The 57,671-nt window shown below is 42.0% G+C and carries 47 protein-coding genes, 1 tRNA gene and 1 pseudogene (2 of these 49 cut by a window edge); 22 read left to right on the top strand and 27 right to left on the bottom strand.

Annotation, left to right across the window (positions count from 1 at the left end; genetic code table 11):
• Nucleotides 1-814, bottom strand: partial view of an MFS transporter gene (locus tag J4G44_RS00500; RefSeq protein ID WP_207973739.1) — the 5' portion only. Its footprint begins 377 nt before the window's first position; only the first 814 of its 1,191 coding nucleotides appear in the window; the start codon lies at nucleotides 812-814; its stop codon lies off the left edge, out of view.
• A gap of 94 nt (nucleotides 815-908) precedes the next feature.
• Complete coding sequence (locus tag J4G44_RS00495; RefSeq protein ID WP_104852536.1) at nucleotides 909-1,832, bottom strand: DMT family transporter; 924 nt, start codon at nucleotides 1,830-1,832, stop codon at nucleotides 909-911.
• Nucleotides 1,833-2,712: 880 nt separating this feature from the next.
• Here J4G44_RS00495 and J4G44_RS00490 point away from each other — a divergent pair.
• From J4G44_RS00490 to J4G44_RS00480, 3 genes are read left to right on the top strand one after another with little or no spacing between them, the layout of a single operon-like run.
• Nucleotides 2,713-3,840: a Re/Si-specific NAD(P)(+) transhydrogenase subunit alpha gene (locus tag J4G44_RS00490; RefSeq protein WP_004974923.1), complete on the top strand. Its 1,128-nt coding sequence runs from the start codon at nucleotides 2,713-2,715 to the stop codon at nucleotides 3,838-3,840.
• 11 nt (nucleotides 3,841-3,851) lie between these two features.
• Entirely contained in the window at nucleotides 3,852-4,175 is a 324-nt protein-coding gene (locus J4G44_RS00485) for a proton-translocating transhydrogenase family protein (RefSeq protein WP_004974924.1), read from the top strand.
• Nucleotides 4,176-4,178: 3 nt separating this feature from the next.
• Nucleotides 4,179-5,624 (top strand): NAD(P)(+) transhydrogenase (Re/Si-specific) subunit beta, encoded by a 1,446-nt coding sequence (locus tag J4G44_RS00480; RefSeq protein ID WP_004974925.1) that lies wholly within the window; start codon nucleotides 4,179-4,181, stop codon nucleotides 5,622-5,624.
• Between the two features lie 281 nt (nucleotides 5,625-5,905).
• On the opposite strand, the gene rsfS is transcribed toward J4G44_RS00480, so the two are convergent.
• From rsfS to J4G44_RS00455, 5 genes are all read right to left on the bottom strand, one after another.
• Nucleotides 5,906-6,307, bottom strand: a complete 402-nt coding sequence (rsfS, locus tag J4G44_RS00475; RefSeq protein WP_004974926.1) for a ribosome silencing factor — start codon at nucleotides 6,305-6,307, stop codon at nucleotides 5,906-5,908.
• A 75-nt stretch (nucleotides 6,308-6,382) separates the two neighbouring features.
• Entirely contained in the window at nucleotides 6,383-7,177 is a 795-nt protein-coding gene (locus J4G44_RS00470; protein WP_096901402.1) for a hydroxypyruvate isomerase family protein, read from the bottom strand.
• A gap of 45 nt (nucleotides 7,178-7,222) precedes the next feature.
• The gene (locus tag J4G44_RS00465; protein WP_207973738.1) at nucleotides 7,223-8,089 is read right to left on the bottom strand and encodes an NAD(P)-dependent oxidoreductase; all 867 of its coding nucleotides are present in this window, start codon (nucleotides 8,087-8,089) and stop codon (nucleotides 7,223-7,225) included.
• A 90-nt stretch (nucleotides 8,090-8,179) separates the two neighbouring features.
• Entirely contained in the window at nucleotides 8,180-8,965 is a 786-nt protein-coding gene (locus J4G44_RS00460) for a crotonase/enoyl-CoA hydratase family protein (protein WP_179995949.1), read from the bottom strand.
• Nucleotides 8,966-9,161: 196 nt separating this feature from the next.
• A complete protein-coding gene (locus tag J4G44_RS00455; RefSeq protein WP_004974930.1) occupies nucleotides 9,162-11,978 on the bottom strand; it encodes a GacS-like sensor histidine kinase in 2,817 nt (938 codons plus the stop codon).
• 163 nt (nucleotides 11,979-12,141) lie between these two features.
• On the opposite strand from J4G44_RS00455, the gene J4G44_RS00450 reads away from it, so the two are divergent.
• The 6 genes from J4G44_RS00450 to J4G44_RS00425 all read left to right on the top strand — a co-directional run bounded on the left by J4G44_RS00450 (nucleotide 12,142) and on the right by J4G44_RS00425 (nucleotide 19,782).
• The gene (locus tag J4G44_RS00450; RefSeq protein WP_207973737.1) at nucleotides 12,142-13,203 is read left to right on the top strand and encodes an RNA-guided endonuclease InsQ/TnpB family protein; all 1,062 of its coding nucleotides are present in this window, start codon (nucleotides 12,142-12,144) and stop codon (nucleotides 13,201-13,203) included.
• A gap of 272 nt (nucleotides 13,204-13,475) precedes the next feature.
• Nucleotides 13,476-14,408 carry a cysteine synthase CysM gene (gene cysM / locus J4G44_RS00445; RefSeq protein ID WP_179988696.1) on the top strand — a complete coding sequence of 311 codons (933 nt, stop codon included), beginning with the start codon at nucleotides 13,476-13,478 and terminating at the stop codon, nucleotides 14,406-14,408.
• A 35-nt stretch (nucleotides 14,409-14,443) separates the two neighbouring features.
• On the top strand, nucleotides 14,444-15,319 hold the full coding sequence (locus tag J4G44_RS00440) for a 3'-5' exonuclease (RefSeq protein WP_004974933.1): 876 nt from the start codon (nucleotides 14,444-14,446) through the stop codon (nucleotides 15,317-15,319).
• Between the two features lie 6 nt (nucleotides 15,320-15,325).
• Entirely contained in the window at nucleotides 15,326-16,717 is a 1,392-nt protein-coding gene (rlmD, locus tag J4G44_RS00435; protein WP_207973736.1) for a 23S rRNA (uracil(1939)-C(5))-methyltransferase RlmD, read from the top strand.
• Between the two features lie 29 nt (nucleotides 16,718-16,746).
• Nucleotides 16,747-19,053, top strand: coding sequence for a RelA/SpoT family protein (locus J4G44_RS00430; RefSeq protein ID WP_004974935.1), 2,307 nt, complete (start codon nucleotides 16,747-16,749; stop codon nucleotides 19,051-19,053).
• Between the two features lie 75 nt (nucleotides 19,054-19,128).
• Nucleotides 19,129-19,782, top strand: a complete 654-nt coding sequence (locus tag J4G44_RS00425) for a 4'-phosphopantetheinyl transferase family protein (RefSeq protein WP_104852526.1) — start codon at nucleotides 19,129-19,131, stop codon at nucleotides 19,780-19,782.
• 90 nt (nucleotides 19,783-19,872) lie between these two features.
• On the opposite strand, the gene secF is transcribed toward J4G44_RS00425, so the two are convergent.
• From secF to J4G44_RS00400, 5 genes are all read right to left on the bottom strand, one after another.
• On the bottom strand, nucleotides 19,873-20,850 hold the full coding sequence (gene secF, locus J4G44_RS00420) for a protein translocase subunit SecF (protein WP_179990724.1): 978 nt from the start codon (nucleotides 20,848-20,850) through the stop codon (nucleotides 19,873-19,875).
• An 8-nt stretch (nucleotides 20,851-20,858) separates the two neighbouring features.
• On the bottom strand, nucleotides 20,859-22,754 hold the full coding sequence (secD, locus tag J4G44_RS00415) for a protein translocase subunit SecD (protein ID WP_104852524.1): 1,896 nt from the start codon (nucleotides 22,752-22,754) through the stop codon (nucleotides 20,859-20,861).
• 51 nt (nucleotides 22,755-22,805) lie between these two features.
• Nucleotides 22,806-23,135, bottom strand: a complete 330-nt coding sequence (yajC, locus tag J4G44_RS00410) for a preprotein translocase subunit YajC (protein WP_004974939.1) — start codon at nucleotides 23,133-23,135, stop codon at nucleotides 22,806-22,808.
• 103 nt (nucleotides 23,136-23,238) lie between these two features.
• Nucleotides 23,239-24,369, bottom strand: a complete 1,131-nt coding sequence (gene tgt / locus J4G44_RS00405; protein WP_004974942.1) for a tRNA guanosine(34) transglycosylase Tgt — start codon at nucleotides 24,367-24,369, stop codon at nucleotides 23,239-23,241.
• A gap of 149 nt (nucleotides 24,370-24,518) precedes the next feature.
• A complete protein-coding gene (locus J4G44_RS00400; protein WP_180168449.1) occupies nucleotides 24,519-25,343 on the bottom strand; it encodes a DUF4303 domain-containing protein in 825 nt (274 codons plus the stop codon).
• 176 nt (nucleotides 25,344-25,519) lie between these two features.
• Between J4G44_RS00400 and J4G44_RS00395 the strand changes: the two genes are divergently transcribed.
• Complete coding sequence (locus J4G44_RS00395; RefSeq protein WP_167846296.1) at nucleotides 25,520-26,470, top strand: sensor domain-containing diguanylate cyclase; 951 nt, start codon at nucleotides 25,520-25,522, stop codon at nucleotides 26,468-26,470.
• A gap of 80 nt (nucleotides 26,471-26,550) precedes the next feature.
• Here the strand turns inward: J4G44_RS00395 and J4G44_RS00390 are convergent, their stop codons facing one another.
• From J4G44_RS00390 to queA, 3 genes are read right to left on the bottom strand one after another with little or no spacing between them, the layout of a single operon-like run.
• Entirely contained in the window at nucleotides 26,551-27,117 is a 567-nt protein-coding gene (locus J4G44_RS00390) for a LemA family protein (RefSeq protein ID WP_104852521.1), read from the bottom strand.
• Between the two features lie 22 nt (nucleotides 27,118-27,139).
• Nucleotides 27,140-28,168, bottom strand: a complete 1,029-nt coding sequence (locus tag J4G44_RS00385; protein WP_179988694.1) for a hypothetical protein — start codon at nucleotides 28,166-28,168, stop codon at nucleotides 27,140-27,142.
• Nucleotides 28,169-28,193: 25 nt separating this feature from the next.
• Nucleotides 28,194-29,231, bottom strand: coding sequence for a tRNA preQ1(34) S-adenosylmethionine ribosyltransferase-isomerase QueA (gene queA / locus J4G44_RS00380; protein WP_179990699.1), 1,038 nt, complete (start codon nucleotides 29,229-29,231; stop codon nucleotides 28,194-28,196).
• A gap of 177 nt (nucleotides 29,232-29,408) precedes the next feature.
• Here queA and J4G44_RS00375 point away from each other — a divergent pair.
• Nucleotides 29,409-29,495: transfer RNA gene (locus tag J4G44_RS00375), tRNA-Leu, on the top strand.
• A 270-nt stretch (nucleotides 29,496-29,765) separates the two neighbouring features.
• Here the strand turns inward: J4G44_RS00375 and J4G44_RS00370 are convergent.
• Both J4G44_RS00370 and J4G44_RS00365 read right to left on the bottom strand, forming a co-directional pair.
• A complete protein-coding gene (locus tag J4G44_RS00370) occupies nucleotides 29,766-30,068 on the bottom strand; it encodes an HNH endonuclease (RefSeq protein WP_136144735.1) in 303 nt (100 codons plus the stop codon).
• A gap of 191 nt (nucleotides 30,069-30,259) precedes the next feature.
• The gene (locus J4G44_RS00365) at nucleotides 30,260-32,494 is read right to left on the bottom strand and encodes an NADP-dependent isocitrate dehydrogenase (protein WP_167846287.1); all 2,235 of its coding nucleotides are present in this window, start codon (nucleotides 32,492-32,494) and stop codon (nucleotides 30,260-30,262) included.
• A gap of 817 nt (nucleotides 32,495-33,311) precedes the next feature.
• Here J4G44_RS00365 and J4G44_RS00360 point away from each other — a divergent pair.
• Complete coding sequence (locus J4G44_RS00360) at nucleotides 33,312-34,580, top strand: sensor histidine kinase (RefSeq protein ID WP_179994375.1); 1,269 nt, start codon at nucleotides 33,312-33,314, stop codon at nucleotides 34,578-34,580.
• Nucleotides 34,581-34,676: 96 nt separating this feature from the next.
• Here J4G44_RS00360 and J4G44_RS00355 read toward each other — a convergent pair whose 3' ends face one another.
• The 3 genes from J4G44_RS00355 to J4G44_RS00345 are packed head-to-tail and all read right to left on the bottom strand — an operon-like array spanning nucleotide 34,677 to nucleotide 39,445.
• Complete coding sequence (locus J4G44_RS00355) at nucleotides 34,677-36,113, bottom strand: efflux transporter outer membrane subunit (RefSeq protein WP_207973936.1); 1,437 nt, start codon at nucleotides 36,111-36,113, stop codon at nucleotides 34,677-34,679.
• A gap of 22 nt (nucleotides 36,114-36,135) precedes the next feature.
• Nucleotides 36,136-38,109: a MacB family efflux pump subunit gene (locus J4G44_RS00350; RefSeq protein WP_207973735.1), complete on the bottom strand. Its 1,974-nt coding sequence runs from the start codon at nucleotides 38,107-38,109 to the stop codon at nucleotides 36,136-36,138.
• A 1-nt stretch (nucleotide 38,110) separates the two neighbouring features.
• Complete coding sequence (locus tag J4G44_RS00345; RefSeq protein ID WP_179994376.1) at nucleotides 38,111-39,445, bottom strand: efflux RND transporter periplasmic adaptor subunit; 1,335 nt, start codon at nucleotides 39,443-39,445, stop codon at nucleotides 38,111-38,113.
• 412 nt (nucleotides 39,446-39,857) lie between these two features.
• Here J4G44_RS00345 and J4G44_RS00340 point away from each other — a divergent pair, with 412 nt between their 5' ends.
• The gene (locus tag J4G44_RS00340) at nucleotides 39,858-40,307 is read left to right on the top strand and encodes a bacteriohemerythrin (RefSeq protein WP_004974971.1); all 450 of its coding nucleotides are present in this window, start codon (nucleotides 39,858-39,860) and stop codon (nucleotides 40,305-40,307) included.
• Between the two features lie 50 nt (nucleotides 40,308-40,357).
• Here the strand turns inward: J4G44_RS00340 and holA are convergent, their stop codons facing one another.
• The 4 genes from holA to J4G44_RS00320 form a co-directional block, all read right to left on the bottom strand.
• Nucleotides 40,358-41,356, bottom strand: a complete 999-nt coding sequence (gene holA / locus J4G44_RS00335) for a DNA polymerase III subunit delta (protein WP_180051775.1) — start codon at nucleotides 41,354-41,356, stop codon at nucleotides 40,358-40,360.
• A 21-nt stretch (nucleotides 41,357-41,377) separates the two neighbouring features.
• A complete protein-coding gene (locus J4G44_RS00330; RefSeq protein WP_180043942.1) occupies nucleotides 41,378-41,908 on the bottom strand; it encodes an LPS-assembly lipoprotein LptE in 531 nt (176 codons plus the stop codon).
• 196 nt (nucleotides 41,909-42,104) lie between these two features.
• Entirely contained in the window at nucleotides 42,105-44,726 is a 2,622-nt protein-coding gene (gene leuS, locus J4G44_RS00325) for a leucine--tRNA ligase (RefSeq protein ID WP_207973734.1), read from the bottom strand.
• 132 nt (nucleotides 44,727-44,858) lie between these two features.
• Complete coding sequence (locus tag J4G44_RS00320; protein WP_372238842.1) at nucleotides 44,859-45,230, bottom strand: DUF4124 domain-containing protein; 372 nt, start codon at nucleotides 45,228-45,230, stop codon at nucleotides 44,859-44,861.
• A gap of 731 nt (nucleotides 45,231-45,961) precedes the next feature.
• Between J4G44_RS00320 and J4G44_RS00315 the strand changes: the two genes are divergently transcribed.
• The 3 genes from J4G44_RS00315 (at nucleotide 45,962) to ilvC (ending at nucleotide 49,321) form a co-directional block, all read left to right on the top strand.
• Complete coding sequence (locus tag J4G44_RS00315; protein ID WP_096902629.1) at nucleotides 45,962-47,689, top strand: acetolactate synthase 3 large subunit; 1,728 nt, start codon at nucleotides 45,962-45,964, stop codon at nucleotides 47,687-47,689.
• A complete protein-coding gene (ilvN, locus tag J4G44_RS00310; protein WP_004974986.1) occupies nucleotides 47,686-48,177 on the top strand; it encodes an acetolactate synthase small subunit in 492 nt (163 codons plus the stop codon). The genes J4G44_RS00315 and ilvN overlap by 4 nt, the downstream gene beginning before the upstream one ends.
• 127 nt (nucleotides 48,178-48,304) lie before the next feature.
• Nucleotides 48,305-49,321, top strand: coding sequence for a ketol-acid reductoisomerase (gene ilvC / locus J4G44_RS00305; RefSeq protein WP_004974988.1), 1,017 nt, complete (start codon nucleotides 48,305-48,307; stop codon nucleotides 49,319-49,321).
• A 147-nt stretch (nucleotides 49,322-49,468) separates the two neighbouring features.
• Here ilvC and J4G44_RS00300 read toward each other — a convergent pair.
• A pseudogene (locus J4G44_RS00300) lies at nucleotides 49,469-50,016 on the bottom strand (IS66 family transposase); the annotation flags it as partial.
• Between the two features lie 400 nt (nucleotides 50,017-50,416).
• Here J4G44_RS00300 and J4G44_RS00295 point away from each other — a divergent pair.
• Together J4G44_RS00295 and J4G44_RS00290 are read left to right on the top strand one after the other, a co-directional pair.
• The gene (locus J4G44_RS00295) at nucleotides 50,417-51,307 is read left to right on the top strand and encodes a mitochondrial fission ELM1 family protein (RefSeq protein ID WP_178867574.1); all 891 of its coding nucleotides are present in this window, start codon (nucleotides 50,417-50,419) and stop codon (nucleotides 51,305-51,307) included.
• A gap of 13 nt (nucleotides 51,308-51,320) precedes the next feature.
• On the top strand, nucleotides 51,321-52,127 hold the full coding sequence (locus tag J4G44_RS00290; protein ID WP_136143931.1) for a polysaccharide deacetylase family protein: 807 nt from the start codon (nucleotides 51,321-51,323) through the stop codon (nucleotides 52,125-52,127).
• On the opposite strand, the gene J4G44_RS00285 is transcribed toward J4G44_RS00290, so the two are convergent.
• Together J4G44_RS00285 and J4G44_RS00280 are read right to left on the bottom strand one after the other, a co-directional pair.
• The gene (locus J4G44_RS00285) at nucleotides 52,124-53,062 is read right to left on the bottom strand and encodes a glycosyltransferase family 2 protein (protein ID WP_136143930.1); all 939 of its coding nucleotides are present in this window, start codon (nucleotides 53,060-53,062) and stop codon (nucleotides 52,124-52,126) included. The genes J4G44_RS00290 and J4G44_RS00285 overlap by 4 nt on opposite strands.
• Before the next feature lies 1 nt (nucleotide 53,063).
• On the bottom strand, nucleotides 53,064-54,032 hold the full coding sequence (locus tag J4G44_RS00280; protein ID WP_019836451.1) for an ELM1/GtrOC1 family putative glycosyltransferase: 969 nt from the start codon (nucleotides 54,030-54,032) through the stop codon (nucleotides 53,064-53,066).
• A gap of 181 nt (nucleotides 54,033-54,213) precedes the next feature.
• On the opposite strand from J4G44_RS00280, the gene J4G44_RS00275 reads away from it, so the two are divergent.
• The 4 genes in view from J4G44_RS00275 to J4G44_RS00260 are tightly spaced (at most 30 nt apart) and all read left to right on the top strand, a layout consistent with a single transcriptional unit that may run on beyond the window.
• On the top strand, nucleotides 54,214-55,278 hold the full coding sequence (locus tag J4G44_RS00275) for a glycosyltransferase family 4 protein (protein ID WP_167846278.1): 1,065 nt from the start codon (nucleotides 54,214-54,216) through the stop codon (nucleotides 55,276-55,278).
• A 30-nt stretch (nucleotides 55,279-55,308) separates the two neighbouring features.
• On the top strand, nucleotides 55,309-56,367 hold the full coding sequence (gene rfbB, locus J4G44_RS00270; RefSeq protein ID WP_131261827.1) for a dTDP-glucose 4,6-dehydratase: 1,059 nt from the start codon (nucleotides 55,309-55,311) through the stop codon (nucleotides 56,365-56,367).
• A complete protein-coding gene (gene rfbA / locus J4G44_RS00265) occupies nucleotides 56,367-57,248 on the top strand; it encodes a glucose-1-phosphate thymidylyltransferase RfbA (protein ID WP_131261828.1) in 882 nt (293 codons plus the stop codon). Before rfbB ends, rfbA begins: the two co-directional genes overlap by 1 nt.
• Nucleotides 57,245-57,671 carry the beginning of a DegT/DnrJ/EryC1/StrS family aminotransferase gene (locus J4G44_RS00260; RefSeq protein WP_131261829.1) on the top strand. Its footprint extends 674 nt past the window's final position, so the window shows 427 of its 1,101 coding nt (coding positions 1-427); the start codon lies at nucleotides 57,245-57,247; its stop codon lies off the right edge, out of view. The genes rfbA and J4G44_RS00260 overlap by 4 nt, the downstream gene beginning before the upstream one ends.

The raw sequence follows: 57,671 nt of genomic DNA, 5'->3' as shown, positions 1-57,671 counted from the left end.
GATCTGCAATTTTTCCCACATGTTTAGTCGAAAGAGCACCGAATACTCCCACCATTGCCACAATGCCCACCATAAAGTCGGCTAAGCCAAAACTGGATTTGAGTAATACTGCAATGGTAGAAAACAACACACTCATCGCTGCAAAAGCAAACGCACCGAGCAAGGCACGATAGACCAAACGACGTTCTTCTAAAATGAGTTTGCCCATAGACTGAAACACAGCCAAATAACTGAGTTTGCTGGTTGAGATAAAGGGTAAGCGTGCTTTGAGTACCGCGGCAATGCAAAGCATCAGCACACCGCTAATCAGGTAAATCACTTTCCAATGGAATAAGTTGGACAGCAAACCTGCCAAACTGGTCGAAAGTAAAATACCGACCAATAAACCACTCATCAATAAACCGACCACTTCACCCATTTTTTCAGGTTTTACGGTCATGGTGGCAAAGGGAATTAAGACTTGTGCTGCAACTGAAAACAGCCCTGTGATAATCGTGCCAATCCATAGCATGCTTAAATTGCTGGAAAAGGCACATAAAAATAAGCCAATCGAGGCCAAAAACATCAATAAGGGAATGAATTTGGTTTTATTGACAATATCGCCCATGGGCACAATGAATAATAAACCCAGAGCATAAGACACTTGTGCAAAAGTCACTGTCAATGCCACTTGGGATTGCGGAATTTGGAAAGATTGATGAATCGAGTAAATCAGCGGTTGGCAATAATAATTCGCACCCGCGCATAGACCACAGGCAATCGCCATCAACCAGAGCAGGGTTTTATCTTGGCTGATGTCGGGTGCAGTGTTCATAATTATCCTAAGGTCAATGGTAAAACGGGGTTGCAGTAGCTCAAAGATTGAATCCAATATTCAACTTCATTAGTGGCAGGATGTCGCCTTTAGCTTAATGAGAAAACTTGTTTTTGGACAAGGTGATCATCATCACGCCTACAATATTGAGCATGCAGCCGAACCATTGTATGCCATTTAGATGTTCACCTAAAAATGCTGTGGCCAATAGAATCGTCAAGATGGGGCCAATTGAAGCAATCATGGCCGATTGTGCCGCACCTAAACGGGCGATACTGTGCGCCATGAGTAAGGTGGGCAAGACTGTGACAAATATCCCTAAAGCTATGCCATAGCCCAGCACTTCTACAGGCAGTTGTTGCACCAGTCCGAGCGGATTAGGTGTGACCAAACTGTAATGCGTAAGCGTACCGATGCAGGCAATACTTAAAGCCAGACCTGTAAAATTCCATGAACCAAAATGCTGAATCAGGCTTTTGGTCAGCAATAAATAGCCTGCAAAACACACTGCACTGGCGAACACCAAACTGCTGCCTAACCAAAAATACGTGTCATGCGGGGTATTGCTCTGTTCCTGTAACATCACAATCACTGTTCCGCCATAACTCAGGGCAATTGCAAATAGGCTCAGCCAGCTCAGTTTCTGTCGATACATTACGCTCGAAGCCAGAACGGTGAGCGTTGGGTATAAAAACAGAATAATGCGTTCTAATGAGGCACTAATGAACATCAGCCCTAAAAAATCCAACCAGCTGGAAAAATAATAGCCCATCAAACCTGCAAAAATCAGCAACAGCCAATTGCGTGTAGAGATGTTGCGACTGTGATGGCGATTGAGCCAACAAATCAGCAAGAAGAAAGGCAGGGCACTTGCCATGCGCAAAGCCATGAGTACGGTTGCATCGACCAACGGTGAAAGTGCATAAGCCTGTTTAATAAAAATGGCTTTGGTACTAAACAAAAAGGCTGCAAATAAGGCAAAGATGGAGCCCCATTGTGTGGCGTTAAGTCTGATCATGAAAAATGCTGTCGAGCAAGGTGGATGCAAGAAAAGTGACACATGCCGCGCACACAAATGCAAGTTGCATGATGGATAAAGACAGATGCGACTGCATGGATAAAGCTGTGTGCTGTATTTGAGCAAGCATAGCCGATTTTATGCAGATGGTCTGCTTGAGATGGCACAAATTTTGTGAAAAGTAGAGTAAATGGGGTTTGCACGATAATGGTGCAAATTAGCTAAAAATGTTGCAAAACAGAGAAAATCCATCATCAGACTAAATGACGCACAAAAAAAATGAAAAAAATAGTAGCACTCAACTTAGACCTGAGTTGAATAAATTCAAGCTTCTTTTAAAAGTTTTACTGTTTCAAATATTCGATTTTACTCATAAGGCAAAGGTAGGTTTTTCTAAGGTTTTCAGATGGGCAAAACACTTCTAAATTGAACTGTGTTGTGCGGTGTAAAAATTGTCAAAAAAGTCAATTTGGTGTTTAAGTTTTTGCTTTTAGCGCTTAAATGTATAGATATGCAATCTTTTAGCGCTAAGTCGGATTTTCCCAATTAAGTGAAATGCGTGTCAGAATGATCAATGCTTAATTCATTTAAATGTGGTCAACTGCAAGCTCAAAGCATCGCTTTTTTTCTTTTAGACACTTCAAATCGAAGTTTTGCTGAATAATTAGACTTATATTCAAGAAGCAAAACTTATCAATTATATCTCGCAACAATATTTTTATGAATCATCAGTTCAAAATATGGGTATTTATTAAATAAATATTGGGTGGTAATTTAAAAATGTTGCATTAGAATCCAAAAATTCAACAAAACTTATCCTGAGGGGAAAGCATCGTTATCCACGATGTTGACTTAAGAAAAACTAGCTTGAGGAACGCTCATGCAGATCGGAATTCCAACCGAAACTGTTGTCGGTGAAAATCGTGTCGCTGCGACGCCAGAAACAGTAAAGAAGTTGATTAGCGCGGGTCATAGCGTAGTCATTGAACGTGGTGCAGGCGTAAAAGCCGCTTATATCGACAGCGCTTATGAACAAGTAGGCGCGACCATGACAGATGATGCTTATCGCGGTAGCCAAATGATTTTGAAAGTTCGTGCCCCAAAGGGTGAAGAAATTCAAAAACTTGCACCGAACAGCACTGTGGTGGCGATGTTTGATCCTTACCGCAATACTGAATTAGACCAATTTGCTGCGGCTCAGGTGTCTGCATTTGCTTTAGAGCTTTTGCCACGTACCTTGTCGCGTGCGCAAAATATGGACGTGTTGTCATCACAAGCCAACTTGGCAGGTTATAAATCTGTGTTGTTGGCTGCAGCAGAATATCAACGCATGTTCCCAATGTTAATGACGGCAGCGGGTACTGTAAAACCTGCGCGTGTTGTGATCATGGGTGTGGGTGTTGCTGGTTTGCAAGCCATTGCAACAGCGAAGCGTTTAGGTGCTGTAGTCGAAGCAACTGACTTGCGTCCAACGGCAAAAGATCAGGTGGAATCTTTGGGTGGTAAGTGGTTAGACGTACCAATGTCTGAAGAAGAACAACAAAAAGCTGCCGATGCTGCCAAAAATGGTTATGGCTGGATGCCTGGTGAACAATACATTAAAGACCAAGCAGTGATTGTCGATAAAGCCGTTTCTAATGCGGATATCGTGATTACCACTGCGTTATTGCCGGGTCGTGATGCACCGCGTTTAATCAAAGCGGAAACTGTGGCAAAAATGAAGCCGGGTTCTGTGATTTTAGATATGGCAGTCGAAACGGGCGGTAACGTCGAAGGTTCACAATGCGGTGAAACTGTAGTGACTGCCAATGGTGTGAAAATTTTGGGTATTCCAAACATTCCATCGACTGTATCGACAGAAGCATCTGCACTATATGCGCGTAATGTGTTGAATTTTGTTGAAACATTATTTGATAACGACAAGAACTTCGCATTGAATCCTGAAGAAGAAATTCAGAAAGCGTTGCTGGTCACTCATAACGGTCAAGTGCTGTTAAAGCGTGGTTAAGGAGAATTCTCATGGTTGAAACAATTACGATTTTTGTCCTTGCCATCTTCGTAGGTTACTACGTGGTGTGGGGGGTAACACCTGCGTTACATACGCCATTAATGGCAGTAACCAATGCACTTTCTTCAATCATTATTGTAGGTGCGATGATTCAAACTGTTGGTCTACCAATCATGGGTGTAGAAGGCAGTGTCGATTTCCAAACCATTAATGTGGTGAGTGTACTGGGTGCGATTGCTGTGTTCTTGGCAAGCATCAATATTTTCGGTGGTTTTGCAGTGACTGCACGTATGCTGGAAATGTTCAAACCAAAAGCAAAGAAAAAAGAGGGCTAATGCATGGAATTTATTCGTGAATATGCAGACTGGTTCTATTTAATCGGGGCTGTGCTCTTTATCTTAACTTTACGTGGTTTGTCTGGGCCTAAAACTGCGATTGCGGGCAACCGTTACGGCATGATCGCAATGGCGATTGCAGTCTTGACTACATTCTTTGTGGCAGACAATCCAGTTGTGTGGATGATTCTGGCAGCTATGGCAGCAGGTGCGGTGGTGGGTATTGCCCGCGCACGTACGGTGCCAATGACTCAAATGCCTGAAACTGTAGCGTTAATGCACTCTTTAGTCGGTTTGGCTGCAGTTTTAATTGCGATTGCTGCGATTATTCATAACAACAAGTTGATCGAACTTGGTCCAGACTTGTTGGCTGCAAATGGTATTACTTTCCATGAAATGAGCAAAGTTCATTTATTTGAATTGTTTGTAGGCTGTTTCGTGGGGGCGATTACCTTTACCGCATCTGTTTTTGCATACGGTAAATTGGCGGCAAAGAAATGGGCAAAAACCATTTCGGGTGCATGGGTAAAACCTGTTCAAGCGTTAATTTTCCTTGCTATGCTCGGTTTCGGGATTCACTTCTTCCTGAGCGGTAACATGACTTCATTCTGGGCAATGACAGGTTTAGCCTTGGCATTCGGTTGGGTATGGATTGCACCAGTGGGTGGCGGTGACATGCCAGTTGTGGTGTCATTGTTGAACTCATTCTCAGGTTGGGCGGCAGCAGGTATTGGTTTCACACTTGAAAACAACATGCTGATTGTTGCAGGCTCATTGGTCGGTTCTTCAGGTGCGATTCTGTCTTACATCATGTGTAAAGCCATGAACCGTTCAATCATCAACGTATTGTTTGGTGGTGCGATGGGCGGTGCAGCAGCACCAACGGCAGCAGCGGGTGCGCAAGTGCAACGTAACTACCGTTCAGGTTCTGCTGATGATGCTGGCTTCTTGATGTCAAATGCAGACAGCGTAGTAATTGTACCGGGCTATGGTATGGCGCAAGGTCGTGCACAGAATGCGGTCAAAGAATTGGCCAACTTGTTAAAAGAGCAAGGTGTAACTGTGCGTTTTGCCATTCACCCAGTTGCAGGTCGTATGCCGGGTCACATGAACGTATTACTTGCAGAAGCAGACGTACCGTATGAAGACATCTTAGAAATGGACGAAATCAACTCAGATTTCCCTGCAACAGATGTGGTGTTGGTGATTGGTGCAAATGACGTAGTTAACCCTGCGGCAAAAGACGATCCAAACTCGCCAATTTACGGCATGCCAATTCTTGAAGCGCATAAAGCACGTACCATTATGGTCATCAAGCGCTCAATGGCAACAGGTTATGCGGGTCTAGACAACGACTTGTTCTATAACGACAAGACCATGATGATCTTTGGTGATGCCAAGAAAGTTGTGGAAGATATGACTAAATCAATCAACGGTACAGGTCACTAAGACACTGTTTCCAGATATGAAACCGCCTTCGGGCGGTTTTTTTTATGGCTGATGTAAAGTGGTTAATTGAGATCAGGCAGATTGAGTTCGGGCGAGTTTTATAGGATTGGTTTGAAGCAATGTATTGGGTAGGGGATGATATAAACCAATATTTGGTGGGTAGATTAATGCGATATAAAAATGATTAGGGATATGAGCTTCAAAAGATCTGCATTAAAAAAGCGACTTATTTGAAAGTCGCTTATTGTGTATCTTTAAGGCTGCTCAAGTGAGCTGTTGTATTAAGCAACAGACTCAGGCGTAGTGCGCCATAAGCTTTCTAGGTCGTAGAATTTACGTGCTGTTGGTAGCATGATGTGAACCACTACCATACCAAGATCGACCAAGATCCATTCTGCATCACGTTCACCTTCAATACCAATTGGGCGGAAGCCTGCTTTGCGCGCTTCTTCGGCAACATTGTCGGCAAGAGATTTTACGTGGCGAGTTGATGTACCGCTAGCAATCACAATGGCATCTGAAACATTGCTGATGCTGCTGACATCAAGTTCAACAATTTCTTTGGCTTTTACATCAAGGAGAGCTTCATGTACAACTTTAAGACAAGTTTGTACGTCATGCTTTTGGGTATTCATTGCAAGATCGTGAGAATTAGAAGCGCCGGGCGATGGTTCTAAATTCATGGGGTGTATAATTTCCTAAAATTATTCATCGTCTAATATAGCTGTTTTAGCCTGAAATTTCAAATCGGTTTAATTTTAACCACTTTGATTTGAGGGAAAGTATTTGTCTTTCCATGCAAATGATTGATTTGACGCCAGACTTGGGCGGTATTCTGCAGCGATATAGCCTGAATAAGCACTGTGCTGTAACCATTTGAAAATAGTAGTATAGTCTAGCTCGCCTGAATCGGGTTCATGGCGTCCTGGATTGTCGGCAAACTGGATATGACCAATATCCTGAATGTTTTCTTGCAATGCGCTCAGCACATCTTCACCCATCATCGCCATGTGATAACAGTCGTATTGCATTTTAAGAGCAGGATGTTTGACTGCTTCTAGCATCTCTTGAGCTTGCGCAATATTTTGTACTAAAAAGCGTGGCATGTCGGTGCCATTAATCATTTCAAAGACAGGCTGAATATGATGTTGAGTGAGCATCGAGCAGGCCAGTTTTAGGTTTTCTGCCAGTGTGTTTAAGCAAGGCAGTAAATCGGCATCGACAGGTTGTTTGCCTGCCAAAATATTGACGCTAGGGACATTTAATGCCGTGGCATAGCGGATGGCTAACTCTAAGGCATGATGAAATTCAATCTCTTTCCCGGGTACGCCCGCCAAACCATTGCCGCCTTGCATGAGGTCACCCGCAGGGACATTGATTAAACACAGGCTGAGTTGGTGGAGTGTGAGTTGGGTTTGAATCTGCTCAATACTCAGCTCATAGGGAAATTGAATTTCAACATGCTGAAAACCATGTTCGCGTGCAAGGGCAAAGCGTTCAATTAAAGGCACTTCGGTAAAAATCATCGACAGATTAACCGCCAGTTTAGACATGCAGGTGCTCCTTGCAGGCAAAGGTTGGATCAGGAATCAAGCCGATTAAGCTTCGACCTGATGAATAATGGTGGCTAAATCTGCTTCTGCAAAACCCTTGGCTTGATGGGCTTGCAGTTGTGAAAGGGCTTTTTCTGCCACAGGAATCTGTAACTGAAATTGCGCTGCCAGTTGTAAGGCATTGTTTAAATCTTTAGACAGGGTTTGGACTTTCCATTGCACAGGCTCAAAACTGTGAGTTGCCATACGTGGAGTTAAAATCTGAAACGGTTTCGAGTCGGCAAAACCACCCGCCAAAGCAGGTGCAAGTAAACGGGTGTCTACGCCTGCCTGTCCTGCTAAGGCAACAGCTTCGGCAATTAGGGTGCTGTTGGCAGCAACAATCAGTTGGTTGCAGATTTTAGTGGCTTGTCCTGTGCCTGTTTCGCCCATACGGGTCACACGTTGTGACAGCACATCATAAATCGGGCTTAATTTTTCGATGGTGTTTGCATCACCCCCTGCAAAAATCACCAAACTACCTTGTTCGGCTCCCGCAGTGCCTCCCGATACAGGTGAGTCAATCCATGTGACCTGTTTGAGGTTGGCTTGCTGCGCTAGCTTTTGGGTTTGATCTACAGACAAACTGGAAAAATCGACAATGACTTGTTGAGCAGTCAAAAAAGGCTCAATTTGATCTAATACAGCTTGGACGGCATTATCATCGGCAAGGCAACTCAAGATCACTGGATATTGTCCGATCTCGCTCAATTGCAGCGGTTTTGCCCCCAGACTGAGCACAGATTTGCAAGCCGCAGGGCTACGATTCCACACCGCGACCTCAAAACCTGCCTGAACTAAGCGGGTTGCCATGCGCGTCCCCATAAGTCCCATACCTAAAAAAGCGATTTTTGTGTCACGATCAAAATGCATAGCGCTGATTCTCCGTTTTTGCCTACAGTACAAGTCTGGCTTGAAATGTCAATTTAGCCTTTGGTCAAAGTCTGTTGTGTTTGAACTGAATCAAAACTGACGCGGTGCAAAGGTCACTTCAGGGTTCTTGTCCTTTTTACGTGCCAGTTGGCTATTTTTACCCAGCAATAATTTTAATTGCCAAATTTTTTCTAAACGTAAAGATTTATTTGGCGCATGTTCCATAGCATCCAGCACTTGTTTGGCTGCAGCCAATGCATCAGGAGAGCGTTGTGCAATTTCTTCAGCAAGGTCTTGTGCTTTTTGTAAAGGTGTTGCATCTAAATGCGTGACCAAGCCAATTTCTTTGGCATAGTTGGCATCAAAAATACGTGCAGTTAAGGTCAGTTCTTTGGCAAGGTCTAAACCAATTAAACCTTTTAATGAACGGCTTAGCCCCATATCAGGCACTAAGCCCCAACGGCTTTCCATAATCGACATTTGCGTGTCAGGATGCGCGATACGAATATCTGCAGCCAAAGCCAATTGCATCCCTGCGCCAAAACAATAGCCTTCAATTGCAGCAATTACAGGTACAGGCAATTGTTGCCAAACGAGAAATGCTTTTTGAAACAGGCTTTGCCCTGGCTTAATTAATTCCCAAGCCGCAAATGCACGGTTTTGTGGATTGTTGAGGTCGGCCAAGTCAATGCCTGCACTAAATACCTTTGCTTCGCCTGTTAAAATTACACAACGTAAGCTGCGGTCTTTTTTAAGTTTTTCGGCAGTCCGCACCAATTCTTTAAGTAGGGCAAAACTCATGGCATTGCGTTTGTCTGGGCGGTTCAGGGAAACTGTGGCGATGCCGTTATTTTTTTCGATACGAAGTAAGGTCATGATGTGAGCTCTTGTTTTTACTGGGCAAAGCATAACATGGGCAGCAGTGCGATAAATGACAGCAGAGTCACGGCAAAGCCTTGCGACCTTGCCTTTGATTACGTGACTTTTTTTTGTGAATAGTGCTGGGTGAGTCGTGCTTACAAACTGTATCTTCTCGTTGAGGCGTTCGCGGTGAATGTCACTTTGATGTTGGCTAACTCACCGCATTATGTTTGGTAAAAATGTGTTCTGCTGCATGTTCAACTTGCTGTATACAGGTTTGTAATTCCTGATAACGGTTTAAGACCTCTTGCACAAACAGATCATCGGCTTTACGACGTTCTTTACGTAAGGTCGAAACAAACTGTTCAAATGAGCCTGTTACTTCTTGCAGGTTCGGTGTGCCAACATAGCGGGTCGCACCATACAGACGATGCAACACATGCTCGAGTTGTGGGAAATCTTCCAGTTCAATCAGCTGTTCAATTTCATGTAATTCTGTGGCAAAGCTATCCACTAGCATTTTCAGTAAATCCACTGCAAGGTCTTCTTTGTTGGCTGCCAGCATTAGGCTTTGTTGCCAATCCAACACCTGTGGATCTAGCGCTTCAATCACAATGGCTTTATCGACTGCAGGTGGCTTATTAAAACTTTGCGTGGTCCAATGGGTTAAAATTTGGATGATTTGTTCAATCTGAATCGGTTTGGTGACATAGTCATCCATACCGACTTTGAGTAATTTTTGCTTTTCATCGGCAAGAGCATGCGCGGTGAGGGCAATAATAGGTAAGCGTTTGTGATTTTCCAAAGTCGATTCTAAAGAACGAATCGCACGGGTGGTATCTACCCCCGACATCACAGGCATTTGAATATCCATAAAGATCAGGTCAAATGGTTGCTGTCCCTGCTCAATGCGTTGCTGCAAAATCCCCAAAGCTTCCTGACCACTTTGCGCTTTGGTGGTGGTCACATTCAGTTCGCCTAACAAGGCTTCGAGTACAATCAGGTTTGGTAGATGGTCATCCACCGCTAAAATGTGCAGGCCTTTACCATCAAATGATGCAGAATCCTGTTCATCAAAACTGTTTTCATTGTTAAGTAAGTCAATTAAGGCGGAACGACTGAGTGGTTGATACAAAGCCCGCGCACGATATTCATTTAACAGACTTGGGTCTAGCGCCATTTGATAGCCATACACTGCCAAGTTACCTTGATAACGGGTACGAATTTCTTTTAATAAAGCTTCGGTGTCGCCACTATGATCAACAATCAACCAAGTATTGTCTTGCAGGTCGGATACATCTTTTAAGCGGCTAAATAAATCTAAAATTGAAGCGGCTTCAATATGTCGCACCGCATAATTTTCAAGATAATGACGCAAGACATTCGCTGTGGCAGGGTGCGCCAAATACGACACCACCTGAATCTCTTTAAAGTTTGGATGCTGCTGTGCATGCGCTTCATCTACCGCAAACATGGCAGTAAACCAGAAGGTCGAGCCTTTTTCGGTTGGGGCGCGTTCCTGATTGTCTTCAAAGCCAATTTGACCTTGCATCAAATGCACCAACTGTTTGGAAATGGCCAAACCTAAACCTGTACCACCAAATTGACGCGTGACCGAAGTATCACCTTGAGAGAAAGACTCAAACAATTTTTTACGGTCTGTGCCGCTTAAACCAATGCCGCTGTCTTGGACGCTAAAGTGAATCAGGCATTGTCCAATATCGTCATGTTCTACCCGTGCCCGTACAATAATTTCACCATCGGGGGTGAATTTAATCGCATTGGAAATTAAATTGGTCAAAATTTGCTTGAAACGTAAAGCATCGCCCAGCACATATTGCGGCACGTTATCGGCAAAATAAAAGGCCATGTTGATGTGCTTTTGCGCAGCCAAAGGCGAGAGCATATCCATTACATCAAAAATGGCTTCTTCTAAATCAAAGGGTGCGGTATCCAGTTCCAGTTTGCCTGCATCAATTTTAGAAAAATCCAATACGTCATTAATGAGTGCTAAAAGATGCGCCGATGATTTACGAATGGTCTGTAAATATAAATTCTGTTCATTGCTAAGATTTTCCTGACGCAATAACAGGTGAATAAAGCCATCAATACTGTTCAGTGGTGTTCTGAGTTCGTGACTGATGTTGGCTAAAAATACCGATTTAGACTGGTTGGCAGAAATCGCTTGGTCACGTGCCTGACGATAAGTGATGTTTTGCACTTCCAAAGTATCGAGGGTGCGGCGCAAGTCATCTTCGGTTTGTTCGGTATGTTCTTTGAGTTCTAAAAAGCTGAAATGCAGGCGTTTTACCACATTGGCAATATCCCGCTGCAGTAAGCGTAATTCGCCAGTACTGTTAATGACCATGTGTTGATCGAGCGTATCGGCATTCAGGCGTTGTAGCTGCATGCGAATTTCATACATGGGTGCAATCCAGCGTCGTGAATAGAAATTCAGACACAGCAATAACAACAACAGGGTCAGCAAGCCTGTGGCAATTAATACAATCATAACCCGATAACGGGCAATTTGTAATGGCTGATTGTCCAGTTCAATCAGCAACCATGCAGGACGGTTGATGTCTTGCTGAATTTGCATGCCGTACACATGATTATTTTTATACAGAATTGGGCCAAAAAAATCGGCATTTTTAGGGAATTTGGGCCATTCGGCTTGGTCTTGAAAGCCCATGCTTAAACGGCGTGTACCAGAAGCATCAATCAGTGCAGTACGAATCAAGTGCTTTTCGTTCATCATGTTTTGCATAAAAGTACGTGCTTCTTCGTACTTCCACGGAAAACTAGCCAGTTGATGTAAAGCTGCTTCAGATGGCAACTCAAAACGGGTCAAAATCGCAATTGCCATTTGTCGCTGCTGTGCTTTTGCGGCATTCGAGGTTTCGGATAAAACCAGCATTGTGCCGACGCATGCCAAAACCATAATTGGCACAAAAATAAGTGCAATCAGCTGTCCATAAGCATGATTTAAATGTAAGCGCTTAAATAACTTTTTATTGATATTTGACATGGTTAACGCAGTTCAATCCCTATGTTTGGCAGTTTAGCATGCTTTATCAAATGGAGCGTAAAACTCAGTCCTTCAGGTCAGAGATATAAGCGACACGACATGAAGTGTCGTTTGATTTAACTAAGGACTATTTTCCTTGAGTTTTGATTGTTAATATAAGTACATGAAAACCCTTAAATTACGTATAAAAGACAAACATTGCAAGGTGTTAGACCAACTAGCATCAGAAGTGAACTTCGTCTGGAATTATGTCAATGATTTAGGGTTTAGGCATTTGAAGCGGAAAGGTGAATTTCTCTCTGCTTTTGATATTGCCAAATATACGAAAGGCACATCCAAAGAATGTAATTTACATAGTCAAACCATTCAGGCTGTAACTGAAGAATTAGTCACCCGAAGAAAGCAATTTAAAAAGGCAAAGCTGAAATGGCGTGTCAGCAATAAAAAATCAGCAAGGCGCTCTTTGGGATGGGTTCCCTTTAAAAAGGTGGCTATCAAATATGCCACTGGATATGTCCAGTATGGAAAACACCAATTTAAGCTTTGGGATAGCTACGGTTTAAGCAAATACACGTTAAAAACAGGTTCATTTGTAGAGGATAGCCGTGGGCGTTGGTATGTATGTCTTGTTGTTGAATCGCCTAAGCAAGATAAATCGACAGCAACCAAATCGATTGGTATTGATCTAGGCTTAAAAGATATTGCCACCTGTTCTGATGGCACTGTAATTTCAAATCCAAAATTCTATCGAAAATATGAGCAGAAATTATGTATTGCTCAGAGAGCCAGGAATAAGAAGCGTGTTCGTGCATTACACGCCAAGATTGCAAATAGTCGAAAAGATCATTTGCATAAAGCAAGCACCAAGCTTGTGAATGAAAATGCATTGATTATTGTAGGTGACTTGAGTGCTAAAAAATTAGTAAAAACCAAAATGGCAAAATCTGTTTTGGATACAGGATTTTCGGCACTAAAAACAATGCTCAAGTATAAATGCGAGAACGCAGGCGTATTGTTTGAAGAAGTCCAAGAAGCCTATACCACCCAAATCTGTTCGTGCTGCGGTGAGATCACCTCAAGTAGTCCCAAAGGTAGTACAGATCTTGGAATAAGAGAATGGGAGTGCATGAGCTGTGGTACAGCTCATGATCGAGATATAAACTCAGCTCTAAACATTCTTGCGCTTGGGCATAAGCGTCTAGCTGTAGGAATCACCCTCTTTTAAGGGGGGGAGGATGTCAATTCTCCTGACTGTGTTTTCATCTGTTTGGTGCGAGTGGTTCAGCTGCATCTCGCAATCAATCGGTGTGCATTTTTTTGCATCCATCCCGCAAAAGACAATCTGAAATTGTGTTCATCTTGCCTAGAATTGTGTAGGCAGTGAGTGATGCATAAATTGTCGGCAGAGTATTGCTGTTTTGATAAAAAGCCTGTGAAAAACGTGCAGGAAGGTGCAAATTTTCATACAATAAGCCCACCTTGATATTGGTGCAGACCATGCTTGATACCCAATCAGATTTCCAAAGTGATGAATTTTTGTTAGATCATTATGTGGGCAAAACCCCATTGGTGCGTTTGCAGCGTTTGGCAAGTCATACGCAGGCAACGGTTTTGGCAAAACTGGAAGGCAATAACCCTGCGGGTTCTGTTAAAGATCGTCCTGCCTACAACATGATTATGCAGGCAGAAAAACGCGGTGAAATTCAACCGGGCGATACTTTAATTGAGGCAACCAGTGGCAATACCGGCATTGCTTTGGCGATGGTTGCAGCTATGCGTGGCTATAAAATGCAGCTGATCATGCCTGACAATATGAGCCAAGAACGTAAAGATGCCATGCGTGCCTATGGTGCAGAATTGATTGAAGTGACTAAAGCACAAGGCATGGAAGGCGCGCGCGATTTGGCTTTGCAAATGCAACGCGAAGGCAAAGGCTTGGTGCTGAACCAATTTGGTAACCCAGATAATGTTGAAGCACATTACCTGACCACAGGGCCTGAAATTTGGCAGCAAACGGGCGGTAAAATTACCCACTTTGTCAGCTCTATGGGCACAACAGGCACCATTATGGGGGTGTCTAAATACTTAAAAGAACAAAATCCAGAGATTCAAATTATTGGTTTACAACCTTCAGATGGTTCAAGTATTGCAGGGATTCGCCGTTGGCCTGAAGCATATTTACCAACCATTTTTGACCGTAGTCGTGTTGATCGTATTATTGATATTCCGCAAATTGAAGCGGAAAAAACCATGCGTAAACTGGCGCAAAAAGAAGGCATCAGCGCAGGCACATCATCGGGCGGTGCGGTATGGGCAGCTTTAAAAATTGCCGAAGAAAATCCAGATGCAGTGATTGTTTGTATTGTTTGTGACCGTGGTGATCGTTATTTATCGACAGGTTTGTTCTCTGTTCAAGATACTGAATTGTGATATTCATTTTTCTATCACCCATTGAGTAAGATTTTATGCGTTTACCTGTGCTGATTTTCGATATAGAAACCGTTACCGATTTGAAGTCAGGCGCGCATTTATATCAACTCGATTTACCCGAAGCAGAGCTTGAACAAGCATTAATGAAGTTGCGTCGCCAAGAGGCAGGAACTGATTTTCAGCGTTTGCCTTTGCATGAAATTGTGTGTATTTCAGGCTTGTGGATTGATGAACACGGCATGAAGCTGTTTTCCTTTAGCCGTGAACATGACAGCGAAGCGACAATGCTGAAAAAGTTTTTGTCTATTTTTGATAAGCGTCATCCGACTTTGGTCAGTTGGAACGGTTCGCAATTTGATTTGCCGGTGATTTTATTCCGTGCCATGTATCATGGGCTGTCTGCACCAAGTTTATTTGATCAGGGTGAGATTGATCAGCAAAAACGCTATAACAATTATCAAAACCGTTACCATCAGCGTCATGTCGATTTAATGGATGTGATGGCAATGTTTAATGGTCGTCATTTCCAAAAGTTGGATGACATTGCGTATTTGCTAGGTTTTCCGGGTAAGCGTGTAGATGCGGGCTATCATGTTCCTGCATTTATGCAAAGCGGTGAATGGTCGAGGCTGACTCGTTATTGTGAAGGCGATGTCTTAAATACTTGGTTGATTTATTTGCGTTGGCTGCTGCTCAAAGGGCAATTGCTGCTTGAAGAGCATACTTTATGGGTACAGCATACCATTCAATATTTGCATACTCAGCCGCAGCATGCAGACTTTTTAAGCGTGTGGCAGCACAGTTCGCAGCAAACTGAATTTACCCGTACAGATTTTCCTGAACAAAGTGTCACCACGCCTTCAAATGAATCCGTGATGCCTTTTCAATCTTCCCCATCTTCCGATATTTAGACTGATATGAAACATCGCAGTAAAAACCGTACCACGCAGCAGGCTGAGTATTGCTTTCAGGTGGAATCGTTGTCACATGAAGGGCGCGGGATTGCACACTACACAGCTCAGTCGGGTCATCCAGCCGAGAAGCAGGGGAAAACAGTTTTTATAGAGGGCGCATTGCCTGGTGAAACAGTACGCGCCAAAATTACGCATAGTAACAAACGCTTAGAAGAAGCCGAGTGTCTAGAAGTGCTGGGTGAGCCTTCGACATTACGGGTTACGCCACAATGTCTACATTATCAGCGTTGCGGTGGTTGTAGCATGCAGCATATTCAGTTGGATGAGCAGATTCATCTCAAACAACAGGTGTTGCAGTCGCATCTGCAACATTTTGCGCAAATTCAGCCTGAAGAATGGTTAGCGCCTTTGCGTTCACAGCGTGAAGATTATCGCCGCAAAGCCCGTGTTGGGGTGCGTTATATTGCCAGTCAAGACAAATTGGTGGTCGGTTTTCGTGAGCGCAATAGCAATAAACTGACCTCAATTGACCGCTGTATGGTGTTGGATCAGGCATTTGGTTCGTTAACACGAATCAAGCAGCTACTCCAAAGTCTAACAGGCAAGGCCCATATTGGTCATATAGAATTGGCGATGGGAGATCAAGAGATTGCTTTGGTGGTGCGGCATACAGAACAACTATCTGCAGCCGATATCAACCAGTTACAGCAGTTTGCGTTACAGAAACACTGGCAATTGTATTTGCAGCCTGAAGGTCCAGACAGTTTGCATCGGGTTGATGATCCGCATGCAGCAATGCGTTTGCATTATCGTTTAGATGATTTTGATGTGAGTTTTGGCTTTCATCCCCAAGACTTTACCCAAGTCAATTCTACAATTAATCCACAAATGGTTAAGCTGGCATGTGATTTGCTTAACTTAAAATCAGGTGATCGGGTGCTTGATCTGTTTTGTGGATTAGGCAACTTTTCATTGCCGCTTGCACGTTGTGTAGGTGCAACAGGAAAGGTGGTTGCTGTAGAGGGTTCAGAGCAAATGGTGCAGCGTGGTGCAGAGAATGCACAACGTAATGATTTAGACAATGTTAAGTTTTATTCACAAGATTTAACAAAAGATTTTTCGCATCATTCTTGGGCAAATCAAGGATTTGAGGCATTATTAATTGACCCTCCGCGTTCAGGCGCAGAGGAAGTGATGTATTATGTGCCCAAATTTGGCGCAGATAGAATCGTTTATGTGTCTTGTAATCCAGCCACACTCGCAAGGGATGCAGGTGTATTGGTCAAGCAGGGCTATCAATTGAAAAAAGCAGGCGTGATGGATATGTTTCCGCATACGGGGCATGTCGAATCCATTGCCTTGTTTGAGAAAGAAAAGCAAATAAACGATTTATAATATGAAGTACATAGAGGTAGGAGAAGGGTATGGTCACAGTACGTGAACAACTTCCTGGACGTTTAAATGAACTGTCTGAGGAAACGACTGTAGAACATGCCGAGCAAGCCCGACAGGATTTAGCAGAATGGCTAGACCGAGTACGCGGGATTTACGATGGGGCGGCACTTGAACAATTAGAACGCGTTGCCAATTACACCCTGAAAAAAGAGCTGGAAACAGACGTCAGTCATCCATCGCATACCTTATATACAGGTATTGAGATGGCGAATATTTTAGCGCACTTGCATGTCGATGAAGACACTTTGTCTGCAGCCATGCTCTATCGTAGCGTGCGTGAAAATGTCATGCAGTTAGATGAAGTGCGTGAAGAATTTGGTGAAGCAGTTTATGGCTTGATCAAAGGCACCTTGTCGATGGGTAAGTTGTCTGAACTGATTGAGAAAAATAAGCGTTTAGAAGACCATTTTAATAATAACCAGCGTGAACATTTAACAGGCATTTATAAAATGCTGATTTCCATGACGGAAGATGTGCGCGTGGTGCTAATTAAACTGGCAGAACGTACCTATTCATTACGTGAGTTGGCAACCGCTTCCAAAGAACGTCAGGAGCGTGTGGCGCGAGAAATTTTAACCATTTACTCGCCATTGGCACACCGTTTAGGCATTGCCCAACTGAAATGGGAACTCGAAGATTTAGCCTTCCGTTATTTGGCGCCAGACCGTTATAAAGAAATTGCGACGTTACTGAATGAAAAGCGTTTGGAGCGTGAAAACTACATTCAAAACGTAATTGAGCAATTGCGTACAGAGCTGGGCAATAATGGTATTCATGCCGAAATTAGCGGGCGGGTGAAACACATTTATTCGATTTATCGAAAAATGAAGAGTAAAAACCTCAGCTTCGATCAGCTCTATGACATTCGTGCTGTACGTGTTTTGGTGAAAACCATTCCAGAGTGTTACCACTCTTTGGGCATCGTACATCAATTGTGGCGGCATATTCCGCACCAGTTTGATGATTACATTACCAATCCAAAAGCCAATGGTTATCGCTCATTGCATACTGCCGTAATTGCAGAAAACAAGTCGCTTGAAGTGCAAATTCGTACCCTAGATATGCACGAAGAAGCCGAGCTTGGGGTATGTTCACACTTTAATTATAAAGAAGGTTCTAAAGCCACAGACCATTCGTTTAATCATCGTTTACATTCTTTGCGTTCTGTTTTAGAGCATTATCAGGAACGTAACGATGCCAGCGCACATAAAGAAGATGATGATTCTGAAAATTTTGAACAAATCCAAGAGTTTGAAGATTTTGAGAAAATTTATGTGTTCAGCCGTGATGGTGATATTAAAGAATTGCCACGTGGCTCAACGGTGCTGGACTTTGCTTATCATGTGCATACCGAAGTCGGCAATAAATGCTATGCCGCACGGGTCAATCAGCGCTATGTGCCGCTCACCTATACTTTAAAAACAGGCGAGCAGGTCGAGATTTTGACCAAAAAAGACCGTGAACCGAACCGTGATTGGTTGGTGAATTCTTTAGGTTATATTAAGACAGCACGTGCGCGCGATAAGCTGCGTCATTGGTTTAGACAGCAAGACCGCAGTAAAAATCTGGAAGTTGGGCGTGAAGTGCTCAATAAAGAATTGTCACGTTTGGCGATTCATCCAAAAAGTATTGATTTAAATGATTATTGCAATCACTTTAACGTCAAAACAGGTGAAGACATTCTGATTGGTTTGGTGAATGGTGATATTAGCCTGCATGCCTTAATTAATCAGGTCAATCGTCACATGCACTTAGATCAGGATGAACCTGAACTGGTGTTGAAGCCAACCTTGAACCCACGTGCCAGCCATACCTTATCGGCACATGGCATTTTGATTGATGGTTTGGATAACGTTGAACTGCATATCGCACAATGCTGTCAGCCTGTGCATGGTGAAGCGATTGCGGGGTATATTACCCTGAACCGTGGTGTGAGTATTCACAAAGTGGCGTGTTCGGACTATGTGCGTATGATTGGCAACGAACCTGAACGTGCGGTAGAAGCCGATTGGGAAATGCAGCCAACCCGTGGTCAAAGCGTGCAAATTGTGGTGGAAGCCTATGACCGCCGTGGTTTGCTCAAAGACTTAACCCAAGTGATTTTTGCCGATCAAATTAACATTCGTCAGGTGAATACTATTTCTGAAAGTGATGGTATCGCCAATATGAAATTGTTAATTGAGGTTAAAGGCTTGGCGCAACTTTCTCGTTTGTTGGCACGTTTAGAGCAGCAACCAGGGATTATCAGCGCACGTCGTTTGGTGCAAGGCAGCTAAGCGAGCACGCTTTAAAAAACCAGCATGTTTGCTGGTTTTTTTCTATCGTATTTCAGCCAAAATGGAGAAGGGCGGATGAATAAAACACCTAAAAAAATTTGTGTGAATGTTAGCCGCATTCAGCAGATTTTTAGTCCCGATCCAAGTGCTGTACGCAGTGAACAGATTCAACAGCAAAAACAGGCTATTTATCGGCATCGGAATCAATTGCTTTCTGGATACTTAGAACACGATATTCAAAACAGCGATATTGAGCGTAACCCACATGGCAAGCCATTTTTGACAGCATTCCCTCAATTGCAGTTTAACCATAGTCATAGCCGTCAGCATTATGCTTTGGTAAGCAGTTTTGAATTGCTCGATGTTGGCGTAGATGTCGAGGACTTAGACCGTAAGGTGCGTTTCGATGCCTTGGCACAACATGCGTTTCATCCCAATGAACTCCAATACTGGCAAGATTTGGAACACGACGCTGATTATTGGTTTCGTGTCTGGACAACTAAAGAAGCAGTGCTGAAAGCATCAGGTTTAGGGATTCGTTTAAGCCTGAATGAGTTGGATACTCGTATGCATCCCAATGCACAGGGCGGCATTTGTCATCATCCACAGATTGGGCATTTTGCCTATCAAAACTTTCGTTTATCAGATTGTATGTTGACCGTAGCATGGCGAGCAGCACCATCTTGCGCAGGCTTTCAATTTCCACAGATTCATATTATTCAGCATTAACATCGCAACGTCAGCGCAAATATCGCAATGCTAAGGCGCAAAAAAGCCTATCCGAAGATAGGCTTGAATGTTGGTGTTAGCAGAAATGCATTATGGAATTTCTTGCTCTTCATCTTCAAATTCAGGTTTGACTTGAACAATGAAGTCCTGACGGTTCAAACCGCGCCATAAGGCAAAGGCTGTACCAATGTAAATAGATGAATATGTTCCGACAAAGACACCCACAAACATCGCAATCGAGAACCATTTCAGACCATCACCACCCATGAGCATCATCGCGACTACAACCAATAATAGGGTCATAGAGGTGTGAATGGTACGACGTAAAGTTTCTGTCAGCGCAATGTTTACCACTTCAAGTGGTGTTGCACCACGGATTTTACGGAAGTTTTCACGAATACGGTCAGATACAACAATGTTATCGTTGAGTGAGAAGCCAATAATCGCCAATAACGCTGCCAATACAGTCAGGTCAAATGGCCATTGCATCATGGCAAAAATACCCAGTGTCACCACAATATCGTGGAACAATGACAGTACCGCACCCATTGCCAGTTTGAATTCAAAGCGAATGGTGACGTATACCAACATCAATAACAGCGCTAAAGCTACAGCGCCCGCAGAACGTACGTACAGCTCATTACCGACTTGACCACCAACCACATCTACCTTTGGCACAGTTGCCGTGTTATTTGGTAGTTGTACCGCAGCAGTAATTGCTTTGGTTAAGTCTTCTGCTTCAACATCTTCTTGCACAGGCATACGTACCATTAGGTCGCGGTCTGAACCAAGCGTTTGTACCACAGGGTCGTTAAAGCCTGCTTTGACCAATGCGTTAGAAACATCGGTGGCTTTTACTGGATTGCTATAGTTGAGTTCTGCAGCAATACCCCCAGTAAAGTCCAAACCTAAGTTTAAACCTTTGGTGGCAATGAAGAAGATACTGGCAACCGTTAATAGAATAGAAAGCAATGCCGCAGGCAAAGCAATCTTCATAAACGGAATCACGCGCTCATCATCAGGGCGGCCATATTTTTTTGAAGGCAGTTGAGTATTCTCAGTCATCAGTGATCTCCTTAAATGCTCAACTTTTTCAAGTTACGTTTTTTGCCGTAGATGATTTGTACAATTGCACGGGTCACTGTAATTGCAGTAAACATCGAGCAGACAATACCAATCATGAGCGTCACAGCAAAGCCTTTGATTGGACCTGTACCAATCGCAAACAGAATGAATGCCACCAAGAATGTGGTTAAGTTCGAGTCGAAAATAGTGTTATACGCTCGGTCATAACCCGCCACAATGGCTTGTTTGGGCGAGGCCCCCCACTTAATTTCTTCTCGTATTCGCTCACAAATCAAGACGTTGGCATCTACCGCCATACCAATGGTAATTACGATACCCGCAATACCCGGCAAGGTGAGTGATGCACCAATCCAAGACATGACGGTTAAAATCATGGCTAAGTTAAACACTAAAGCGAAGTTGGCAATCAGACCAAACAGACGGAAGAACACCACCATCCAGATTGCAACCAAAATGAAGCCAATCTGAGTCGACAATACGCCTTTATCAATGTTTTCTTGACCCAAGCTTGGACCAATCACACGTTCTTCGACAAAGTACATTGGCGCTGCCAAGGCACCTGCACGAAGCATTAAGGCCAATTCAGAGGCTTCTTGTGGGGAATCTAGACCTGTAATACGGAACTGCGAACCCAATACCGCCTGAATGGTTGCAGCATTAATGACGACAGATTCGGTATATGGGGTGCGTACTTCAGTTTGTGTGCCAGTTTCATCGGTCACATAGCTAATACGTTGTTTGTTTTCAATAAACAATACCGCCATACGTTTACCCACAGCGTTACGTGTCGCATCTGCCATGAGTTTACCGCCCGCAGCATCAAGGGTAATGTTAACTTCTGCACCGCCTGTATCTTGGCTAAAACCACTCGACGCATTTTGAACACGCTCACCCGTTAAAATACGGCTGCGGTTCAATAATAATTGGCGACCACTGTCCAAAGATTCAAAGGCAAACGCTTCTGTGCCAGGTGGTACTGTACCTGTAGTCTGACCTGTGTACGGATCAATATATTGATCATTTAAGTCAGACACCAAACGGAATTCGAGGTTCGCAGTACGACCGAGTACACGCTTCGCTTCAGCAGTATCTTGTACGCCTGGCAATTCCACTACAATACGGTTGCTACCTTGAGTTTGTACCAAAGCTTCAGCCACACCTAACTCGTTAATACGGTTACGTAAAGTAGTTAAGTTCTGATTGACCGCATACGACTGAATTTCCTGTTTACGGACATCGGTATAGTTCAGACGTAAGCTAGAGCCTTCTGTGGTGGCTACAGCTTGCTGTGTGTATTCATTGCCGTTACGACGCAAGAAATCCATCACTGCATCACGGTCTGCATTATTGGCAAACTGTAGGGTGATGGTGTTGTTATTCAGCGAAAGGCTATTAAATTTCAGCTTGTTGTCACGCAATTGACGGCGTAAATCGGTGGCTGAAGTTTCCATACGCTGGCTGATGGCCTTGTCCATATCCACTTCTAATAAGAAGTGCACACCACCACGTAAGTCCAGACCGAGTTTCATTGGTTTTGCACCAATTTTTTGTAGCCATTCTGGTGTGGTTGGCGCAAGGTTCAGTGCCACGACATAGTCATCACCTAAACCGCGACGTAAAGCTTCTTTGGCTTTGAGTTGGGCTTCTGAGGTGTCTAAACGCAACAATGCAGCATTGTTGGTAAAGCTGTTGTCATGACTGGCAATATTTTCAGATTGTAAAATTTGCTCTGCTTTTTGTATGATGCTTTGATCAATTTGGGTACCAGCTTTGGCACCTGAAATTTGAACAGCAGGTTCATCTGGATACAAGCTAGGCAGGGCATATAATGTACTCACCACAAGAACAACGAGGATGAGCAGATATTTCCATGCTGGGTAACGCATTTATTTTCTTCTTAAAATGAAAAAGTCGTGCGTGAGCACGACTCTTTTTGATTAGAGGTTGTTTAATGTGCCTTCAGGAAGAACTGAAATGACACTCGCGCGTTGTACTTTTACTTCTACACCACGGTTCAGCTCTACCACTGCAAAATCACCTTCAATTTTCGTGATTTTACCCATAAGACCACCTGCGAATACCACTTCACTGCCTACGCCCAAGCTTTCAATCAGTGTACGATGCTCTTTGGCACGCTTTGATTGTGGACGCCAAATCAGGAAGTAGAAAATTGCAATGAAGACTGCAATCATTAAAAGGTTAGCCACAAGGCTTGGTTGTTGTGCAGCTTCACCTGCTGCGTGAGCGGTCGAAATAAAAAGGCTCATTTCATTTTCCTAAACTAAAAACTGGCGATCAGTGATCTGATAATAAATTGGGTTTGTTCTGCAATTTACCTTGTCTTTTTACTCAGCGCAAATACTGAAAAGACTAATCTTCAGGACAAGGCGGTACTTCTAGGCCACGACGGGCATAAAAGTCCTGTACAAATTCATCGAAAGTGCCGTTATCTAAGGCATTGCGAATATCTTGGGTAAAGCGTTGGTAATAACGTAAGTTATGAATAGTGCCCAACATTGACCCCAACATTTCGCCACATTTTTCTAAATGAAACAAATAAGCGCGGGTAAAGTTCTTGCAAGTATAGCAATCACAATGCGGATCGAGCGGGCTTTGGTCATGACGATACTTACTGTTACGAATACGCACCAAGCCATCGGTTACAAAGTAATGACCATTGCGCGCATTACGGGTTGGCATCACGCAGTCGAACATATCGACGCCACGACGAATTGCTTCCACAATATCTTCTGGCTTGCCGACGCCCATCAAATAACGTGGTTTATCTTCTGGCATTTTAGCTGGCAAATAATCCAGTACTTTGATCATTTCTTCTTTCGGTTCACCCACCGAAAGACCGCCAATGGCATAACCATCAAAACCAATTTCAAGTAAGCCGTTTAAAGATTCAACACGTAAATCTTCGTACATACCGCCTTGAATAATCCCGAACAGCGCGTTGCTGTTTTGTAGTTCATCATGGTGATGTGTTTTACAGCGTTTTGCCCAGCGTAAAGACAATTGCAAAGATTTTTGTGCTTCTTCATGCGTTGCAGGATAAGGCGTACATTCGTCAAAAATCATCACGATGTCAGAGTTCAAAGTTTTTTGAATTTCCATCGAGATTTCAGGCGAAAGAAAAACCTTTGAGCCATCAATAGGCGAACGGAAGGTCACACCTTCTTCTTTAATTTTACGCATTGCGCCTAAGCTAAACACCTGAAAGCCACCAGAGTCAGTCAAAATAGGCTTATCCCATTTGATGAATTCATGTAGACCGCCGTGTTGCTGAATCACTTCTAGCCCTGGACGCAAATATAAATGAAAGGTATTGCCTAAAATAACCTGTGCCTGAATTTCTTCAATATCGCGTGGCAGCATGCCTTTGACTGTGCCATACGTCCCCACAGGCATAAACACAGGGGTTTCTACCACACCATGAGCAAGTGTTAAACGACCACGACGGGCGCGCCCCGACTGACCTAATTTCTCAAACTTCATATATGTTCCAAATCAAGGCGAAAAAACAGTTCGCTGATTGTTCATGCTAAAAGTGCAATATTTTCCTAGATTCTGCACGGAATTGCCAGTTGAGATACGTTTTCCTTGGTAAAAATTGCGAGTAAATATTTTGTTCAAATCCATTGTGCTTACATGGCGTAAAATTGCTGAATACGTTGGGTAATTTCTTTATGTAAGGCAATTTCACCTTGTTCATGATTGTCCATTGCAGCAACGTGCTGAATTAAACGCTGAATATATAAATTACTGTCAATAAAACTCGGTTCTAATGTGAGCAAATAGGCTTCATGTGCAATGCTCAAATAATCATACGGTTCCACTTCTAAAAGTTGTGCCAGATCAATCAGCAAGTCTTTATCCACTTGTTGTAGTTTGAGCTTGGGTTGTGCGGTGGATTGTTCCATCGTGGTTTGAGGCGCTTTGTTGTGCAGGAATTCATCGAGCAAAGCACTTGGAGTGTTTAGAAATTGCGCTGAGTGGATTTCTACATCGACCTGTTTGGGCACATGAATAAAAAACAGAATTTGGCTTAAATCTAAGCCATAAGCGCCCGATAAAGATTGTTTAGCCTGCTGAAATATATCCAGTAAAAGTTCAAGATGGTTGTATTGCAGCGTGTCATTGGAATTCAGCAGAGGATTGCCATAGATATGTCGCTGTTTAAAATAATCTGCAAAAATATTTTTAAATTGATGCAGACCGCTAGAATTGTTGGCTTGAGTGCGATAACGCCATTTTTCTATATTCCATTTATTTACTTCAGATAAATATTGTGCTTCATCTTCCTGTTCATTAAACAGGCTGCGTTGGCTTGAAACAGCTAAATAATCGACCCCAAGATATTCATTAAAGACCAGTACACAGGCATAAATTTGGTCTTGTTCATATTGCTCATAGAGTTGGAAAAACTCTTGAATGAGGGTGTTTTTCAGGTTCTGAATATGTTCTAACATTTTATCGGCTTACTTTTTATTTTGGGATTTATGTTTTGAGCAATTGTTGTTTATATTTTGCTCAACCTCATGATTGTGTCAAAGCTGAGAAAAATGTCAATAAGACAAAACAAATTGTAGTCAAAGCTCACTTAAGTTGTTAAATTGTAATTAAAATCAATTCATAGAGGTGGGCTATGAGTGAATTAAACAGTGCACTAAAAGAAGACCAATTCTATAAAACACTTTTGGAAACCACGAATGCAATTCCGTGGCAGATTAACTGGAAAACCAAAGCTTTTAGCTATATTGGCCCACAAATTGAGTCTTTACTGGGTTGGACGCAAGACAGCTGGAAAACTGCACAAGATTGGATTGATCGGATGCATCCTGAAGATCGGGACAAGACCGTGAATATGTGTGTGAGTCTGTCCGATCAAGGCACAGACCACGAAGCGGATTATCGTGCCTTAACCGCTACAGGAGATTATGTCTGGATTCGTGATGTGGTGCATGTGATTCGTGAAAATAACGAAACTGTGGCGATTATTGGGTTTATGTTTGATATTTCTGCGCGTAAACAAATGGAGTTGGAACTCGAAGCGTTGAGTCGCAAAAATCTGGCTTTGAGCTTACAAGACCCGCTGACCTTGGTTGCCAATCGAAAGGCGCTCAGTGAGCGTATAGAAAACGAATTTAAACGTGCTGTGCGTCATCAACATGCATTGTCTCTCTTGTTTATCGACATCGACCATTTCAAGCCTTATAACGACAATTATGGACATTTACAGGGTGATCATTGTTTGATTAGTGTGGCGCAGTTGCTTAAACAACACTTTGCTCGTGCATCTGACTTTGTGGCTCGCTTTGGTGGCGAAGAGTTTGTGGTGCTGTTGCCTGAAACACCATTGGCAGATGCTGTACAACTTGCTGAAAACTTTAGACAGGCAGTATATGCGCTGGAAATTCCACATACCAAGACAGGGGAGACGACCCAAGTTACTGTGAGTATTGGTGTAAATAGCTATCACCAAAATCAGCAGTATCACAATGTGGTCGATTTTCTGCATTCAGCCGATGAATTGTTGTATTTGGCAAAAAACAAAGGACGTAATCAGGTGCAGTATCTGACACAGTCTTGTGTTTAGTCGAAATCTGAAAAAACAGCAAGCTTCGTGCTTGCTGTTTTTATAAATAATTTCAAAGGAGCGGCTTAGAATTAAATGGCTTAAAAGTTTGGACGATAATCAAAACTTTGTGCTGCACTGTTGTCCCGAAAGGCGCGCACAGGTTTTTTCGCTGTGGTTGCAGTGTTAATCATGTTGTTAGGAAAGACCTGAATATAGTTATTAAATAACTCGACATTGCGGTTATAAATAGTAATCGCAGCACCGACATTTTCGTTCTGCTCATCAATTTCATGCATCATTTTTAAATACAGTTGGTCGGCTTTGAGTTCAGGGTAATTTTCGACCACCACATTTAAGCTGCGCATCAATTCTTTGCTCAAGGCTTCAACACGTTGTAATTGGCTGACATCGGCATTGTTGATGTTTAGGTTCATAATATTTTGGCGCAGTTCAGTCACTTTTTCTAAAGTGCCTTTTTCCATACCTGCATATTGTTCGACCACTGGCGCAAGTTCTTCAAGCGTTTTTAACTTCTGTCGTTCAAAACTGGTCACATCTGCCCAAGCGCGGATGGTGGCGTTGTGGTGGCGTATGATGTTGTTACGAATCATGATGCCCAGCATCACCAAGACGATGACAACCAAAAGAAAAATTGCGATACCCATGTTTTGCCCCAAGACGATTTTCTTAGTCCAGAAAATCAATCAAATCTGTCTGTAATTGTTCTAAATAAGGTAATTTAAAAGTGCGTAAGTGTCCACGCAATGCGGAAATATCTTGAATATTTTTTGCTTTACTGGAAATTTCAAACAAGTTGCGATTACCTAAAAAACAGAGCGTGTTCCGCTCAGGGTGAAATAACAAATCACCTTGCTGATGCTGAAAAAAATCATCCAGTTTTAACACCATTGCAGGGCTGAGCGTACGCGCCAGTTGAATTGCATCACTGCCAAAAAAGTTGAGTTTTTGATTCAGGCGAATGTCACTGGTATGCCACGGCACATGATAAGGCGCACCAAAGGTTTTATTGTTTGAGGTAACGGCTAAACCTTGTAGCTGCACATCAAAGACAAATACGCCCGATAAATGTCGCACCACTTCACGTACTTTGTAGTCATTGCCATTTTGATCTTTAATGCGGGTTTCACTGACATAGCGATATTCAAATACCAAAACCTGATGCTGCTTGCCTTGTTGATCTTGCCAAACTGTACTGGCGTAGCGGCGAATTTCATTGGACAGATTCCCCAAATTAAATAAAGGGAACAGACTTTTTAAATGGGCAATCAAATAAACGGGTTGTAGGGTTCGGGCAAGATGTTGCGGTGGTTGCTGCCATGCCAGTTGATAGCGCTGTGCAATGCTTTCTTGTTCTAAAAAAGTGATGACTTCTTCAATGGGGTCGTCTTGTTCATAGGTAATAAATGCCCAGAAGATACAGCCTAACCCAATCAGCAAGCAGAATTGCAGCCAAATATTACTCGGTTGAATCAAGAGCAATAAACAGAACAACACACCTATAATGCCAAGCAGGACAGGCAAAACATTTTCAAACTTGAGGGTGATGTCATCTTGCCAAGGGTGTAAGCCATCTAAAATATCTTGATGGCTTTGTGCTTTTTTTCCAATATCCCATAACCGCGCGATATTACGAAATACCCGTTGATTCTTCTTGCGTCGAATATGAATGGAGTGTTGCACGGAATCGAGCGGCATGGCGGTTTCTTTTACAGTTTGAAAATTAAGTCTGAGCTTGATCAATCAGCATGGCATCGCCATAGCTAAAGAAACGATAGCGTTCCGCCACAGCATGTTGATACGCCTGCATGACATTTTCACGGCTTGAAAGCGCAGATACCAACATTAATAAGGTGGATTCAGGCAAGTGGAAATTGGTGATTAGACGATCCACCACTTTAAACTGATAACCTGGGTAAATAAAAATTTGCGTATCACCCGACCACGCTGCAAGTTTGCCTGCATGGGCTTGGGCAGCACTTTCCACGGCACGGGTGGCAGTTGTGCCCACTGAAATAACTTTGTTGCCTCGTGCTTTGGTTTCACGAATCAGCGCTACGGCAGCTTCAGAAACTTCACACCATTCACTGTGCATGATGTGATTGGCAATATCATCGGTACGTACAGGCAGGAATGTACCTGCGCCCACGTGCAAGGTCACAAAGGTTTTTTGAATGCCTTTATCTGCTAGCTGTTGCAGTAAGGCTTCATCAAAGTGCAAGCTGGCAGTGGGTGCGGCAACACTAGCAAGTTTTGTTGGGTCGTTAAATACGGTTTGATAACGCTCGGTATCAATCGCTTCTGCTTCGCGGTTAAAGTAGGGTGGAATCGGCAACTGACCGTAGGCATCCAATACGTCTAAAATAGGCTGCGAAAACTCGACAATAAATAAGTTTTCATGGCGACCTTGTACGGTCACTTTTACAGCATCAGGCCCAATAAACAGTTCTGCACCTGCTTTTGGTGAGTTGCTGGCTTTAATATGGCAATGGGCAATAAATTGATCTTGCAGACGTTCTACCAAGACTTCCACTGCACCGCCTGTGGCACGTTTACCTTTAAGACGCGCTTTCATGACTTTGGTATCGTTAAGTACCAGTAAATCGCCCGCTTCGAGTAAATTCAGTAGGTCGGTAAATTGATGGTCATGATACTGACCTTGAGCATCAAGATGCAGCAGACGAGAGGCGCTACGACTTGCTAGTGGGTAACGAGCAATGAGTTCATCGGGGAGATTAAAATTAAAGTCAGAAAGCTGCATGATAAAAACAAGTTAGAACACTGGGAAAACTGCGCCTAGTATATGCTTTTTTAGGTTTTATGGATGAAATTGGTCGATTATAAATCAAAAAAATGACAGCTGATTTAATTTTAAACAATTGCAAAAAACTTGCGTTGACAAGCTGTCAAAAAAGTTTATTATACCCATCAACACCTACCCGAGGTGGTGAAATTGGTAGACGCGGCGGACTCAAAATCCGCTGTCAGAGATGACGTGTCGGTTCGAGTCCGACCCTCGGGACCATATAAAGGAAAAGCCCTCAAGCATATTAAGACTTGGGGGCTTTTTTATTGTCTGTATATTAATGGGTTGTGCCATTTTTTAGCTCCAGTCTTAATGATTCCATTAGCCACAATTCAGGTGGTCACTTTGGAAAATGAGTACCCAAATGAGTACCTGATTTTTCATTGGTACTCATGGTGGAATCAGATGCTAAGCTTAAATTATTAGATCAATACAATAATCAAATGTGATTGATCGGGTGTCTTATAGGGCTTGTAGTACTTAAAAGCTTTATTCACTATCTAAAGCTACTTTGATGACATCTGCAATTGTCTCAGTGGTGACGCCTCTTTTTCGAGCATTCTCAGAATGGAGCCAAGTTGCTAAGTCTTTATTGCCTTTAGATGCATTGCAGCCAACACAGCACAATGCAATATTGGATAAGGTTGTTATTCTTATATCGTTGATAATGTGTTCCCAAGACTTCTTATTAGCTCTTTCAGTGCCAAACTTTTTGCCGCAATATACACAGCACAGGTCTCGCTCCGAGACCGCATCTTCTATGTGCTTTGGTATTCCCCATGAATTTGCCATTTTAGGTTTTCCTTATTTTATGGCTATAGTTGAATGAAAAATCCTAACCTTTGATAACTCACATTCATAAAATTTAGATCTAAGCATAAAATGAAATAGTTGTCATAACACTATATAAATGAGGGTGTAAAAAAACCAGCGCCGAAGCGCTGGTTTTTTACATCACTAACTTAGGTTAGTTTTGCATCATCTTATTGAGCTGCATCAAGTGCAGCATTGAATGTTGCGCTTGGACGCATTACTGCATTCACTTTAGCTTGATCTACTGCGTAGTAACCACCGATATCAACCGATTTACCTTGTACTTCCGCAAGTTCAGCAACAATTTTGTCTTCGTTTGCAGCTAAAGCTTGTGCAAGTGGTGCAAACTTCGCTTTCAACTCAGCATCTTCATCTTGAGCAGCAAGTGCTTCTGCCCAGAATTTTGCCAAGTAGAAGTGGCTGCCACGGTTGTCCAGTTCGCCAGTACGACGTGATGGAGACTTGTCGTTATCAAGTAATTTGCTGGTCGCTTGATCAAGAGTTGATGCAAGTAATTTCGCACGAGTATTATCTTCTTTAATACCCATTTCTTCTAAAGAAGCAGCAAGCGCAAGGAACTCACCTAATGAATCCCAACGTAAGTGGTTTTCTTCAACAAGTTGTTGTACGTGTTTAGGCGCAGAACCACCCGCACCAGTTTCGTACATACCACCACCCGCCATTAACGGAACGATAGATAACATTTTCGCAGAAGTACCAAGCTCCATAATTGGGAACAAGTCAGTGAGGTAGTCACGTAAGATGTTACCTGTTACAGAAATGGTGTCTAAACCACGCGCAACACGCTCAAGTGTATAACGCATCGCACGAACTTGTGACATGATTTGAATATCTAAACCAGTCGTGTCGTGATCTTTTAAGTATTTTTGAACTTTCTTGATCACTTCGTTTTCGTGTGGACGGTACGGGTCTAACCAGAAAATTGCTGGCATACCAGAGTTACGTGCACGTGTTACTGCAAGTTTAACCCAGTCGCGAATAGGTGCATCTTTCACCTGACACATACGCCAGATGTCGCCTTCTTCTACGTTTTGAGTCATCAACACTTCACCCGTGTCAATGTCGGTGATGTTTGCAACACCTGCAGCAGGAACTTCAAAAGTCTTGTCGTGTGAGCCGTATTCTTCAGCTTTTTGCGCCATCAAACCTACGTTTGGCACAGTACCCATCGTACGTGGGTCGAAGTTACCATTCCACTTACAGAAATTGATCATTTCTTGGTAAATACGCGCGAAAGTAGATTCAGGCATTACTGCTTTACAGTCGTAAGGTTTACCGTCAGCACCCCACATTTTACCGCCACCACGAATCATTGCAGGCATAGAAGCATCTACAATTACGTCGTTTGGAGAGTGGAAGTTGGTGATGCCTTTTGCAGAATCCACCATTGCAAGTGCAGGGCGGTGTTCTTGGCATGCGTGTAAATCTTCGATGATTTCTTCACGTAAAGAAGTTGGTAAGGTTTCGATCTTTTCATAAAGACCTGCCATACCGTTGTTGACGTTAATGCCAAGTTCTTCAAACAATTTACCGTGTTTTTCAAACGCTTCTTTATAGTAAATTTTCACACAGTGACCGAATACAATCGGGTGTGAAACTTTCATCATGGTCGCTTTTACGTGTAAAGAGAACAAAATGCCTGCTTCTTTACAATCATCCAATTCTTTTTCATAGAAGTCGCAAAGCGCTTTCTTGCTCATGAACATAGAATCGATGATTTCGCCATCAAGTAACGCTACTTTTTCTTTCAATACAATGGTTTCACCAGAATGAGTGATGAGTTCCATTTTTACGTTACGTGCGCGGTCAAGCGTCATTGATTTTTCGCCATGGTAGAAGTCACCTTCATCCATGTGTGAAACGTGAGTTTGTGACCATTGCTTCCATTCACCCATAGAGTGAGGGTGTTTTTTTGCATAGTTTTTCACTGCAGCAGGTGCACGACGGTCAGAGTTACCTTCACGTAATACAGGGTTTACTGCTGAACCTAAGCATTTACCAAAACGAGCGAGTAAAGCTTTCTCTTCTTCAGTATCCGCATTTTCAGGATAGTCAGGAATTGCATAGCCTTTTGCTTGTAATTCCTTGATACATGCAATTAACTGAGCAACTGAAGCACTGATGTTCGGAAGTTTGATGATATTGGTATCTGGATCTTGCGTGAGACGTCCAAGCTCTGCGAGGTTGTCGGCTACCTTCTGTTCTTCGCTTAGGTATTCCGAGAATTCAGAGAGTACGCGTGCTGCGACAGAGATATCACTCTTGACAATCTCGATGCCAGCAGGCTTAGTAAAGGTCTCAATGATCGGCAGTAGAGAGTAGGTCGCCAACAATGGCGCCTCATCGGTCAGTGTATAAATGATTTTTGACTTTCCACCAGCCATATATAGCCCCTTGCTTTGATTGAGTTTTTTAGGAGCGAGATAATGACTCAGCCCCTGCGAACCGATTTGCCTAATTTAACCTTGAGAGTATCGACTCTCTATGCATTTCAGTCAACGTAATTACAGTGATGACGCCATTTCGCTACGAAATGATGTGTCGCATTTGTGCGAATCAAGACACGGTTTAATGTAAAAACGAGCCTATTTAAACCTAAAAATCGCCTTGAGTATTTAGTGTTGAAATACTAATCAAATCGTATGATGAAGATATGACATCAAAAATATATGTATATTTTATTATAAATTAACCAGTTGAGGGTTCGACTTAAGTCGTATGTTTGATAAATAATCGATGAAAATGATACGTAGATATATTTAGTTTATTTATTTTGTAAATTTATCAATATTTTACATTATTTTTTTACAGTATGAGGTAATGTAAATTCTTGTATAGAAGTTGAGATTTTCTTCAAAAACGGATGGAAATCTACAGATAAAAAGCCTGATTGATATTTTAAAAGTTTAGATCTATTTTTATGGTCCAAATTTTACATAAATAAGCGTATTTTTTAGCGGGTTTGTAGCACCGTTTGATGCATCAAAAATGATAATCAAGCATGAGCTAAACCCTTGTTAATCCATAGATGAAAAAATCAAGTAGTAAAGAAGAAGTGCCGAGTTTTTACGCAGTTTTTTAAATTAGTTTGAAAGCTTGTGTTTTGTGTTAAAGTTTGTAGGTTAACTCTGGATTCAGTGGATGAGTTTTGTAGATAAAATAATTCATAGTGCGCAGCACACTTTAATTAACGAGGCAAAAATGAAAATACAGTTGCTGGAAATTGGTCCTGAAACGGAGCAACTCAGTGCTTGCACACTCTCGTTATTATTGGGTGTACATACGCCAAGTAACCAAATTGATGGTTTTTTGAAGTTTGCCCGTCAAATGTTGCAAGTCGATCATGCCATTTTGACTTTTAAAAATGAGCCATATATCTGGTATTCCACCAATCAAGTTTTTAAAGCTTTTCATGCCAATCCAACCGCACAGTTAGACGTTTTCTTTCAAGGTCAGCAACTGATTGAACCTCAACATCCTCAATATGCGAATTTTGTGCAGCATATTGCAAGTTTGGGGATAGAAGCGGCTCGTTTAATTGCACTGGATTTACTCAAAACCGATGGCGAGTCGATTGGGCAGTTGTTGTTATTTGATCATCGTGAAGAAGCGTTTAGTTTAGGTGCTTTGCCGACAGTGGCGGAGTTTGCTGCAGGTTTGGTGCGTTATATTGAATTAAAAGTTGATTATGCAAGCTTAAAAGAACTGTATGAACAGCAGTCTGCATTGAATTTTAGTAAAACCAAATTTTTCCAAATTATTGCGCATGATTTGCGCGCGCCATTTCATGGCTTATTGGGGTTTTCGGAAGTTTTAGCGCAAGAGCGCGAAACTTTGGATGATTCTAGTATTCAAAATATTGCCGACTATTTATTCGACACAGCACAATCGACCTATAACTTGCTAGAAAGTTTATTGAATTGGGCGATGGCAGAGGGTGGACGCTTTGTGTATCACCCAATTAATTTTGAGTTAAAGCAATCGACCAAAATTGTTTGCGATGTGTTGAAAAGTTTGGCAATCAAGAAAAATATTGAACTGATTGATCAAGTTGAAGAAGGCATTAAAGTTTATGCCGACATCAATATGATTACCTCGGTGATTCAAAATTTGGTGTCGAATGCGCTGAAATTTACCTTTACCGATGGCACAGGCAAAGTCATTTTACGTGCAGAGCAAACAGAAACCAGTGTGGATATTTATATTCAAGATACGGGTTTGGGCATGACTGCACAACAACTCGAAACGCTGTTCGAGCCTAAACTTACTGTTAGTTTTAAAGGCACTGCAGGTGAAAAGGGTATTGGTTTAGGTTTGGTGTTGTGTAAGCGTTTTGTCGATTTGAACCACGGGCAAATTGTGGTGGAATCGAAAGAAGGTGTGGGAACGACTTTTAAAGTCAGTTTGCCAATTGCGACCAGTAGCCATCAAGTATTAAGTAAAGAAGCGTTATTATCTGAGAAAACTTAATTTCAAAGTTTATATACAAAGCAAGCAAAAGCCTGTGGATGTTTAAAATCATCCACAGGCTTTTTTTATCGTGATCAATTTAGATCAACTCTTGCATTATTGAATGTTTTGAATCGGACTACCACCCAACGCTTGCAATAAAGTCACATAGGCGTTGTATTGGTTTTGCTTGGTCTGCAATAAACTTAAACGTGCATTGCGGGTGGTTTCTTGTGCATCTAGCAGGTTTTTTAAGGCAATCGCACCATGCCGATAACGCACCTCAGTTAAGCGTTCAGTTTTCTCTGCCAGTGCTAAATTGCGGCTTTGCAGCGCGACTTGTTGATTCAGCGCGGTTCGTGCTGACAGTGCATTTTCGACATCGGCAAAGGCTTTATATAAAGTTTGTCGATATTGCACAATGGCTTTTTCATATTCCAAAGCATTCACTTTTAGATCGCGCTGCATATCATTCCATTGCAAAAATGGCAGGGTTAAACCTGCACCTAAAGTGGCAATTGGGTTTTTTAGGGCATCGCTTAAAGAGGTATGCGCGCCTGTACCGACACCTGTACTGAGTGTGCCTGTAAGACTGATGGATGGGTAATAACTGGCTCGATTGGCATCTTTATTGGCCAAGGCTTTACGTAAACGTAATTCGGCTGCACGTAAGTCGGGACGACGTGACAGCAGTTCTGCAGGTAAGCCAGCAGTAATATTCGGTAAACGAACAGCGGCTAAACTCTGTGGTTCATTGATATTCAACATTTGCACAGGTTGATGCAGTAAAACTGCCAAGGCGGTGCGTGTTTCAACTTTTTGCTGTGCAATTTGGCTCAAGGTTGATTTTTGACTTTGCAGAGCTTGTTCGGCTTGGTTTAAATCCAATCCTGAAACTGCACCCGCGCGATATTGCGCACTGACCAATTGATACGTTTTTTGCGTACTGGCAAGGTTTTGTTGTGCGACAACATAGCGTTTATTTAAATAACCCAATTGCCAATATAAATTGGCAGTGGTTGCAATCAGGCTTTGTGCGGTGGCTTGTAAGTCTTGTTCGGTGGCTAAGGCTTCCCAACGTGCAGCTTCAGTCTGATTGGCAAGTTTACCGAATAAGTCCAATTCATAGCTCAGTCCGGGATAATTCAGCGAAATCCCACGCGCTGTATCACCATTGCCCTCTAAACTAAATTGATGCCCTGTAGAAATACCTGCATTGCCAATCCGGACACCTTGCTGACTTTGGCTTTGTTTTGCTTGTAATCTGGCTTGTTGTAAATTCAGTCCTGCAACCGCGAGGTCACTGTTACGCGCCAAGACTTGTTCAACCAATTGATTTAAAGCAGCATCGTGAAAGAGTGTCCACCAACGGTCTGTATTTAGTTGTGCAAGGACTTGCTGGCTTTTTTGCTGCTGCTCAAACTGTTGAGGAATATTTACAGCAGGTGCCTGATAAGGTGTTTTGACTACGGCTGCACAACCCACTAAGCTGCTGCCAAGAAAAAGCGCAGTGACGAGTTGGCTGAATTGTCGTGACTTCTGGTTAAATCGCATCATCATTCCTTACTCTAATTCCTTATTCTCTAGATAGCGCATCGACAGGGTTCAGTTGGGCAGCATTACGTGCAGGAATAAAACCGAACACAATTCCAATCAGGCTTGAACAGACAAAAGCGGCTACAATCGAGGTGGTGGAGTACGCCATTTGAAAGGTTCCACCTGCCACATGATTAATCAATTGCCCAATTCCGAGTGCGAGCAAGACGCCAAGTACACCGCCTAAAATACACACTAAAATGGCTTCAATTAAAAATTGCTGCAAAATATCGCTTTGTCGTGCGCCGACTGCCATGCGTACCCCAATTTCTTGGGTGCGTTCTGTGACAGAGACCAACATGATGTTCATTACGCCAATTCCACCGACCACCAGTGAAATCACTGCAATAGCAGAAACCAGTAAGGTCATGGTGGCGGTAGTTTGTTGGATGGTTTCACGGATACTGTCGGCATTTTGAGTAAATACATCCTGCGCACCATGACGCTGTACCAACAGACTTAGGATGGCATTTTCTGCTGCAGCACTTGGATATTCATCTTTGACTCGTACAATAATGCTGCGCACATGGCTTTGGCCAAGCATGCGGCTCATTACCGTAGAGTAGGGCAAATACACATTTAAGCTGTCGGCATTGCCCATCATGCTTTTTTGTTCTTCGACCACGCCAATAATACGGCTGGGTACGCTGCCCAATAAAATTACTTGCCCGACAGGGTTGCTGCCATCACTAAAAAATGTATTTTTGGTGTTGTGATCAATCACCACATCTTGCGCTTGTTCCAGCACGCTGTGTTTGTCAAAAGGCTGACCCGACTGGAAGTTCATGCCGCGCACATAGAAAAAGTCTTCGCTCACCCCATTGACTGTGGCAGAAGCCTCAGTGTCTTTAAAACGTACTGTGACGTTGCTATTGACCGATGGGCTGACCCCATCCACATAAGGTTGTTCTGCCAAAGCATCGGCATCGGCAGGAATTAGGGTTTTAAGCTGAGATGAGCGCGAGGTATCACCAAAACCACGCCCCTGAAACACGGTAATGGTGTTGGTACCTAAACTGCTGATGTTCTCTAAAATTTGTTTCTGTGAACCATTGCCAAGTGCCACAACAGATACAACCGAAGCGATCCCGATAATAATCCCGAGCATGGTTAAAAAGGTGCGCATGCGATGCGCATTCATCGCCAGTAGCGCCATGCGGAAGGCTTCACCTAAACGATCAAATACAGAACGCCAAGCTGAAGTTCTTTTTTGTGGTGAATGTTGCAAAGTTTGTTGGGTAATATCATCTTGATCGGCAGGTGTGTTGGGCTGATCAGAAATAATAAGCCCGTCACTGATTTCAATAATCCGTGTGGCATTTTTAGCGACATTATGGTCATGTGTGACCAAGATGATGGTGTGACCTTTGGTATTTAGCTCACGCAAAATCCGCATCACTTCAATACCGCTATTCTTGTCGAGTGCACCTGTGGGTTCATCGGCAAGAATCACATCGCCACCATTCATCAAGGCACGTGCAATGGATACACGTTGTTGTTGTCCACCTGAAAGCTGACTTGGGCGGTTTTGGGTTTTATCGGCTAGACCTAAATCACTGAGCAGCGCAGTCGCGCGTGCTTGTCGTTCTTCAACATCGGCACCTGCATAAATTGCAGGCACTTCGACGTTGCCCGCAGCGCTTAAATCACCCAATAAGTGATAGCGCTGGAAAATAAAACCAAAATATTCACGACGTAGCTGTGCCAATTCATCGGCTTCAAGTTGTCGGGTTTCGCGTCCTTTGACTTTATAGCTGCCCGTGGTGGGTTGATCCAGACAGCCCAAAATATTCATGAGGGTGGATTTTCCTGAACCTGACTGACCCACAATTGCAACCAATTCACCTGGGTAAATCTTCAGATCAATACCTTTGAGAATCTGTACTGTAGATTCGCCCGCAGGGAATTCACGGGTCAGATTGGTGACCTCTAACAGAGGTTGTGGCTGACTCATCTTACATTCTCACTGATGGGCCAACACGACCACCACGCTTCGCCGCATCATTTGAGGTATCGGAACCATCGGCAATAATGACTTGATCGCCCAGTTTTAGGCCACGAATGACTTGTACCGTTGCACGGTTATTTAAGCCAAGCAATACCGATTGTGGACGAGCTGAACCATCAGCTTGCAGTACACGTACCATACCTAAAGAGGCTTTACCTTGATCAACCAAGGCTTCTTCATTGGCAGTCAACTCCAAGCGGGCAGGGCGTTTGGCAGAGCTGGCATTGGTATTGTCGCGCTCAGCACGTACGTTGCTGTCTGAATTATTGCTGTTGCCACGACTGCGTGAACGGTTTGCACCTTGCACCGCAGCAGCAGGAATGGTCAGCACATTGCGCGCTTCTGCCAAAACAATGGACACTTGTGCGGTCATATTGATGCGTAGCTTGCCGTCTTCATTTGGTACGTCAAATAAAGCGTTGTAGTACACGGCAGAACTTGAAGATGATGAGGTGTTGTTATTGCTTTCGGTATTGATGGATTTGGGTGCAGGTTCTACCTGACGTAAAGTAGCATAATGTTTTTTCTCACTGTTGCCCAAGGTGGTGAAATAGACCGTTTGTCCCTCTTCGACCTTCATTACATCCGCTTCAGAAATTTCTGCTTTTACAGTCATGGTGTCAAGTTTGGCTAATTTAACAATCGTGGGCGCACTTTGATTGGCGTTCACGGTTTGACCTTCTTCGGTCACAATTGCAACGACAGTGCCATCCATTGGGGCAAGAATACGGGTATAACCTAAATTTTCTTTAGACGTGTCTAAAGTTAGGCGTGACTGTTCAATTTGAGCATTAATGGCAGCAATTTCTGCTTGTGCAGTTTTATAGTTGGCTAAGGCAGTTTCAAGTTCGGCACGTGAGGTCGCATCTTGCGCATACATGGCTTGTTGACGCTGATATTCTGCTGCGACTTTGGCGAGATTGGCTTGTCGAACCGCCAATTGTGCCTGTTGGTTTTTAATACTGGCCTGCGCTGTTTTAAACTCATTTTCCTGTCGTACGGAGTCAATTTGGGCAATCAACTGTCCTTGTTTGACTTGATCGCCTAACTGAACATACATTTTTTTGACTTGACCTGAAACTTGCGCACCAACACTGACCATTTTGGTGGCTTCAAGTACGCCTGTTGCCAACACCGCACTTTCAATATCTCCACGGCTCACTTCGGCAGTAATGTATTGCGGTTGTTGTTCTTTGGGTTTTAAAAAATACCAAGCGGCAAATGCCAGCATCAGCGCAATGATAATTCCCGCAATAAGTTTGGTCGATTTTATTTTTGGCATGAGTCAAAAAACAGAAAAAGAAATTAAAAGGATTATAGAAGTGAAATAAGGATAAATCGTGAATTTTTTAAAGAAATTGCAAATGAGAATTATTATCTGGTTTTAAGGTAATTAAAGTGCTTTTTAATTGCACCACATGGTGACATAAATTTGCCCTAATTTAGGTCAACTTACCCCTGCACTATTTTAGTCCATCTCTATGATATTTTTATGAATTTTAATGAAAAATTAGTTAAAAATACAACTATGGTCTAAGAGGGTTAAAAAACCTTGTTATTTATATGGATTTAAAAATTAAAAGCAGCTAGTATTGAATTCCATGAAATAATTATGGCTTTAATCATTAGGATAATACGGCATCGGGACGATGCAATAAAACATGACTTTAAGCAAAAAATCTGAGGGGTAAATCATGGAGTGGAGTGAGAAATTTAATATCGGAATTGATGTGATTGACAATCAACATCGACAAATTCTGGACTATATTAATGCGCTGGAAAAAATTCGGGCGACAGGTGCGCGGGAGCAAATCAAAGAAGTCTTGGATGACTTGATTGACTATACGCAATCGCATTTTAGCTTTGAAGAAAACTTGTTGTCACAGGTCAATTATCAATACTTACCATCACATCGTGGTATTCACGAACTCTTTGTGAAGCGTTTGAATGATTGCCGTCAGCGTTTTGCCAATGGCGAATCGGTAGAACATGATTTGTATCGTTTGTTGTCTAAATGGTTGATTAACCATATTCAGCATGATGATCAGGATTATGTCGATGCGGTACGCGACAATATGCTGCATTATTTGCGTTCACAGGAACAGAAAAAAGGCAAAAGTTGGTTTGCACGTTTCTTTAGCTAATCCTCTGAAAAGCAGATGATTTTAAAAATTATTTGATGAAGTCTGCTTAATTAAGCCGAGTGAGAAGCAAACAGCGTTTTACCACAGAGTTCTGTAATGGCTTGTAGCACCAAATGTTCAGGGTTTTCCTTGGACATCCCTTTGATGGCGGCATCAATACGCAATAATAGGGCGGGCCATTGCAAGAAACTATTTGGATTTAAACGTCGCAAAGCTTGCTGATACACACTGACTTTGTTTTTCCAAATACCCAGTTGCAAAGCATTTTGTGGTTGTTCAAATAATTGCATCAGTAAGCGCATTTCTTTGCTGATGCTCCACAAAATTAAACTCATGGCTTCACCCGAAGCCATGAGGTATTGAAAAATTTTCATAGCTTGCGCTAGATTTCCCGTCAGTAAAGCATCATTTAAATCATAAGTGCTATAACGAGATTGATCTTGTAAACAGGCATGTAAATGTTCAATCTGAATCTGCTGAATTTCAGGAAAGGTGTCACTGACCCGCATTAAGCTATTTTTGGCAGCCAAAAGGTTGTGTTCATGATGTTGTTCCAACCATTGCCACGCATCATGTCCTAATTGAATGCCAAGCTTTTCTGCTTCCAAACCTAAAATCTGCTGCCGATCTTTAGGATAATTCGCCGTAAGCGCAACATTGACCCCATTGGCATCAATCAACTGAAAAAAACTGGATTTCAGACTATTGTTGTCTTGTTTCGGCATTACCACCAACAGCAAGTTTTGTTCATTGTGTTGAATATAACTTTTCAGTTGTTTTAGTGTGCTGGCATCAGGCTTGATATTGCCGTGTACTTCAACCGCCAATTGACTCGAAAACAGTGACAGACTGTTTAAGGCATTGAATACATTTTTCCAATCGCTAACGCTATTTAAATCATAACGCTGACGTTCAATATCCTGTTTTTGCCAACTGGCACGAAAAGCATCCAGCAAGTTTTGTTCGAGTAAGGGTTCTTGACCATGCAAAATCCATACGCCACGTGCTTCATCGACACGTTTGAGGGCTTGTAGATAGTCAAGTTTCATAAAAAATTCGCACTCGAAAACTTATTTAGGGTTTGAATACACAGGTGGGTTGACCAAAGGTAAACGATTAGATGAAATTTGACGCACAATTTGCTGTGCTACATCATCAATAATGACTTCTTTTAAGAATTTTTGTTCCTGATCATCGGTATTCACAGTTGCTACATCGTATTGATAACTGCGCGTTGCCATGACGGTACGAGGTTCGGTGATCGGGTTGCCTTGCGCATCTTCAATACGGAAAGTCACACTCAAACGTAATAAGGTTTCTACCAGTTTGCCATTCAATTCCAAGCGACGTGGCGTATAGTCAAGTACACGCAGTACATAGGCATTAGGGTCATTGCTGAGTTGTACGCCCGCTGTACCCATGTGAATGGAAAGTTTTTCTTCTAATTCTTCAGCATTGCTCGGTAAAGCCAGACTCATTTTTGAATAAGCCACAGGTGCAATGCTTGGATTGGTGCCTTTAAGATGAAAACCGCAGCCGACTAAGCTAGCACTGAGTCCACAAGTTAAAACAATGACTGCTAGACGTTGGCTAAAGTGCATGTGCTGTCCTCTGTAATATTCTTGAAAGTTTAAAAGCGGAAGTTGAGAATATCTTGATTGTAGGTGCAAAGCTCGTTGACTGACAACGGGCTTTGTTTGGAAATTGTTTTAATTCCTTTTTTGTAGGAGGGTTTAGGGGGATTGTTTTATAAAATCCCTCCAAACCTCCCTTTAAAAAAGGGAGGTTTAAAAGCACTTAAACCACCAAGTTCACTAGCTTATTCGGTACCACAATTTCTTTCTTGGTTGGCCCAGTCAAGAATGGTTGTACTTCTGGTAACGCTTTGGCAAGTGCAAGAATGTCTTCTTTAGATGCATCTACCGCTACATCAAGCTTGCCGCGTAATTTACCATTTACCTGCACCACAATAGTTTGAGTATTGCGGGTTAATGCAGACTCATCGACCACAGGGAATAGGGTAGAGGTTAATTCAATTCCGAACTCTACCAATAAGGTTTGGCTCAAGTGTGGTGCAAATGGCGCAAGCAAGGTCAATAAAGTCACAATTGCTTCACGTTCAACCGCAAGGTCTTGTTCGTTCTGCGCTTCAAACTTGTTGCAAGCATTCAAGAGTTCCATCAATGCTGCAATTGCAGTGTTGAACGCATGACGACGCTCAATATCATCGCCCACTTTTTGAATGGTTTCATGGGTTTTGCGACGTAAGTCTTGTGCTGCTGTAGCAAGTTTGCTGCTGTCTATTGCAGTTGCATTGCTGCCTTTTTCAAGGAAACCTGCCGCCAAACGCCAAACACGTTTTAAGAAGCGGTTCGCACCTTCAACACCTGCATCTGACCATTCTAAAGACTGATCAGGTGGTGCAGCGAACATCATAAATACACGTGCAGTATCTGCGCCGTATTGGTCAATAATGGCTTGCGGGTCGATACCGTTATTTTTCGATTTCGACATTTTTTCCTGACCGCCAACAATCACAGCTTGACCATCGCCCATGTATTTTGCAGAAAGAACACGACCTTTTTCGTCTTTTTCAAGCTCGATATCGGCAGGGTTAAACCAAGTTTTCTTGCCGCTTTCTGCTTCGCGGTAGAAGGTGTCAGCCAAGACCATGCCTTGAGTCAGTAAGTTGGTAAATGGCTCATTGCCTTGTACCACGCCTTCATCACGCATAAGTTTGTGGAAGAAACGCGCGTACAATAAGTGCAAGATGGCGTGTTCTACACCACCAATATATTGATTAACTGGCAACCAAGTTTGCGCAGCTTCAGGCTTGACCATGCCACCTGTAAAGTCTGGAGATGCGTAACGTGCGTAATACCAAGATGACTCTACAAAAGTATCTAAGGTATCGGTTTCACGACGTGCTTCGCCACCACAGCATGGGCAAGTGGTTTGATAGAATTCAGGCATTTTATTTAACGGGTTGCCTGAGCCATCTGGCACAACATCGGTAGGTAAAATGACAGGAAGCTGATCTTCTGGAACTGGAACTTGTCCACATTTTTCACAGTTGATCATTGGAATTGGGCAACCCCAGTAACGTTGGCGTGAAACACCCCAGTCACGTAAACGGAATTGTACTTTTACGTTGGCTAAACCTTGTGGCTCTAATTTCGCTAAAAGTGCATCAAAAGCCGCTTGGAAATCTAAACCATCAAATTCGCCTGAGTTGACCAGTTTACCTTCTTTAGAACCGTACCACTCTTGCCATTGGGTTGTGTCAAAGTCCGCATCGTCTGCACCTTTGGCATCAATCACCTGAATAATTGGCAATTGGAATTTATTGGCAAACTCAAAATCACGCTCATCGTGTGAAGGTACAGCCATCACTGCGCCAGAACCGTAAGACATCAACACATAGTTGGCAATCCACACTGGCAATTCTTTACCCGTTACTGGATGCTTCACAAACAAGCCAGTCGCCATACCTTTTTTTTCGGCAGTGGCAAGGTCAGCTTCTGCCACAGAACCCATACGGCATTCTTCAATAAAGGCCTTCAATTGCTCATTATTTTCTGCGGCTTTTAACGCCATTGGGTGTTCTGCAGCAACAGCCACATAAGTTGCACCCATTAAGGTATCGGCACGCGTGGTAAATACAGTTAAACCATCTGCATAAATTTCAGGATTTGCCGAAGGAAAGGTAATTTCCATCCCTTGAGAGCGGCCAATCCAGTTACGCTGCATGGTCAAGACTTGTTGCGGCCAACCATCTTTTAAAGTTTCTAAATCGTCGAGTAACTCTTGGGCATAATCGGTAATGCGGAAGTAGTACATTGGAATATCACGTTTTTCTACCAATGCACCTGAACGCCAGCCACGACCATTTTCGACCTGTTCATTGGCTAAAACAGTCTGATCGACAGGATCCCAGTTTACTGTCGAGAGTTTGCGATAAATTAACCCTTTTTTATACAGTTGCACGAATAACCATTGTTCCCAGTGATAATACTCTGGGGTACAGGTGGCAAATTCACGATCCCAATCTACTGCCAAACCCAATTTTTTCAATTGGTCACGCATGTAGGCGATATTTTCAAAGGTCCATTTAGCAGGTGCAACCTGATGGGCAATAGCCGCGTTTTCAGCAGGTAAGCCAAACGCATCCCAACCCATAGGTTGTAATACGGTTTCGCCTTTTAAACGGTGGAAACGACTAATCACATCACCAATGGTGTAGTTACGCACGTGACCCATGTGCAGTTTGCCGCTTGGGTAAGGGAACATCGAGAGGATATAACGATGTGGACCTTCGACAGTGTCGGCAACTTTAAAGGCTTTGCGAGATTCCCAGTCATTCTGGACTTGAGGTTCAATCGCACTGGCTTGATATTCAGGGTCAATGTGAGTAGTCATAAGGTTAAAATCAGGAATAAACGGTTAAAAAAAGTGTGTTGCACAGCATAGCGCAAAATGCAGCAAAAAGTGAATTTTGCGCGCTGGATTGTGCAGGAAAATTTAAGCGAGTCGTACTTTATGGCTTAAAACTTAAAAAACTTGTGGGTTGGCACGTTCTTGTTGTGCCTGATTTAAAGCTGCATTGGCTTCACGTTGTTGCTGATCCATGGCTGGATTTCCTGCAGGATGATTTGTGGTTGGTGTCGCTTGTTGGTTTGTTGCATTTGCAGCAGTAGGCTCAGGGTTCGCAGTAGAATTTGCAGGAATGGCAACAGTAGGTGCTGAATTTTTCCAGCCGTAGGTATCGACTTTACCTTTTTTCTTGGCTGTTTTTGGTGGTGGTGTCGTGGTGTAATGGGTTGATCCATTTGCATCGACCCACTTGTAATATTGTTTTGCAGAAACTGAGCTAGTGGCAAAAATTAGAATCAAGCTTGCAGAAAGACAACTCAAGCGGATCATTGGCGTTTTCATGTTTGGAAGTCCTGAGCAAAAAAGGTAAATGGCAGAAAAACCAATTACAAAAAATCATGTTGGCTAAATTTTAGCAATAATTCCCCGTGAAGCTAGGATTTATTGACAATTTTTTGATGATTTTTATCTGCAATATCGCCCATTTAAAATTGGAGCATTGACTTGTCTATTTGCAAGTTAAAATAAGCTGAAATGCGTTGCTGAATCATAACCAAGCGATTTATATATTTTTTAATTCATTCTTTATTTTTATGTATGTGATATGAAAAAATTATAAAAAATTCAGCAAATATCTGAAAGTTATTTGTTTTATATGGAAATATTGGACTTGGGATTAAATTGTGATGGATGACACAAAGCGTAAAAAATACCCAGTTTATAAATAAAGCAGAAAAAGCCGATTTTTAAACTTGACTTTAGTCGGGTAAACTACAAAAATGCACACTTTAGTTTTATGTGCCTTAGATCGATCACCCTTCGAATAAGTGTCATGTCATGCAATGGGCAACTTCTCTAGCCGAGAAGCTGAACAAAGCTTATAAAATGTGTTTACCCCAACACGTTTTAGATCTCATATTGCTTATACGGTAATCAGATCAGAAATTTTTCCTATTGCCATGAAAACTATGAAATATGTGTGCTATAACAGTGCAGGAATTAATGAACAAAACACTGCAGGTGTCTCCCATTTTGCAGTGACAAGACTAGGGTGAATCACGTTGGAACTTTTATCTGGTGGTGAAATGCTCGTTCGCGCATTGGCGGACGAAGGCGTTGAGCATGTTTTTGGATACCCAGGCGGCGCAGTACTTCATATTTACGATGCGTTCTTTCAACAAGACAAAATTAATCATTACCTTGTGCGCCATGAGCAAGCTGCTGGTCATATGGCAGATGCCTACTCGCGCGTAACAGGTAAAACTGGTGTGGTGCTGGTGACTTCAGGTCCTGGTGCAACCAACACGGTAACTCCAATTGCAACGGCTTATATGGACTCAATCCCAATGGTGATTTTGTCTGGTCAGGTTGCAACACACTTAATTGGTGAAGATGCCTTCCAAGAAACCGATATGGTGGGTATTTCACGTCCGATTGTAAAACACAGTTTCCAAGTGCGTCATGCAAGCGAAATTCCTTCAGTGATTAAGAAGGCATTCTATATTGCATCTTCAGGTCGTCCTGGTCCTGTGGTGGTTGATATTCCTAAGGATGCAACCAACCCAGCAGAAAAATTTGCTTACGAATACCCAGAAAAAGTGAAGATGCGTTCGTATCAACCGCCGCATCGTGGTCACTCAGGTCAAATTCGCAAAGCAATTGATGAGCTATTAAATGCCAAACGTCCTGTGATTTATTCAGGCGGTGGTGTTGTACAAGGCAATGCTTCTGAGCAATTGACTGAACTTGCACACATCTTGGGCTTCCCTGTAACCAATACATTAATGGGCTTGGGCGCGTTCCCGGGTAATGATCCACAATTTATTGGTATGTTGGGCATGCATGGTACGTATGAAGCCAACATGACCATGCACAATGCCGATGTGATTTTGTGTATTGGTGCGCGTTTTGATGACCGTGTAACCAATAACCCTGCAAAATTCTGTCCAAATGCTAAAGTCATTCATATTGACATTGACCCTGCGACAATTTCAAAAACCATCATGGCACACATTCCAATTGTAGGTGCGGTTGAACCTGTACTTCAGGAAATGTTGGTTCAATTGAAGCAATTAAATGTGTCCAAGCCAAACCCTGAAGCGATTGCTGCATGGTGGAATCAGATCAATGAATGGCGTAAAGTTCATGGTTTGAAATATGACAAACCAACCGATGGCACGATGAAGCCGCAACAAGTAGTTGAAGCTTTAGACAAAGTGACCAATGGTGATGCGATCATTACTTCTGACGTAGGTCAGCACCAAATGTTTGGCGCGAACTACTATAAGTATAAGCGTCCACGTCAATGGTTGAACTCTGGTGGTCTAGGTACTATGGGTGTAGGTTTACCGTATGCTATGGCGGCTAAACTGGCTTATCCAGATCAACAGGTTGTATGTATCACGGGTGAAGCATCGATTCAGATGTGTATCCAAGAGCTTTCTACCTGTAAGCAATATGGTTTAAACGTTAAGATCTTATGCTTGAATAACCAAGCTTTAGGTATGGTTAAACAATGGCAAGATATGAATTATGAAGGTCGTCACTCAAGTTCTTATGTTGACTCATTGCCTGACTTCCCTAAATTGATGGAAGCTTATGGTCACGTTGGTATTCAAATTAACCATGCCGATGAGCTTGAGTCTAAGCTTGCAGAAGCGATGGCGATTAATGACAAATGCGTATTCATTAACGTAATGGTTGACCGTACAGAGCACGTTTATCCGATGCAAATTGCGGGTCAATCCATGAAAGATATGTGGTTAGGTAAAGGGGAGCGCACAGAATGAGACACATTATTTCCGTTCTCGTTGAAAACGAATCAGGTGCGCTTTCTCGTTTAGTGGGTTTATTCTCTCAACGTGGTTATAACATTGAGACTTTAAACGTTGCGCCAACCGAAGACCCAACACTTTCACGTTTAACGCTTACAACTTATGGTGATGATCATAAAATTGAGCAAATCACCAAACAACTGAATAAATTGGTTGAAGTGGTTAAAGTGGTCGACCTGTCAGAAGGCCCGCATATTGAACGCGAATTGATGCTGATTAAAGTCAAAGCATCGGGTGCTGCACGTGCTGAAATCAAACGTACTGCAGACATCTTCCGCGGACAAATTGTGGATGTCACACCAACGACTTATACGGTGCAGCTTGCGGGTACAACTGAAAAACTAGATGGTTTTATTGACGCGATTGCTGAAAACACCATTTTAGAAGTTGTGCGTTCAGGTGTGTCAGGTATCGCACGCGGCGAAAAAGTTTTAACCATTTAACTAAATTTCATAGTTAATTTTACTCATCGAATTCATTCCATCTCAAAGGATGGAGAGCTTACTCAAGTACTGAATAGACAAGTACTTGAGTAAGATAGGAATCCTAAGCATTTTAGCGGAGACAGCAATGCAAATTTTTTACGATAAAGACTGCGACTTATCTATCATTCAATCTAAGAAAGTAGCGATCATTGGTTACGGTTCACAAGGTCACGCGCACGCGCTTAACCTTAAAGATTCTGGCGTAGACGTAACTGTAGGTTTACGTGCTGGTTCTGCTTCTTGGAAAAAAGCTGAAAATTCGGGTCTTAAAGTTTCTGAAGTTCCTGCTGCTGTTGCTCAAGCTGACTTAGTTATGATTTTGACTCCAGATGAGTTCCAATCACAACTTTATCGTGACGTGATTGAGCCAAACATCAAGCAAGGCGCAACTTTAGCATTTGCTCACGGCTTCTCTGTACTTTATAACCAAGTTGTTCCACGTGCAGACTTAGATGTAATCATGGTTGCACCTAAAGCACCTGGTCATACTGTACGTTCTGAATTCCAACGTGGTTCAGGTGTTCCTGATCTTATCGCGATTCATCAAGATGCTTCTGGTAATGCACGTAACGTTGCACTTTCTTACGCTTCAGGTGTAGGTGGTGGTCGTACAGGTATCATCGAAACTTCTTTCCGTGAAGAAACTGAAACTGACTTATTTGGTGAGCAAGCAGTTCTTTGTGGTGGTGCTGTTGAATTGGTTAAAATGGGCTTCGAAACTCTTGTTGAAGCGGGTTATGCACCAGAAATGGCTTACTTCGAATGCTTACACGAGCTTAAATTAATCGTTGATTTGATGTTCGAAGGCGGTATCGCTGACATGAACTATTCAGTATCTAACAATGCTGAATATGGCGAGTATGTAACAGGTACTGAAGTAATTAATGAACAATCACGTGAAGCAATGCGTAATGCACTTAAACGTATTCAGTCTGGTGAATATGCGAAGATGTTCATCCAAGAAGGTGCGTTGAACTACCCATCAATGACAGCTCGTCGTCGTCAAAACGCGGCTCACGGTATTGAAGTAACGGGTAACAAGTTACGTGCGATGATGCCTTGGATCCAAGCAAACAAAATCGTAGACAAAGAGAAAAACTAAGTTTTAGTTTAATCTTTAAAAAACCCTTATTGTATATAAGGGTTTTTTTATGAGTGAAGTAAAGGATGTTACGTGCCTTGCGCTTCGCTCAGAACTGTGTTTTCACTCCTTGCGCTGTAAGCGTCCGCTGAACCCCATGCCTATTTTTTAATTTGAGTTGGATTTCCAGCGATGTGGCGTAATTCTTCTATTGGGGTCGCTTTATGCGTCGGCAGCCTTTTCAGCACATCACTTAAATAGGCATACGGATCCAAGCCATTCAGCTTTGCTGACTGGATTAAAGTCATGATATTCGCCGCTCGCTGGCCGCTGCGCAGCGAGCCAGCAAACAGCCAGTTCTTGCGCCCTAAGGCCCAAGGTCGCATTTGATTCTCTACCCAATTATTGCAAATCGGTAGATTGCCATCATCCAAATAGCGGATTAAAGCTGGCCAACGCTTCAGAGTGTAATTGATGACCTTGGCGGTGGGAGAACTCGATGGCACCGTCAGATGATGTTGGTTGAGCCATTCATATAGTTGTTGCATCACCAGTTGGCTATGCTGTTGTCGGTATTCGCGGCGGTCTTCCGCTGTACCATCGGTCTTTTTCCTGAGTTCTGCTTCTATGGCATACAGTTTCTGAATCAGCACTAATGCCTGTTCAGCGACCTGACTTTTCCCGGTCACATGCAGTTCATGGAATTTACTGTTAGCGGCAATGTAAAAATGACCCCCCAACAGCATTTGAAAATTGACCCCCTTGGTTAATATAGTGGTCTTTTTGGACTGCTCAACATGTTAACTTTGGAGCAAGCAGTGACAATCCAAATACTTCATCAACAAGGTCAATCTATTAAGGCAATTTGAACCGTACCGGGTTTGTCGGAGACTCAATATTCTGAGAGACTATTCCGATGAAAAAACCAAACTATACTCCCGAAATTAGAGAAAGAGCGGTTCAATTACTCATTGAATCTGAAAAGGCGGATTCAAACCCTGTGACAGTTCAATGAAGTTTATATTTCGAGTCATTGAGGATATGTAGCTTTGCTTACTTTAAATGCTTTGATCTAGTAAAATGATGCTATTCGTGCTTTAGATCTGGTGGGTGAATATGCATATTTTATATGTGAGCGATGGTAAGGCAGGTCATCGCTCTCAAGCATTGGGTCTTTTTAAGGCAATGCAAAAGCAAACAAATATTGATCTGACTTTTGAAGAAATTTCAATTGATCATTTACCACTGTTGAGTTTATTGACCGCATATAAAAAACAAAAACATGCTGCAGTATCGCAGCCACCTGATTATATTTTTGGAGTAGGTAGTCATACGCAATTACGTGTTTTATTGATGGGCAAAGTTTTTCCATGTGCGAAAACTGTCATTTTAATGAAACCCAATTTTCCATTATCTTGGTTTGATCATGTGGTTATTCCTGAACATGATGGTGTGCTAGAGCGGGAAAATGTGATTGTTACACAAGGTGCGTTGAATCCCATTGAAAATGAGCAGCGACACATAGCAAACCGTATTTTGATTGCGTTAGGTGGTTCATCTAAACGGCATATTTGGAATGCAGATAAGGTGATGTCTGCGATTCAGCAGATTGTGCAGCAGAACATGCAGTGTGACATTATTTTGACGAGTTCTAGGCGTACACCTGCTGATTTTTTACCTGCAGTGGCTCAGCAAAGTTTTGCTTCACAACTGCAAATTTTTCCAGTTGAAGAAACGCCGCAGGGCTGGATTTTTGAAGAGATGCAAAAAGCGGAAGCTGTATGGGTGACTGAAGATAGCGTATCTATGATATACGAAGCACTCACCGCAGGCTGTAAAGTGGGGCTTGTTCAGATAGATCGAGCGAAAGAGGATCGAATTACGCGTTCCGTGCAGCATTTGATTGATCAAAAACTTGTATCGAATGCTAGACAAATTGCTGAATTATATTCTACGACTGCTTTTAAAGAAGCAGAGCGTGTGGCAACATATCTTTTAATCAAGTAGCTGTGATTTAATCGTGATTTATATTCTGATTGTTTTATTTATCTTGTTGTTCGCATTCAGTTATAAGTACGCATGGTGGAAGCCAGCAGTAGATTGGAATAGACCACGAATTTTAATGTATCACATGGTACGTGAGCACATTGATGGTGCAAAATTTAATAAATTACGAGTTAGGCCCACTGAGTTTGAAAAGCAAATAGCATGGCTAAAAGCAGAAGGTTTTAACTTTGTAACTATGCAGGAATTACAAGATCATTGGGGGAGGCATCCTGCAAAAACTGTTGCAATCACTTTTGATGATGGTTATTTAGATAACTTGGAAAATGCTTTTCCAATTTTAGAAAAATATCAAGCCAAAGCGACGATTTATGTAGTGATAGACCGACATGATCGAGATTGGTCAACCTACAAAAAAGCACATCATAATAGTGGTGAACTTGCCCGTGAGCCTAAATTAAATGATGAACAAGTCAAATTGTTATCAAATTCCGGTTTGATAGAAATTGGTTCACATACAATGACCCATGCGAATCTTGCAAAGTTGGATGATATTGAATGCTTAGATGAGTTAACTCAATCCAAGCAATCACTTGAAGATTTGATTCATCGCTCTGTAAATAGTTTTGCATATCCATTTGGTATTTATGCCGCGCGTGATGTAAGTTTGGCACAGCAGGCAGGATATACCAATGCAGTAACAACGCAAGAAGGCATAGATGGGAAAATGCCTGATTTTATGCAATTGCAACGTATTAAAGTGAGTGGTAAAGACTCATTATTTGCTTTTAAATTGCGAATGAAATTGGGGAAAAGAGCTTAGTTGCTTTCTCTACTATTAATTTTTCTTACATGATCTAATTGGTTGAAGTAAGTTGTGAGTTTCATCCGATGTTTGTTCCATGTTTGAATTGGATGAAGACGACTTGTTAAGTAAATGATGAAGTCTGTAAATTTTCGCTGGGGTGTATGGCGTATACTTTTCCAATAGGTTGAAATTGCTTTTTTGATCAGTAGTTTTTTATTTTGTTCAGCAATATCTGGATAGTCTCGGATAAAATCATCAATTGTGAAGAACATATCATGGTGTTGTTGTTCTAGATGGCGGGATAGGCGGTTTTCCCCACGAATAGATTTTGTTTCAGTCTCATCTAAAATAACAAAAACACTATGTAAGTCGCTAGAGATTATTTTTTTTGAATATTTGGATAAGTTTAAAGCTAATGATTCATCTTGAATAAATATGTTTTCATTGCAGCCTTTGGATTTTATAAATAAGTCACGTGTACACATAACGCACATCTGCATAATATTATTTTCAAGTACGTAATTTAAAGGTGTTGTGCTAGATTGCCATGTTGCAATAGTGTGCTTCTGAATTTCATTCAGATCGTGAATTTTAACCTTTTCTGCATAACATAAATCGGCATTTTGCTTTTGCATTTCTGCTAAAAACATATTGAGACGATTAGGTGCTAAAACATCATCAGCATCCATGAAAAATAGATAATTACCAGTTGCAGAAAATGCACCTTGATTTAAACGAACAGCTGGGCCTTTATTGTCTGCATTTTGAATGATTTTGATTTTTGGGTAAGTTTCTATTAGATATTTACTGTTTTTAGACCATTCTGGGTCTGTAGAGCAGTCATCTACCACAATAATTTCGTGCAAATTTTCATCTTGAGGTTGTAGTGATTCAATGGTTCTATTCAGTAATTGGCCTTTATTGTAATGAGTGAGGATGACTGAAATCATTTTAATATCCTAAATTACGTTTAAAAGCTTGGGTAATTGGGCTTGATGAGTTTAAATCTTGGGTATTTCTGACATTTGGATACTGAAAAATATCTTCGAGCATTTGTCTCTGCATGAGTTGAGCTTGAAGATATTTCTCATTTAAAGGTTCTAAAATAGACTTGGGGCCATATATTGAGCTGACAAAACGTCCACTTTGGATAGTTTCGGCAAGCATGGAAGTACTGTCTTCTGTGACGAAAATATAAGTAGCTTGTTGAATTAGTTGAATTAGTGACAAAGCTTTTTCAGTATGAATAAAATGTAATTGGATATTTTTTGGAATATCAGTTTTATTCAAAAATGCACTTAGATTTGGTGTGCGACGTGAGTTGGTAATTAAGCCTTTAAGTTGATTGTTTCTACAAAATAGAATGAAGTTACTTATGATTTTTTCAAAATCTGTATAAGTAAAAGGGTGTTCATCTGTAGCCCCTCCTAAAACGAGTAAAGCTGTTGTTTGATCGAGTTGATCATGTTGCATGTTAAAAAACTCTTTTTTAACAGGTGGTGTTGTTAGTACAACTTGATCTGACTGCGTATTTTGTGGGAGTGCAGTAATTGTGCAGCTGACTAGTTTGCTGTTTACCTTACGTAAGTCACCTGCATAAAATAGAGGAACTTTTAAATTACGGCTTACAAAAATGCCATAGATTAGGTTGGGCATTCCAGAGCAAATAATGCAGTTAATATCATGATTTAAAATAAAATTTTTAAAAAACAAAGCAGCAAATAAGTCGAATAAACGCGGATACCAACTAATTTTTTTTAAGAGGCTGATTTGCCACTTTTTTAAGGTGGGTGTAACTATTTTATATAAAGTTGTTGAATAAGCGGTTTCTAGATTGTCGTAAACTCCTAAGCTAGGGTTTAAATGCCCAGCACGTTGGTCATGAATAATAAGAACAGCAAGGCTAGGTTTGCTTTTCATAAGATTTGAAAGTTTGACATATCAATTTTGTATAGTAGCAAAAATCTATTCTGTTGTCAGAGCAACCTTGAAGTAAGGCAAGATTCAGAGTGTTATTTTAAATTAGGTGGTGGCCTATTTAGATTAATAATAATAAAATGTTTTCTAATCAGTAGTTAGCGCAATTTGAAAAAGGCTTTTCTTGAAAAAATTAAAAATAGTTCACACAGTTTATGGGGATGCTTCAGGTGGGCGTTGGCAAGCAATGCTGAACACTTTTGATGCATTAGAAAGCAAGGGGCATGAAGGTTTTTTGGTATATGGTGATGAAAATAAAAAGTTAAAATCTGAGAGTTATCCAAAGTTTGTACTCAATAGTTCAGGGTTTTATGATCTGATTGCAGCAGTAAAACTAGCTTTATGGTTACGCTCTTATCGGCCTGATCTTGTAATCGCCCATAGTGGACGTGCTGTTTACTTATTTAAAAATGCGATGTTTTTTTCACAAATCAAATGCCCTGTTATTGCGATGAATCATAGTCATAATGTGAAAAGGACATTACGCGCAGATGGATTTATTCATATTACTCCTTATGTAGCCCAGTGTGTTGCTGATGCTGCAAAAAAGAAGGGTGTGGATTTGAGAAAAAAACCACAAGCAGTTATTCCAAATTTAATACATTTGCCAGAAGATGAACCTTCTTTTGCTAAAAAACTTGGGGAACCTGTGGTCTTGGGGATTATGACGCGCTTGGTTGAATATAAGGGTACACACATAGCAATTTCTGCTGTGGAGCAGTTAAAGCAAAAAGGATACATGGTCAAGTTGTTGATTGCAGGGGATGGTGAACAGAAAGAGTTTTTATTTCAGCAAGTTAAAGATTTGAATTTGGAAGGTGAAGTAGAGTTTTTAGGCTGGATTAGCGGAGAACAAAAAAGAAAGTTTTATAAAGATATTGATATTGCTCTCGTTCCTACAATGAATGATACCCAACCATTGGCTATATTAGATGCTTTTGCTTGGGGGAAACCTGTTGTTGCGAGTGATCATATTAGTGTCCAGCAAATTGTTCGACAAGGTGAAAATGGTTTGATGACAAAATGCGGAGATGTTCAAGATCTAGTTAATAATCTAATTATTCTGATTGAATCCCCTGAGCAAATTAGTAGAATGGCACAGGTTGGACACCAAGATGCTGAAAATGAATATCAATTTTGCAAAGTTGCGGATAAGCTGATCGATTTTCTTGATTCTACATATATTTAATAATGTCATTATGGTTTATTTGGGTTGGTTATGAAAATTTTAGTTACAGGCGGTGCAGGATTTATTGGTTCAGCTGTCATCCGCCATATTATTCAAAATACCAACAACCACGTTCTAAATATCGATAAGTTGACTTATGCAGGTAATTTAGAATCGTTAAAAGAAATCGATCAATATCCGAACTATGAGTTCAAACAAATCGATATTTGTGATACAGAACAAATTACAGCTGCAATAGATGCATTTCAACCTAATGCAATTATGCATTTAGCTGCAGAGTCGCATGTAGACCGCTCAATTGATGGCCCAGCAGCATTTATTCAAACCAATATTGTGGGAACTTATACTTTATTAGAAGCCGCTCGAAAGTATTGGATGGGGCTTGACGCCGAAGCTCAACAAAACTTTCGCTTTCATCATATTTCAACTGATGAGGTTTATGGTGACTTAGAAGGCACGACAGATTTGTTTACTGAAACAACTTCATACGCGCCAAGCTCTCCATATTCTGCCTCTAAAGCCAGTTCAGACCATTTAGTACGTGCTTGGCACAGAACTTATGGCCTACCTGTTATAGTCACCAACTGCTCAAATAATTATGGGCCTTACCATTTTCCTGAAAAATTAATTCCATTGGTGATTCTAAATGCACTGGATGCTAAACCTTTACCTGTATATGGTAATGGTCAGCAAATTCGGGATTGGTTATTTGTAGAAGATCATGCACGTGCTTTATATAAAGTGGTGACCGAGGGTGTGGTGGGTGAAACCTACAATATTGGTGGGCATAATGAAAAGCAGAATATTGAAGTAGTCAAAACTATTTGTAAAATTTTGAATGAGCTAAAACCACAGGTAAATGGTCAAACCTATGAATCACTGATTACATTTGTAAAAGACCGCCCTGGGCATGATTTACGCTATGCGATTGATGCTACAAAAATTCAAAATGAATTAGGTTGGACACCTACAGAAACTTTTGAAACTGGAATTCGTAAAACGGTGCAATGGTATTTAAATAATTTAGATTGGTGTCATCGAGTGCAAGATGGCAGTTACCAACGCGAAAGATTAGGTGTAAATTCATAATGTCAAATACAACAAAAGGTATTATTTTAGCGGGCGGTTCAGGTACACGTTTATATCCGATTACCAAAGGTGTATCTAAGCAATTATTGCCTATTTATGACAAGCCAATGGTGTATTACCCACTTTCAGTGCTTATGCTTGCAGGTATTTGTGAAGTACTCATTATTAGTACTCCTGAAGATATTGATGGTTTTAAGCGTTTGTTGGGTGATGGTGCTCAATTTGGTATTCAGCTTGAATATGCAGTCCAACCTAGTCCAGACGGTTTAGCGCAAGCATTTATAATTGGTGAAAGCTTTATTGGGGATAGTAATGTTTGCTTAGTGCTTGGCGACAATATTTTTTATGGTCAAGGTTTTACTCCAATGCTACGTCAAGCCGTTGCCCGTCAAAAAGGTGCAACGGTATTTGGCTATCAGGTGAAAGACCCTGAGCGTTTTGGTGTGGTTGAATTTGATGAGCAGAAACGAGCAATTTCTTTAGAAGAAAAACCTAAACAACCTAAATCCCACTTTGCGGTCACAGGTCTATATTTTTATGACAATGATGTGATTCAAATTGCGAAACAAGTGAAGCCTTCTGAACGTGGAGAATTAGAAATTACCACAGTTAATCAGATGTATTTAGAGCGCGGTGATCTAAATGTGGAATTGCTCGGACGTGGTTTTGCATGGTTAGATACAGGTACACATTCAAGTTTACTGGAGGCAGCACAGTTTGTAGAAACCATTGAAAAACGCCAGGGTTATAAAGTGGCGTGTTTGGAAGAAATTGCCTTGAATAATGGTTGGCTGAGCAAAGAACAAGTTTTAGAAATTGGTCAAAGCATGAGTAAAAATGATTATGGGCAATATCTAATTTCTTTGGTGAATGAGATATGAGTCAAGAGTCAATTTATGTCACTCAACCTGTTTTACCTGAGCTTGCAGAATTTATTCCTTATTTAGAACAAATTTGGAAAAATAAAATTTTAACCAACTGTGGACCATTACATCAGCAGTTGGAAAAAGAGCTTTGTGAGTATTTGGGCGTTGATTATATTTCATTATTTAATAATGGAACAATTGCGTTAGTAACAGCACTACAGGCGCTAGGGCTTGAGCAAGGTGAAGTGATTACGACGCCATATACTTTTGTTGCTACGGCTCACTCGATAGTTTGGAATAAACTCACTCCAGTCTTTGTTGATATTGATCCGCAAACATCTAATATTGACCCAGTAAAAGTTGAGCAAGCCATAACTGATAAGACAGTCGCGATTTTACCTGTACATTGTTATGGCATCCCTTGTGATGTGGAAGTAC

The organism is Acinetobacter towneri, from assembly GCF_017498585.1.
Classification (GTDB): domain Bacteria; phylum Pseudomonadota; class Gammaproteobacteria; order Pseudomonadales; family Moraxellaceae; genus Acinetobacter; species Acinetobacter towneri.
The sequence above is the reverse complement of the archived record's forward strand: the minus strand, read 5'-3'. Positions and strand labels throughout refer to the sequence as shown.

Excerpts from the sequence above, each read along its gene's own strand:
- rfbB (WP_131261827.1), top strand. The coding sequence starts at position 55,309 with ATGAAAATTTTAGTTACAGGCGGTGCAGGATTTATTGGTTCAGCTGTC.
- J4G44_RS00465 (WP_207973738.1), bottom strand. The coding sequence starts at position 8,089 with ATGCATTTTGATCGTGACACAAAAATCGCTTTTTTAGGTATGGGACTT.
- J4G44_RS00285 (WP_136143930.1), bottom strand. The coding sequence starts at position 53,062 with ATGATTTCAGTCATCCTCACTCATTACAATAAAGGCCAATTACTGAAT.
- cysM (WP_179988696.1), top strand. The coding sequence starts at position 13,476 with ATGCTTGATACCCAATCAGATTTCCAAAGTGATGAATTTTTGTTAGAT.
- J4G44_RS00295 (WP_178867574.1), top strand. The coding sequence starts at position 50,417 with ATGCATATTTTATATGTGAGCGATGGTAAGGCAGGTCATCGCTCTCAA.
- J4G44_RS00345 (WP_179994376.1), bottom strand. The coding sequence starts at position 39,445 with ATGCCAAAAATAAAATCGACCAAACTTATTGCGGGAATTATCATTGCG.
- rsfS (WP_004974926.1), bottom strand. The coding sequence starts at position 6,307 with ATGAATTTAGAACCATCGCCCGGCGCTTCTAATTCTCACGATCTTGCA.
- J4G44_RS00480 (WP_004974925.1), top strand. The coding sequence starts at position 4,179 with ATGGAATTTATTCGTGAATATGCAGACTGGTTCTATTTAATCGGGGCT.
- J4G44_RS00495 (WP_104852536.1), bottom strand. The coding sequence starts at position 1,832 with ATGATCAGACTTAACGCCACACAATGGGGCTCCATCTTTGCCTTATTT.
- J4G44_RS00400 (WP_180168449.1), bottom strand. The coding sequence starts at position 25,343 with ATGTTAGAACATATTCAGAACCTGAAAAACACCCTCATTCAAGAGTTT.
- ilvN (WP_004974986.1), top strand. The coding sequence starts at position 47,686 with ATGAGACACATTATTTCCGTTCTCGTTGAAAACGAATCAGGTGCGCTT.
- yajC (WP_004974939.1), bottom strand. The coding sequence starts at position 23,135 with ATGAGCCTTTTTATTTCGACCGCTCACGCAGCAGGTGAAGCTGCACAA.
- J4G44_RS00460 (WP_179995949.1), bottom strand. The coding sequence starts at position 8,965 with ATGACCTTACTTCGTATCGAAAAAAATAACGGCATCGCCACAGTTTCC.
- J4G44_RS00280 (WP_019836451.1), bottom strand. The coding sequence starts at position 54,032 with ATGAAAAGCAAACCTAGCCTTGCTGTTCTTATTATTCATGACCAACGT.
- leuS (WP_207973734.1), bottom strand. The coding sequence starts at position 44,726 with ATGACTACTCACATTGACCCTGAATATCAAGCCAGTGCGATTGAACCT.
- J4G44_RS00340 (WP_004974971.1), top strand. The coding sequence starts at position 39,858 with ATGGAGTGGAGTGAGAAATTTAATATCGGAATTGATGTGATTGACAAT.
- J4G44_RS00430 (WP_004974935.1), top strand. The coding sequence starts at position 16,747 with ATGGTCACAGTACGTGAACAACTTCCTGGACGTTTAAATGAACTGTCT.
- J4G44_RS00360 (WP_179994375.1), top strand. The coding sequence starts at position 33,312 with ATGAAAATACAGTTGCTGGAAATTGGTCCTGAAACGGAGCAACTCAGT.
- J4G44_RS00390 (WP_104852521.1), bottom strand. The coding sequence starts at position 27,117 with ATGGGTATCGCAATTTTTCTTTTGGTTGTCATCGTCTTGGTGATGCTG.
- J4G44_RS00450 (WP_207973737.1), top strand. The coding sequence starts at position 12,142 with ATGAAAACCCTTAAATTACGTATAAAAGACAAACATTGCAAGGTGTTA.
- queA (WP_179990699.1), bottom strand. The coding sequence starts at position 29,231 with ATGCAGCTTTCTGACTTTAATTTTAATCTCCCCGATGAACTCATTGCT.
- ilvC (WP_004974988.1), top strand. The coding sequence starts at position 48,305 with ATGCAAATTTTTTACGATAAAGACTGCGACTTATCTATCATTCAATCT.
- holA (WP_180051775.1), bottom strand. The coding sequence starts at position 41,356 with ATGAAACTTGACTATCTACAAGCCCTCAAACGTGTCGATGAAGCACGT.
- J4G44_RS00385 (WP_179988694.1), bottom strand. The coding sequence starts at position 28,168 with ATGCCGCTCGATTCCGTGCAACACTCCATTCATATTCGACGCAAGAAG.
- J4G44_RS00320 (WP_372238842.1), bottom strand. The coding sequence starts at position 45,230 with ATGATCCGCTTGAGTTGTCTTTCTGCAAGCTTGATTCTAATTTTTGCC.
- J4G44_RS00330 (WP_180043942.1), bottom strand. The coding sequence starts at position 41,908 with ATGCACTTTAGCCAACGTCTAGCAGTCATTGTTTTAACTTGTGGACTC.
- rlmD (WP_207973736.1), top strand. The coding sequence starts at position 15,326 with ATGAAACATCGCAGTAAAAACCGTACCACGCAGCAGGCTGAGTATTGC.
- J4G44_RS00485 (WP_004974924.1), top strand. The coding sequence starts at position 3,852 with ATGGTTGAAACAATTACGATTTTTGTCCTTGCCATCTTCGTAGGTTAC.
- J4G44_RS00370 (WP_136144735.1), bottom strand. The coding sequence starts at position 30,068 with ATGGCAAATTCATGGGGAATACCAAAGCACATAGAAGATGCGGTCTCG.
- J4G44_RS00470 (WP_096901402.1), bottom strand. The coding sequence starts at position 7,177 with ATGTCTAAACTGGCGGTTAATCTGTCGATGATTTTTACCGAAGTGCCT.
- J4G44_RS00425 (WP_104852526.1), top strand. The coding sequence starts at position 19,129 with ATGAATAAAACACCTAAAAAAATTTGTGTGAATGTTAGCCGCATTCAG.
- J4G44_RS00350 (WP_207973735.1), bottom strand. The coding sequence starts at position 38,109 with ATGAGTCAGCCACAACCTCTGTTAGAGGTCACCAATCTGACCCGTGAA.
- tgt (WP_004974942.1), bottom strand. The coding sequence starts at position 24,369 with ATGAAGTTTGAGAAATTAGGTCAGTCGGGGCGCGCCCGTCGTGGTCGT.
- J4G44_RS00395 (WP_167846296.1), top strand. The coding sequence starts at position 25,520 with ATGAGTGAATTAAACAGTGCACTAAAAGAAGACCAATTCTATAAAACA.
- secD (WP_104852524.1), bottom strand. The coding sequence starts at position 22,754 with ATGCGTTACCCAGCATGGAAATATCTGCTCATCCTCGTTGTTCTTGTG.
- J4G44_RS00440 (WP_004974933.1), top strand. The coding sequence starts at position 14,444 with ATGCGTTTACCTGTGCTGATTTTCGATATAGAAACCGTTACCGATTTG.
- J4G44_RS00365 (WP_167846287.1), bottom strand. The coding sequence starts at position 32,494 with ATGGCTGGTGGAAAGTCAAAAATCATTTATACACTGACCGATGAGGCG.
- J4G44_RS00455 (WP_004974930.1), bottom strand. The coding sequence starts at position 11,978 with ATGTCAAATATCAATAAAAAGTTATTTAAGCGCTTACATTTAAATCAT.
- J4G44_RS00490 (WP_004974923.1), top strand. The coding sequence starts at position 2,713 with ATGCAGATCGGAATTCCAACCGAAACTGTTGTCGGTGAAAATCGTGTC.
- J4G44_RS00355 (WP_207973936.1), bottom strand. The coding sequence starts at position 36,113 with ATGCGATTTAACCAGAAGTCACGACAATTCAGCCAACTCGTCACTGCG.
- rfbA (WP_131261828.1), top strand. The coding sequence starts at position 56,367 with ATGTCAAATACAACAAAAGGTATTATTTTAGCGGGCGGTTCAGGTACA.